At 51.0% G+C, this 56,170-nt stretch carries 57 protein-coding genes; 39 read left to right on the forward strand and 18 right to left on the reverse strand.

Annotated elements, in window-relative coordinates:
* Positions 1-85: 85 nt before the first annotated feature.
* The 8 genes from KCG48_RS08855 (at position 86) to KCG48_RS08890 (ending at position 8,241) form a co-directional block, all read left to right on the forward strand.
* Positions 86-514 (forward strand): DUF2726 domain-containing protein, encoded by a 429-nt coding sequence (locus tag KCG48_RS08855; RefSeq protein ID WP_408004715.1) that lies wholly within the window; start codon positions 86-88, stop codon positions 512-514.
* A gap of 163 nt (positions 515-677) precedes the next feature.
* Entirely contained in the window at positions 678-1,700 is a 1,023-nt protein-coding gene (locus KCG48_RS08860) for an aromatic acid exporter family protein (RefSeq protein ID WP_211801392.1), read from the forward strand.
* Between the two features lie 306 nt (positions 1,701-2,006).
* Positions 2,007-3,356 (forward strand): branched-chain amino acid transport system II carrier protein, encoded by a 1,350-nt coding sequence (gene brnQ / locus KCG48_RS08865; RefSeq protein ID WP_211801393.1) that lies wholly within the window; start codon positions 2,007-2,009, stop codon positions 3,354-3,356.
* A 137-nt stretch (positions 3,357-3,493) separates the two neighbouring features.
* Complete coding sequence (locus tag KCG48_RS08870; protein WP_211801395.1) at positions 3,494-4,228, forward strand: ferredoxin reductase domain-containing protein; 735 nt, start codon at positions 3,494-3,496, stop codon at positions 4,226-4,228.
* Between the two features lie 242 nt (positions 4,229-4,470).
* Entirely contained in the window at positions 4,471-6,198 is a 1,728-nt protein-coding gene (locus tag KCG48_RS08875; RefSeq protein ID WP_211801397.1) for a DUF5050 domain-containing protein, read from the forward strand.
* Positions 6,199-6,268: 70 nt separating this feature from the next.
* Complete coding sequence (locus KCG48_RS08880; RefSeq protein ID WP_211801399.1) at positions 6,269-6,958, forward strand: hypothetical protein; 690 nt, start codon at positions 6,269-6,271, stop codon at positions 6,956-6,958.
* A complete protein-coding gene (locus KCG48_RS08885) occupies positions 6,951-7,112 on the forward strand; it encodes a hypothetical protein (RefSeq protein WP_211801401.1) in 162 nt (53 codons plus the stop codon). The genes KCG48_RS08880 and KCG48_RS08885 overlap by 8 nt, the downstream gene beginning before the upstream one ends.
* 46 nt (positions 7,113-7,158) lie before the next feature.
* Positions 7,159-8,241 carry an Ldh family oxidoreductase gene (locus tag KCG48_RS08890; RefSeq protein WP_230977076.1) on the forward strand — a complete coding sequence of 361 codons (1,083 nt, stop codon included), beginning with the start codon at positions 7,159-7,161 and terminating at the stop codon, positions 8,239-8,241.
* A 59-nt stretch (positions 8,242-8,300) separates the two neighbouring features.
* Here the strand turns inward: KCG48_RS08890 and KCG48_RS08895 are convergent, their stop codons facing one another.
* The 6 genes from KCG48_RS08895 to KCG48_RS08920 form a co-directional block, all read right to left on the reverse strand.
* Positions 8,301-9,455: a L,D-transpeptidase family protein gene (locus KCG48_RS08895; protein WP_211801404.1), complete on the reverse strand. Its 1,155-nt coding sequence runs from the start codon at positions 9,453-9,455 to the stop codon at positions 8,301-8,303.
* A 257-nt stretch (positions 9,456-9,712) separates the two neighbouring features.
* Positions 9,713-10,006: a hypothetical protein gene (locus KCG48_RS08900; RefSeq protein WP_211801406.1), complete on the reverse strand. Its 294-nt coding sequence runs from the start codon at positions 10,004-10,006 to the stop codon at positions 9,713-9,715.
* Between the two features lie 261 nt (positions 10,007-10,267).
* A complete protein-coding gene (locus tag KCG48_RS08905) occupies positions 10,268-10,693 on the reverse strand; it encodes a cupin domain-containing protein (protein WP_211801408.1) in 426 nt (141 codons plus the stop codon).
* 220 nt (positions 10,694-10,913) lie between these two features.
* Positions 10,914-12,086 carry an amidohydrolase gene (locus tag KCG48_RS08910; protein ID WP_331000388.1) on the reverse strand — a complete coding sequence of 391 codons (1,173 nt, stop codon included), beginning with the start codon at positions 12,084-12,086 and terminating at the stop codon, positions 10,914-10,916.
* Between the two features lie 29 nt (positions 12,087-12,115).
* Positions 12,116-13,300 carry a hypothetical protein gene (locus KCG48_RS08915; protein ID WP_211801410.1) on the reverse strand — a complete coding sequence of 395 codons (1,185 nt, stop codon included), beginning with the start codon at positions 13,298-13,300 and terminating at the stop codon, positions 12,116-12,118.
* A gap of 535 nt (positions 13,301-13,835) precedes the next feature.
* Positions 13,836-14,273, reverse strand: coding sequence for a pyridoxamine 5'-phosphate oxidase family protein (locus tag KCG48_RS08920; protein ID WP_211801412.1), 438 nt, complete (start codon positions 14,271-14,273; stop codon positions 13,836-13,838).
* Between the two features lie 257 nt (positions 14,274-14,530).
* On the opposite strand from KCG48_RS08920, the gene KCG48_RS08925 reads away from it, so the two are divergent.
* Positions 14,531-14,896 (forward strand): YegP family protein, encoded by a 366-nt coding sequence (locus KCG48_RS08925; protein WP_211801413.1) that lies wholly within the window; start codon positions 14,531-14,533, stop codon positions 14,894-14,896.
* A 150-nt stretch (positions 14,897-15,046) separates the two neighbouring features.
* Here KCG48_RS08925 and KCG48_RS08930 read toward each other — a convergent pair whose 3' ends face one another.
* Complete coding sequence (locus tag KCG48_RS08930; protein WP_211801565.1) at positions 15,047-15,355, reverse strand: MGMT family protein; 309 nt, start codon at positions 15,353-15,355, stop codon at positions 15,047-15,049.
* 60 nt (positions 15,356-15,415) lie between these two features.
* Positions 15,416-16,834, reverse strand: coding sequence for an AAA family ATPase (locus tag KCG48_RS08935; protein WP_211801415.1), 1,419 nt, complete (start codon positions 16,832-16,834; stop codon positions 15,416-15,418).
* A gap of 291 nt (positions 16,835-17,125) precedes the next feature.
* On the opposite strand from KCG48_RS08935, the gene KCG48_RS08940 reads away from it, so the two are divergent.
* The 11 genes from KCG48_RS08940 (at position 17,126) to KCG48_RS08990 (ending at position 30,081) form a co-directional block, all read left to right on the forward strand.
* Complete coding sequence (locus KCG48_RS08940; protein ID WP_211801416.1) at positions 17,126-18,241, forward strand: aldo/keto reductase; 1,116 nt, start codon at positions 17,126-17,128, stop codon at positions 18,239-18,241.
* Positions 18,242-18,739: 498 nt separating this feature from the next.
* On the forward strand, positions 18,740-19,771 hold the full coding sequence (locus KCG48_RS08945; RefSeq protein ID WP_211801418.1) for a DUF1413 domain-containing protein: 1,032 nt from the start codon (positions 18,740-18,742) through the stop codon (positions 19,769-19,771).
* Between the two features lie 749 nt (positions 19,772-20,520).
* Entirely contained in the window at positions 20,521-21,876 is a 1,356-nt protein-coding gene (locus KCG48_RS08950) for a uracil-xanthine permease family protein (protein ID WP_211801420.1), read from the forward strand.
* A gap of 515 nt (positions 21,877-22,391) precedes the next feature.
* A complete protein-coding gene (locus tag KCG48_RS08955; protein WP_211801422.1) occupies positions 22,392-23,450 on the forward strand; it encodes an ABC transporter substrate-binding protein in 1,059 nt (352 codons plus the stop codon).
* A 36-nt stretch (positions 23,451-23,486) separates the two neighbouring features.
* Positions 23,487-24,467: a FecCD family ABC transporter permease gene (locus KCG48_RS08960; protein WP_211801423.1), complete on the forward strand. Its 981-nt coding sequence runs from the start codon at positions 23,487-23,489 to the stop codon at positions 24,465-24,467.
* Positions 24,464-25,237, forward strand: a complete 774-nt coding sequence (locus tag KCG48_RS08965) for an ABC transporter ATP-binding protein (RefSeq protein ID WP_211801425.1) — start codon at positions 24,464-24,466, stop codon at positions 25,235-25,237. The genes KCG48_RS08960 and KCG48_RS08965 overlap by 4 nt, the downstream gene beginning before the upstream one ends.
* An 88-nt stretch (positions 25,238-25,325) precedes the next feature.
* On the forward strand, positions 25,326-26,117 hold the full coding sequence (locus KCG48_RS08970; protein WP_211801427.1) for an FAD binding domain-containing protein: 792 nt from the start codon (positions 25,326-25,328) through the stop codon (positions 26,115-26,117).
* A complete protein-coding gene (locus KCG48_RS08975; protein WP_211801429.1) occupies positions 26,107-26,583 on the forward strand; it encodes a (2Fe-2S)-binding protein in 477 nt (158 codons plus the stop codon). The genes KCG48_RS08970 and KCG48_RS08975 overlap by 11 nt, the downstream gene beginning before the upstream one ends.
* A complete protein-coding gene (locus KCG48_RS08980; RefSeq protein ID WP_211801431.1) occupies positions 26,567-28,867 on the forward strand; it encodes a xanthine dehydrogenase family protein molybdopterin-binding subunit in 2,301 nt (766 codons plus the stop codon). The genes KCG48_RS08975 and KCG48_RS08980 overlap by 17 nt, the downstream gene beginning before the upstream one ends.
* Positions 28,868-28,960: 93 nt before the next feature.
* Positions 28,961-29,491: a nucleoside-triphosphatase gene (locus KCG48_RS08985; RefSeq protein ID WP_211801433.1), complete on the forward strand. Its 531-nt coding sequence runs from the start codon at positions 28,961-28,963 to the stop codon at positions 29,489-29,491.
* An 8-nt stretch (positions 29,492-29,499) separates the two neighbouring features.
* The gene (locus KCG48_RS08990; RefSeq protein ID WP_211801435.1) at positions 29,500-30,081 is read left to right on the forward strand and encodes a nucleotidyltransferase family protein; all 582 of its coding nucleotides are present in this window, start codon (positions 29,500-29,502) and stop codon (positions 30,079-30,081) included.
* 294 nt (positions 30,082-30,375) lie between these two features.
* Here the strand turns inward: KCG48_RS08990 and KCG48_RS08995 are convergent, their stop codons facing one another.
* A complete protein-coding gene (locus tag KCG48_RS08995) occupies positions 30,376-30,777 on the reverse strand; it encodes a 23S rRNA (pseudouridine(1915)-N(3))-methyltransferase RlmH (protein WP_211801437.1) in 402 nt (133 codons plus the stop codon).
* 206 nt (positions 30,778-30,983) lie between these two features.
* On the opposite strand from KCG48_RS08995, the gene KCG48_RS09000 reads away from it, so the two are divergent.
* Positions 30,984-32,735, forward strand: coding sequence for a flavocytochrome c (locus KCG48_RS09000; RefSeq protein WP_211801438.1), 1,752 nt, complete (start codon positions 30,984-30,986; stop codon positions 32,733-32,735).
* Positions 32,736-32,813: 78 nt separating this feature from the next.
* Here KCG48_RS09000 and KCG48_RS09005 read toward each other — a convergent pair whose 3' ends face one another.
* The 4 genes from KCG48_RS09005 to KCG48_RS09020 all read right to left on the reverse strand — a co-directional run bounded on the left by KCG48_RS09005 (position 32,814) and on the right by KCG48_RS09020 (position 36,322).
* Complete coding sequence (locus tag KCG48_RS09005) at positions 32,814-33,971, reverse strand: M20 family metallopeptidase (RefSeq protein ID WP_211801439.1); 1,158 nt, start codon at positions 33,969-33,971, stop codon at positions 32,814-32,816.
* Positions 33,972-33,997: 26 nt separating this feature from the next.
* Complete coding sequence (locus KCG48_RS09010; RefSeq protein WP_211801440.1) at positions 33,998-34,720, reverse strand: amino acid ABC transporter ATP-binding protein; 723 nt, start codon at positions 34,718-34,720, stop codon at positions 33,998-34,000.
* Positions 34,713-35,363 (reverse strand): amino acid ABC transporter permease, encoded by a 651-nt coding sequence (locus tag KCG48_RS09015; protein ID WP_211801443.1) that lies wholly within the window; start codon positions 35,361-35,363, stop codon positions 34,713-34,715. Before KCG48_RS09015 ends, KCG48_RS09010 begins: the two co-directional genes overlap by 8 nt.
* Before the next feature lie 77 nt (positions 35,364-35,440).
* On the reverse strand, positions 35,441-36,322 hold the full coding sequence (locus tag KCG48_RS09020) for a transporter substrate-binding domain-containing protein (protein ID WP_211801444.1): 882 nt from the start codon (positions 36,320-36,322) through the stop codon (positions 35,441-35,443).
* 161 nt (positions 36,323-36,483) lie between these two features.
* Between KCG48_RS09020 and KCG48_RS09025 the strand changes: the two genes are divergently transcribed.
* From KCG48_RS09025 to KCG48_RS09035, 3 genes are read left to right on the forward strand one after another with little or no spacing between them, the layout of a single operon-like run.
* Positions 36,484-36,639 (forward strand): hypothetical protein, encoded by a 156-nt coding sequence (locus KCG48_RS09025; RefSeq protein WP_211801447.1) that lies wholly within the window; start codon positions 36,484-36,486, stop codon positions 36,637-36,639.
* A gap of 56 nt (positions 36,640-36,695) precedes the next feature.
* Entirely contained in the window at positions 36,696-37,187 is a 492-nt protein-coding gene (locus tag KCG48_RS09030) for a MarR family winged helix-turn-helix transcriptional regulator (RefSeq protein ID WP_211801449.1), read from the forward strand.
* A complete protein-coding gene (locus KCG48_RS09035) occupies positions 37,188-38,183 on the forward strand; it encodes an aromatic acid exporter family protein (RefSeq protein WP_211801451.1) in 996 nt (331 codons plus the stop codon).
* A 44-nt stretch (positions 38,184-38,227) separates the two neighbouring features.
* Here the strand turns inward: KCG48_RS09035 and KCG48_RS09040 are convergent, their stop codons facing one another.
* A complete protein-coding gene (locus KCG48_RS09040; protein ID WP_211801453.1) occupies positions 38,228-38,581 on the reverse strand; it encodes a helix-turn-helix domain-containing protein in 354 nt (117 codons plus the stop codon).
* A gap of 295 nt (positions 38,582-38,876) precedes the next feature.
* On the opposite strand from KCG48_RS09040, the gene KCG48_RS09045 reads away from it, so the two are divergent.
* The 3 genes from KCG48_RS09045 to KCG48_RS09055 all read left to right on the forward strand — a co-directional run bounded on the left by KCG48_RS09045 (position 38,877) and on the right by KCG48_RS09055 (position 42,480).
* Entirely contained in the window at positions 38,877-39,080 is a 204-nt protein-coding gene (locus tag KCG48_RS09045; RefSeq protein ID WP_211801455.1) for a helix-turn-helix domain-containing protein, read from the forward strand.
* Positions 39,081-39,250: 170 nt separating this feature from the next.
* The gene (gene gnd / locus KCG48_RS09050; protein ID WP_211801458.1) at positions 39,251-40,702 is read left to right on the forward strand and encodes a decarboxylating NADP(+)-dependent phosphogluconate dehydrogenase; all 1,452 of its coding nucleotides are present in this window, start codon (positions 39,251-39,253) and stop codon (positions 40,700-40,702) included.
* Positions 40,703-41,085: 383 nt separating this feature from the next.
* Complete coding sequence (locus tag KCG48_RS09055) at positions 41,086-42,480, forward strand: NCS2 family permease (protein WP_211801460.1); 1,395 nt, start codon at positions 41,086-41,088, stop codon at positions 42,478-42,480.
* Positions 42,481-42,548: 68 nt separating this feature from the next.
* Here the strand turns inward: KCG48_RS09055 and KCG48_RS09060 are convergent, their stop codons facing one another.
* Positions 42,549-43,553, reverse strand: coding sequence for a lactonase family protein (locus tag KCG48_RS09060; RefSeq protein ID WP_211801462.1), 1,005 nt, complete (start codon positions 43,551-43,553; stop codon positions 42,549-42,551).
* Positions 43,554-43,726: 173 nt separating this feature from the next.
* Here KCG48_RS09060 and KCG48_RS09065 point away from each other — a divergent pair, with 173 nt between their 5' ends.
* The 4 genes from KCG48_RS09065 (at position 43,727) to dhaL (ending at position 48,427) form a co-directional block, all read left to right on the forward strand.
* Entirely contained in the window at positions 43,727-44,776 is a 1,050-nt protein-coding gene (locus KCG48_RS09065) for a polysaccharide deacetylase family protein (protein WP_211801464.1), read from the forward strand.
* A gap of 200 nt (positions 44,777-44,976) precedes the next feature.
* Complete coding sequence (locus KCG48_RS09070; RefSeq protein WP_211801466.1) at positions 44,977-46,548, forward strand: DEAD/DEAH box helicase; 1,572 nt, start codon at positions 44,977-44,979, stop codon at positions 46,546-46,548.
* Positions 46,549-46,777: 229 nt separating this feature from the next.
* Positions 46,778-47,773: a dihydroxyacetone kinase subunit DhaK gene (gene dhaK / locus KCG48_RS09075; protein WP_211801468.1), complete on the forward strand. Its 996-nt coding sequence runs from the start codon at positions 46,778-46,780 to the stop codon at positions 47,771-47,773.
* 24 nt (positions 47,774-47,797) lie between these two features.
* Positions 47,798-48,427 (forward strand): dihydroxyacetone kinase subunit DhaL, encoded by a 630-nt coding sequence (gene dhaL / locus KCG48_RS09080; protein WP_211801470.1) that lies wholly within the window; start codon positions 47,798-47,800, stop codon positions 48,425-48,427.
* 71 nt (positions 48,428-48,498) lie between these two features.
* Here dhaL and KCG48_RS09085 read toward each other — a convergent pair whose 3' ends face one another.
* Positions 48,499-49,437, reverse strand: a complete 939-nt coding sequence (locus KCG48_RS09085) for a DMT family transporter (protein WP_211801472.1) — start codon at positions 49,435-49,437, stop codon at positions 48,499-48,501.
* Between the two features lie 85 nt (positions 49,438-49,522).
* On the opposite strand from KCG48_RS09085, the gene KCG48_RS09090 reads away from it, so the two are divergent.
* Positions 49,523-50,512, forward strand: a complete 990-nt coding sequence (locus KCG48_RS09090; protein WP_211801474.1) for a D-2-hydroxyacid dehydrogenase — start codon at positions 49,523-49,525, stop codon at positions 50,510-50,512.
* 75 nt (positions 50,513-50,587) lie between these two features.
* Here KCG48_RS09090 and KCG48_RS09095 read toward each other — a convergent pair whose 3' ends face one another.
* Complete coding sequence (locus KCG48_RS09095; protein ID WP_211801476.1) at positions 50,588-50,908, reverse strand: putative heavy metal-binding protein; 321 nt, start codon at positions 50,906-50,908, stop codon at positions 50,588-50,590.
* A 207-nt stretch (positions 50,909-51,115) separates the two neighbouring features.
* Here KCG48_RS09095 and KCG48_RS09100 point away from each other — a divergent pair, with 207 nt between their 5' ends.
* Both KCG48_RS09100 and KCG48_RS09105 read left to right on the forward strand, forming a co-directional pair.
* Positions 51,116-52,039, forward strand: coding sequence for a tRNA 2-thiocytidine biosynthesis TtcA family protein (locus tag KCG48_RS09100; protein WP_211801567.1), 924 nt, complete (start codon positions 51,116-51,118; stop codon positions 52,037-52,039).
* Between the two features lie 27 nt (positions 52,040-52,066).
* Complete coding sequence (locus KCG48_RS09105; protein WP_211801478.1) at positions 52,067-52,450, forward strand: arsenate-mycothiol transferase ArsC; 384 nt, start codon at positions 52,067-52,069, stop codon at positions 52,448-52,450.
* Positions 52,451-52,523: 73 nt separating this feature from the next.
* On the opposite strand, the gene KCG48_RS09110 is transcribed toward KCG48_RS09105, so the two are convergent.
* A complete protein-coding gene (locus KCG48_RS09110) occupies positions 52,524-53,363 on the reverse strand; it encodes an aldo/keto reductase (protein ID WP_211801479.1) in 840 nt (279 codons plus the stop codon).
* A gap of 196 nt (positions 53,364-53,559) precedes the next feature.
* Between KCG48_RS09110 and KCG48_RS09115 the strand changes: the two genes are divergently transcribed.
* The 5 genes from KCG48_RS09115 (at position 53,560) to KCG48_RS09135 (ending at position 56,093) form a co-directional block, all read left to right on the forward strand.
* Positions 53,560-53,931 (forward strand): zinc-ribbon domain-containing protein, encoded by a 372-nt coding sequence (locus KCG48_RS09115; protein ID WP_211801480.1) that lies wholly within the window; start codon positions 53,560-53,562, stop codon positions 53,929-53,931.
* Complete coding sequence (locus tag KCG48_RS09120) at positions 53,844-54,296, forward strand: DUF2085 domain-containing protein (RefSeq protein ID WP_211801482.1); 453 nt, start codon at positions 53,844-53,846, stop codon at positions 54,294-54,296. Before KCG48_RS09115 ends, KCG48_RS09120 begins: the two co-directional genes overlap by 88 nt.
* Position 54,297: 1 nt before the next feature.
* The gene (gene mgsA, locus KCG48_RS09125; protein ID WP_211801484.1) at positions 54,298-54,690 is read left to right on the forward strand and encodes a methylglyoxal synthase; all 393 of its coding nucleotides are present in this window, start codon (positions 54,298-54,300) and stop codon (positions 54,688-54,690) included.
* Positions 54,691-54,730: 40 nt separating this feature from the next.
* Complete coding sequence (locus KCG48_RS09130; RefSeq protein WP_211801486.1) at positions 54,731-55,321, forward strand: TetR/AcrR family transcriptional regulator; 591 nt, start codon at positions 54,731-54,733, stop codon at positions 55,319-55,321.
* An 88-nt stretch (positions 55,322-55,409) separates the two neighbouring features.
* Positions 55,410-56,093 (forward strand): hypothetical protein, encoded by a 684-nt coding sequence (locus KCG48_RS09135; protein WP_211801488.1) that lies wholly within the window; start codon positions 55,410-55,412, stop codon positions 56,091-56,093.
* The last annotated feature ends 77 nt before the right edge of the window (positions 56,094-56,170 follow it).

Raw genomic sequence — 56,170 nt, forward strand, 5'->3', positions numbered from 1 at the left:
CAAGCTATTTCTTAAAAATTTGCAAAGAAAATCAGCGCATGCTTCCATACGCTGATTTTCTTAACTTAATGACATTGAGGAGCGGATGGACTTTCTGAAGCGACACAGGACCACTTCCCGGTATGATTCGGAGAACCTAATGTATGGGTTAATCACGGATCTCCTTCGGCAGTACGGATCCTTATCCCTGGGAGTGATCTGCCACCAGCCGCTGAACATGCTGATCCGTAATCCCAAACACCTTAATGACGAGGAGTGCCGGTATGCCATGAATACCGCAACCCATCTGGATTTTCTGCTGTACAGTTCCATCACGAAAAAACCTGTCTTGGCCGTGGAGGTGGACGGATTCCACTTCCATAAAGAAGGGTCTCGGCAGAGCCAGCGAGACCGCATGAAGGAACGGATTCTTGAGCGCTACGGGCTTCCGCTTTTCCGCTTTCCCACCACGGGCAGCGGAGAACGGGAGAAGATCGAAGCGTTCCTCCAAAATTATACCCAAAGCCAGGGCTGAGGATCTTGGCCCTTCACCAAGAGAACAAAAGGATGCCACATGCACAACCAATCCTTATGCTTTTCTAAAAAATTCCTTTCTCTCGTGGAGTCTCGGGAAAGAAAGGAGTATATTTATTCCTATATTCTTTTTTACCCGATACCGAAGATGAGGAGCGAAACCGATGGAAAAACTAAAGAAGATGATGGGGCTGAGAACACTAAAGACAGCATTGGGAGCGGCACTGGCCATTTTTCTCTCCCAGAAGCTGGGGCTGAGCTATGCCGTGAACTCTGCCATCATTGTCATTCTCAGTGTCCAGACCACGAAGCGAAAGTCCCGGGATTTGGCGCTGATGCAGCTGGGTTCCACGGTGCTGGCGCTCTTTGTGGGGAGTGTCACCTTTCGCCTGGTGGGCTTTACCCCTTGGGCTTTTGGGATTTATCTTCTGATCTTTATTCCTTTAGCTGTGAAGCTGAAATTCCATGACGGCATTGTCCCCTGCTCCGTACTGGTTTCCCACCTTTTGGCTGTGGAGTCCGTGGCCTGGGCCTGGTTGGGCAATGAGATGATGCAGATGGTCATCGGAGCCGGCATTGGGTTTCTTCTGAATCTCCAGATGCCCAGCGAGGAAAAAAAGCTCCGGGCGAATATCGAGGAGATTGAAAAGCTCATGGGGGAACTGCTTCTCCAGATGGCGGACCATTTTCAGGGAAGGCAAAGGCCTGAGAATGAGGAGAAGCTCCACCGGACCTTGGAGAAAAAGCTTCAACAGACCCAGGAACTGGCCCTGCGGGAGGCCGGCAACCATTTTACCCGGGATCTTTCCGGATACGCCCAGTATGTGGAAATGCGCATGGGGCAGCAGCAGATTCTGAAGTACATGCGAAAATATGCCAGGAAGGGTTATCGCCGAACCAAACAGGCGGATATGATTGCGCAGCTGATCCAGCATGTGGCAGCGGAGCTTAATGCCCTGGTGGTCCATGAAGAGGTCCGGCAGGAAATTGAATGTTACCGAAATGCCCTCAAGCAGGAAGCCCTGCCCCAGACCCTGGAGGAACTGGAATGCTGGGCATCCTTGGATGAGTTTGTCCGAGATTTGGAGTATCTCCTGGAGCTCAAGCGGGATTTCGTGGAAAGTCTGGATTCCCAGAACCGGGAGAGCCTCTGGAAACCCCTGGAGGAGATACATTCCGCTGCATAAGACTTGAAGATCGAAAAGAGAGGCAGAGCGCTTCTCTTTTTTTAGGTTAATCTTTCCGAAATCCTCGTTTCTGAACGCTCACTGGGCGAGTCTTAAGTGTGAATTCATTTTCCCCAGAAATATGAGAATCATAATCTTCATCAAGGGGGAACTTGAAACTAATATTGATACTGTTTACATATCACTAATTATCCGTAAAAGTGACAATGATCCTGAAAAAGCCGGGAATACGGAGGATTCCTGACCATGGTCACGGTGGGGTAAAAATGCTAGAATGGATAAAATTATCACGGAAGGAGCACTTTTATGCAGCAAAAACCATCGTTTTCCACCTACACCGTCATTGGCACCATGCTCTTTGGCATGTTCTTCGGAGCCGGGAATCTGATTTTTCCCATTCAGATGGGACAGCTGGCCGGAACAAACTTTTGGCCCGCCCTCCTGGGATTTCTGATCACCGCCATTGGCCTTCCCTTCCTGGGGATTATTGCCATCGGACTATCCGGAAGCGATGGGCTGAGAAGCCTGGCCAACCGGGTGCATCCCCTGTTCAGCGTGGCGTTCTCCGTGGCGCTGTATCTCACCATCGGACCCTTCTTTGCCATTCCCCGAACGGCCACGGTACCTTTTGTAGTGGGCTTTGAGCCCTATCTTCCCGCTGGGCAGATCCCCTTCTTTCTGGGACTTTTCAGTGTGGTCTTCTTTGGCCTGGTCTACTACTTCTCCCTGAATCCGACGAAAATCATCGACATCATCGGAAAATACCTGACCCCGGCCTTCCTTGTTTTCCTGTTTCTCCTGATTCTCACCGCGCTGTTAAAGCCCATGGGAGCCTTTGGAACCCCGGTGGGGGATTACGGAAAGCTCGCCTGGGTCACCGGATTCAAGGAAGGCTACAACACCATGGATGCCCTGGCCTCCCTGGCCTTCGGAATCGTCGTTATCTCTGCGGTGAAAAGCCGGGGGATTACGGATTCCCGGGAAGTGGCCAAGACCACCTGGAAAGCCGGACTCTTCGCCATGGGGCTCATGACGCTGATCTATGGGCTCATCACCTACATGGGCGCATCCAGCGTTTCCGTGGTGGGAACCTTCGACAACGGCGGAAGAATCTTTGCGGCCGTGGCGGATCACTATTTCGGGCCCTATGGCGCAGTGCTTCTGGCCAGCATCATTGTGTTGGCCTGTCTTAAAACCAGCATCGGGCTCATCACCTCCTGCAGCGAGTTTTTCAATACGCTGCTGCCTCAAATCCCCTACAAGACCTTTGTGCGGGTCCTTTGCCTGGTCTCTCTGGTCATTGCCAACTTCGGGCTCAGCAAGATCATCCAGTACGCCATTCCCGTGCTGATGCTGCTGTATCCCTTAGCCATCGTGCTGATTCTGCTTTCCCTGGCGTCTAGCTGGATTGGCGGACGAAAGAGGATTTATGCCGGAGCCATGGCCTTCACCTTCCTCATCAGCTTCTTTGACGGCTACAGCACCCTGGTGAAGAGCATCCCTCAGGTGTCCCTGCCCCTGTTTAATCAGGTGCTTCACCTCTACAGTCAGGTGCTTCCGGGGTATGACATTGGTCTGGGATGGCTTCTCCCGGCACTTCTGGGGGCAGTTTTCGGCCTCCTGATCTCGCCAAAGTCTAAACCGGCCATCAGATAATCAAAGCATCTCCGCTGCAGGCTTCTGCAGCAGGAGATGCTTTTTTATTCTTCCGAATTTTGACTTCCGGGAAAACCTCCCGTATAATGAAGGAGTGCAATAAATTGCATACAATTTATTAACAAAGGGTGAAAACTATGGAGAAATATAAACTGAGGATCTTGGAGATTGTGAAGGAATCCGAAGATACCCGCACCTTTTATCTGGAGAAGCCCCAGGGGTTCACCTGGGAAGAAGGCGCCCATGCCCATTTCGCCATTGAAGGATTCGATGAAGGGGAAAGGCCCAGGAATGAGTGGGTTCGGCATATGTCCATCATGACGCTGCCGGAAGAAGGGAAAATTGGTTTCACCACCCGGATTCCCCAGGAACCCTCGGAATATAAGCTGCGGCTGGAGAAAGCCGGTGTAGGCGGGAAGGTGGTTCTCTTCAAACTGGGGAACCGCATGGAGCTTCGGCGAGAGGAAAGACCCGTGGTGCTTCTCTCCATGGGGGTGGGGCTCGCCACCATGCGGCCCTTAGTTCTCGCCTATCAGAAAGACCCCACGGGAATCCCTAGTCTCACTAGCCTTCAGGTGGACCGGAGCCCGGATCCCCTGTTTGGGGATGTTCTCGCTTCCTCATCGATGGGGAATTTTCACCATACCCACGTCCCCTCCCGGGCAGCGTTCCAAGGGCAGGTGAAAGCGCTTCTGGGCCTGGAGAAACCCATCTGGTACCTGGTGGGCAGCGATGAGTTTGTTCTGGAGACGATCCAGTATCTCCGGGATCATGGGGTGGAGGATGAGGCCATGGTCATCGACAAGAAGGAAATGGTTCGAAAGAAATTTTTCAGCATCCGCTGGAATGAGCTGAGGCTGGTGCTTCCGTAAGAAAATCAGCTTTTCGTGAATATCAAGCCACGGTCTTAAGGGGAAATCCTATCCCTGAGACCGTGGCTTTTTCTTCGAGGGAAAAAGATCGTCTGGAAAGAAACCAAGAAAGTTATCAATTTATTCAAAGGGCGGATTCATGCATTTCGCATGACAATGCTATGCTTTTATCAAAGACTGGGATTTTCGGATAAAAGAATACCACCCAAATTGATTCAAGGAAAAGAGGGAGGATCATGTCCATGAAAACCAAGATGGCCATCCTCAGTTCGCTCCTGGCGGCGGTTCTTTTCTGGACGGGATGCACCAAGGGAGTCTCGAATGACGTCGTTTTGGGCAACACCAATGCCAATATCTCCAACGGCGGTTTGTCGGTGATGAAGGACGACTGGATCTATTTCATGAACTACGAAAAAGACAGCGCGCTCTACAAGATCAAAACCGATGGCACGGGGGAAACCCTGGTGACAGAAGATCAGGCTTTCTATCTTAACTGCGTGGAGGACTGGATCTATTATTGCCATGGCGGAGATGGGAATAAAATCTACAAGATGAGGCTGGACGGCAAGGAGCGCAGTCTGGTCAGTGAGGTCAAAGCAGGGAGCGTGCTGGTGGCCGACGGCTGGATCTATTTCGCAGACTTCAGCAATGCCGATAATGCCGAGGAGTTTGGCCGGATCTTCAAAATCCGCACCGATGGCTCCTCCCGGCAAAAGGTCAGCCGTGGCCCAGTGCAGGCGATGAATCTCACCGGTTCCTGGCTCTATTACCTCCACCGGGAAGAGGAAAAGCTATATCGGGTGAAAACCGATGGAACCGCCGAGGAAAAGGTCAGTGATGCGAAGATGTCGTCTTTCCAGATTTTGGCGAAAAGCCTGTACTATGTGGATGCCACGGATGGGAAAAATGAACTCTGGACCATGACCCTGGAAGGAAAAGAGCCAAAGAGGCTGACAGCGGATAAAGTTACAGCCTTCAATGCCGCCGGGGAATGGATTTACTATGGGAACACCAAGGGAGATTCGCCGGATCTGGAGCTGAAGAAAATGAAGCTGGACGGCTCGGAGGCCCAGGTGGTCAACGACGATGATCCGGTGAGCATTATGGTGTTCGGGGACTTCCTGGTCTATCTGGGGATGGATTTCACGAACTTTTCCCTCAAGGAAACCATCCTGAAGGCTGACGGCAGTCTTCGAAAAGACTATATTCCGGTCCAGACCTCGCCCACGGAGGACGTGGTTCATTCCGGCATGAGGGAGGTTGTCAAAGGACAAAACATGGACGTTCAGGTCCTCCATGCCTACGCCACAAATATTGCCAAGAATGAAGAGCCGCAGCTTCAGGCTGCCATCTACGATCGGGTGGAAGAGGGCATGTTTTTCTTTCTGAATCTCCAGATCATCCTTACCCAGCCAGAAGCCCTGGATCTGAAAGGATATCTGGGGGTCATTGAGGAGATGGGGGATGGGGGATATTCTGTCTACTGGCCAGCCATCTCCGATATTTCCGAACAGGGGGAGAAAAACAAAATCTCGTTCCATCTTCCCTTTGAGGCTTACAAGGAAAGCTTCACTCTGGAGCCCGAGACGATGAAGGACATTCAGCTGTATCTCTGGCTGGGGGAACGAAAGTTTCCCGTTCTTCTGGGACTTTTCAATGGGGACGACATCAATCCTTTAGCCATCATCGAAGTGATGCCCGATGAGGAGTACTACGTGACCAGCTGGGGTGATGCGGAAGCCATCATGAAGCAGAAGTTCCCCGATGCAGAGGTTTCCCAGCGCAATGGCATGGGCTACAAGTTCCCAGGCGAGGCGGAGGAGCAGATGTATTACACCTTTGAAGTGCGAGAAAAGGGATCCGCAGCACCGGTTTCCTATCTGGTTCAGCGGAACACCGGAATGATCTACATCGGCGGAAATGATCCGGCCTATCCGGATTATCCCGTTCCCGTGGCTCCTTTGGAGTAGACCGGAAGAAGGTTATCGAAAAGATAGACTTGGAGAAGAATGATTTTTGAAGAAATTGAGGTGGTTTATCATGGGCATATTTGGAAAACTCACCGGTAAAGACCGGGCAGAAAGCTGGAAAATCTTGAGTGAAGAAATGGGCGCAGAGTTCATGGACCGGGGAATGCTCAAAGGCGGTCCGAAAATTGTCCTCCCTTACAAGAACTGGAACATCGAGATGGATATGTATACCGAAACACGACAAGGCCATGACGGCCCAAATCGCGCCATGGAAGGAGCGGTGGTGCTGGGCGGTGATCACAACAGTTCCATCACCTATACGCGGATCTTTGTCCCCTTTGTCAAAGGCAGCGACTTTACCCTTTCTGTCTACAAGGAAGGGGGGCTGAGCAAGATGATGAAAGTTTTCGGGGGCCAGGACATCGAAATCGGAATCCCGGACTTTGACAAGGATTACCGCATTAAGAGCAATGACGAAGAAAAGACGAAAAGACTATTTCAGCAGGAGGAGTTCAGCAGACTGCTCCGGGAGAATGTGGCCCAGGGACTCTTTGAGGTCCAGGACAACAAGGGGCTCTTCACCCGAAAAGAAAATGTAACCATGAGTCACGTGCTGTATCGCCAGGTGGGGGAGATTACCGACCATGAGCGCGTCAAAAACCTATTCCGCCTCCTGGGGGTGACGCTGGATCTTTTAGTCACGGAGGGCAAGGCCAAGGACATGACCGTCAGTGAGTTTGCCTATTCTCGGGATGAGTAAATCTGGAGCAGCTACTTTTGCCAAAGTTTCCCGCAGGAGAAAAATTAACGATATGCAGAAGTCGGGGACAGCCCTGACTTCTGTGCTTCTAGGTTCCATCGGGAAAGGGGAAGGGGTGGGACTGGAGATTGCGAATCCAAGCGCTTTACGATAAAATATGTATAATTATTAAAAATCCTGCATAAGAATGGAGAATGATCATGCGAAATCTGCCCTATGAAGAACTGAAGCATTTTTGTGAGGGAGCCTTTCAGCGCTTTGGCTTCCCCCAGGAGGACAGTGCGTTCATCACGGATACCCTTTTGAAGTCCGACCTCTTTGGCATTACCTCCCATGGCACCAACCGGATCGGCATGTACCACGGGCAGATCCGCCAGGGGCTCATCGACTGCGAAGCAGTACCCCAGGTGGTCTTTGAGACACCGGTATCCGCGGTGGTGGATGGAAACCGGGGCATGGGACAGCTGGTCTCCCGATTTGCCATGGAGAAGGCCATGGACTTGGCGGAAAAGTCCGGTATCGGCCTGGTCACCGTGCGCAATTCCAATCATTTCGGCATCGCAGGGTATTACTCCCTCATGGCCAGTGAACGGGGCTATCTCGGCATGGCCATGACCAATTCCTTGGCGGCGGTGGTGCCCACCTTTGGCCGAATCCCCATGCTGGGGACCAATCCTCTGGCCTTTACCTTCCCGGCTTCGCCCGCTCCATTCCATTTCGATGCCTCCACTTCCGTGGTCACTGTGGGGAAAATCGAAGTGGCCGAAAAGATGGGGAAAACCCTCCCCTTGGGCTGGGGCATCGGCGCTGAGGGAAAAGAGGAGCAAAATCCATCTGCGCTACTTCAGAGCATTTATGCGGGAACCTCGGGCCTGCACCCTTTGGGGGGAGGAACGGAAGAGTTCGGCGGGCATAAGGGGTATGGCATCTCCATGATGGTGGAGATCCTGACCAGCATCCTCTCCCTGGGAACGCCTTCCCATCTGGTGGAGAAGGAGGAAGGTCAGGCGGGAGTCTGTCATTTCTTTGCCGCCATCGATCCGAAAATCTTTGGCGATCCCCAGGCCATTCAGCAGCATTTGTCGGGTTATCTGGAAGCCCTTCGCCAGTCTCCCAAGGCCTTTGGGCAAGAGCGGATCTACATCCACGGAGAAAAGGAGCGGGAAGCTTATGCCGTACGGATTCTTGAAGGCATACCCGTCACCGAAGGGAGCTGGAATGAGATGAGGACCCTGGCCGAAGATCTGGGACTAAAGATGGAGGAATATTTCCAGGAGAGCTAGTTCAGGAAGAAAATCAGGAAGCCGGGCAGTGCCCGGCTTCCTTTATTGCCACGATTCCTTCAGTTGACGTAGACGGTGGTTCCGTAGGGAATAGTATCATAGATGTATTTGGCGTTGGCCGTGGCCATGCGCACACAGCCTTTGGAGAGGTATTTTCCCAGCCTTCCGTCCACCACATGGCCTTCCAGGTCATAGACGATGGAGTGCATGAGATAATCCCCGTAGAACTGGGTATAATACTTGCACATCCAGTCCTCATGATCGGGAACGATGAAGGAGAGCCCCTTCTTTTTCACAGAGAAGGTTCCCTTAATGGTGGGCGTGGAAGGTTTGCCCACGGTGACCGCAAAGTTCTTCAGGAGAGTCCATTGCCCGGCTTCCCCCTGGAAGAGATAGAGCCGGGGGATGGAGGTGTCGATCCAAAGGAGATAGGGCGTGGGGCTTTGGAGTCCTTTGCGGTCCACAAAGCTCTCTGCGGCGGAGGCGGTGACCACGGTCTCCGGGCGGGATCCCGTGTACCAGGTCTTCGTTGTGGGAGCTAGAAGGAGCTTGGCGCAGGTCTTCGCATCGGCAGTTCCGGTGATGGAAAGACCGTTTCTAAGCTGGAAGTCCTTCACTGCCCACAGGGTGGCACTGCCGAAAACACCGTCCAGGTTCAGCCGGTAATTGAAACGATTGAGGTAGATCTGGAGCGTCAGCACCTCACCCCCGGAGGATCCTTTGGCTAAGAGAGTGGAGAAAACAGGACCCGGAAAGCGGGTCTCCTCCACCGGTTCCTTGGCCAAAAGTTTCAGGAGCTTATCATCAGCGGTACCGGTAAGGGGCAGAGCCTGTCTCTTCTGAACATCCCGGACAGCCCACTGGGTCAGGGGCCCGAAGTCGCCATCAGGAGACAGTGGATAGCCGTAAGCCACCAGTCGAAGCTGCAGGGCCTTAACGCCTTCTCCCCGGTCTCCCAAGGTGTAGATCACCGGTGGAGGGGGAGGTGTCCATCGTCCGAAGGGTTCTCCCCGATAAGGGATCACGGGATGTCGACGAAGGAGGTGCAGGGGAAGGGCTTTTGCTGACGCTTCCAGGACGGGAGTGCCCGACAGTTCCATGAGGAAATTAACAGGAGACTCCGCGAAGACAAGTACAGGGGGGCGGCTCACCAGGGACGATAAAAGAATCAGAACCAAGAGACGGAGAATCATCCGACCTGTTCTGCCTTTCATGATCATCACCTCCAGGCGCATTCCCGTGAATTGCTGAAGTAAAAATCCATCGATCTTTGCTGGTTCCTTTCACCCTCATTGGAGGAGATGAGCCGGAATTTTGGATGACATTATGGTAAAAACCCGGGATCATCCCCCCGGGAAAAGGGGGAATCTTTGCTCTACGAAAAAAGCCGGGAAGGATCATCCGCTTGGGATCCTTTCCGGCTTTTAGGCTATGGGCTAGCCTGATTTATGATTGCTGAGGAACCTAAGCCTTACTTGGCAGCTCCGGTATAGGCTTCAAAAAAGCTCAAGGTGGAAGGCTTGGCATTTCCGGTGTAACCGGTGAAGAAGTCCTGGGATTCCGCCGTGCGGTTTGCACCAGTGTAGCTGGTGAAGAAATCCTGGAATTCGGCTTTGCCTGCGCCCGTATAGCTGGTGAAGAAGTCGGTATCCTTGGCCGTGTATCCTCCGGTGTAGCTGGTGAAAAAGTCGTTGCTGCTGGTCAGCGCAGAATCAAAGGTTTCTTCAGCGTTGATCTCGTGGCCGGTGGTGGTAACAAATTTCATAATAATCCATCCTTTTTTCTTTTGTTTTGTGTCAGGTTGGAAAATTCCGAAGCCATCGGAGGTGCCTTGGTGCCCATCTTGCTGTCGGTGATGGGGGGGTTCTCTAACTTGCAATTTGCATTATAGACCTCTCACAAAAAGTTTCAAGGACACGAAAACGGTTTATTAAAAGTTTAACAATATTTAAGGATTATGTCATTTCAAGGGAAAAGGCGGGAAAAGGCCTGGTACCGTCATGAGGACGATATCAGGACTTTAGGATTAGAAAGCGCTCACCTCGCCGGTGAGTTTGTGGATCAGATCCTTCACCTGAGGATGCTGATGGGCAAGGAGAGGACCGTCCCCATGTTCATAGTCCGCATCCACATAGCCCGGGGCAATGGTTTTCCCCAGGAGAGCCAGCTCTCCTCCCGAGACCAGGCGAGCCCCTTGCCAGACACCGGCAGGAACCACGTGCTGCGGAGTCTCTCCTTTGGAGATGTCCGCCCCCAGTCGGGTGATCCGGTGGGAGCCATCGGGAAATAGTTCCAAAAGCTCCACAGGATGGCCCAGGTAGAAATGAAACACCTCATCCGTGGGAAGCCGATGCATGTGGGAGAAGGAATCCTTGGTGAGCAGATAGTAGATGGCCGTGGAAGCGGGTTTTCCTCCGATAACCGCTTTGCTCACATACGTCAGCTTGGCCATGCCTCCCTGGCTTGTCAGGGGTTCTTGGACAGTTCTTCCACTTCTTCTTTGGTGAACAGCTTCTTACTCATCTCGTCTCCTCCTGAATCCTTATTTGATATTCTTTCAGTATAACAAAATTACCCTATAGTGTAGCTACCTTTTTAGGGGGGTCTATACATAAGGTACATTTTAACGAAGGCAATCTTTTTTTCTTTAGTTCAGCGTACTGATGGAAAGACTAATTCTTGCTGAGGAAAGTCAGGGCATACTCTGCATAGAGGGCGCTGCCGCCGATGAGGGCATCCTCATCAATATCAAAATTCTCGTTGTGGTGGGCAAAGTCGGTTTTCTTCGCAGCGTTCTTCGTTCCGATGAAGGCGAAGCAGCCGGGCTTTTCGTTGAGGAAGTAGGCGAAGTCCTCACCTCCGGTGGTTTTCTCCAGCTTGACGATATTGTCCGCACCGTGGGTCTTCAGGGCAGCCTCATAGGCCAGGGCAGAAGATGCTTCCTCGTTGATCAATGGAGGCGTCACATAGGAGTATTCCAGGGTCGCTTCGCAGCGATACATGGCGGCTGTGCTCTCCACCACACGACGGATGGAGTCTTCAATGGTTCCGGCAATTTCCCGGGAGAAATAGCGGACGGTTCCTTCCAGCTCGGCGGATCCGGCAATGACGTTAAAGCGGTTTCCGCTGTGGATGGAGCCCACGGAAATGACTAAAGGTTCCAGAGGGCTGTATTCCCGGCTCACCAGGGTCTGGAGGTTGAGGACCATGGCCGAGGCCACGACCACGGCATCCAGGGTCTGATGGGGCATAGAGCCATGCCCGGATTTTCCGGTGATGTTGATTTTGAAGATGTCCGCAGCGGCCATTCTTGGACCAGCTTCCACGGAGACTTTTCCAGCCTCCAGTCCGGACCAGACATGGGCACCAAAGAAGTTGTCGACTTTGCTGTACCAGTCTCCCGCAGCCATGAGGGCTTTGGCGCCGGCGGCCACTTCCTCCGCTGGCTGGAAGACGAGCTTTACGGTTCCGTCAAAGGTGTCCTTCATGTCGTTGAGGATCTGGGCAGCGCCGAGCAAAATCGCCGTGTGGGCATCATGGCCACAGGCATGCATTTTGCCATGGGTTTGGGATTTGTAGGGAACGTCGTTTTTCTGGGTGACATTTAAGGCATCCATATCGCTGCGTAGCGCCACGGTCTTTCCGGGGCCACGGCCTTCGATGGTGGCCACGAGGCCCGTTTCGGTGAGCCGCTCATAGGGCACGCCGATTTTCTCCAGTTCCTTTGCCACAAAGTTTGTGGTTTCGAACTCCTCCAGGCTAAGTTCCGGATGCATGTGGAAGTGTCTACGCATAGCGATGACATAGTCATTATATTTTGCAGCATTTTCTTGAATGTTCAACATGAGGTACCTCCTAAAATAGATGAGTTATCTTAAAGCAGCGGAGCAAGGATTCCCGCCAGCACCACGGAAGCGATGGAGACGGTGATAAAACCGGCCACCAGCATCTTGGGCATGATCGCATCAACGATGGCTGCGACTTCTTCGCTGTTCTCGCCTGTGGCTACAGCCACTTCATTGGAGATGATGTAGGTTCCAGGGAAGCCGAAGAGGGCAGATGCGCCGATGGCTACGGCCAGGTAAGGGGAAACCTTCAGGATCTTTCCCGCGAGGAAGCTGAAGATGATGATGCCGACGGAACCGATGACGAGGCTCAGGACGATGGTGCTGAGAAGCTCCAGGACGATTTGGGGTGTAGCCTTGGAGAGATTGGAGAAGATGACGGCCATGAGGGCTACCATGGCAAAACCGAAGGCGTTGGCCTCCTTCAGCACTTCCCGGTCCAGGAATCCCGTTTCTGCGGCAAGGATTCCAAAGAGTAAAGAGAGGATGTTCTTGTCCAGAAGATTGAAGCCCACCAGTTCCATGGTTTTAGCGGAGACGAAGGTGGCAAGAAGAGCTACCACAGCGGCCTTGGCCAGATAGAGATTCTCGGAGGCGTACTTGGCGGCCACGGGCTTGAAGAACTTGGGTTTGGCTTCAGCCACCTGAACGCTGGATTTTTCCGATGCCAGTTCTCCGCTGCGCAGCTTTTTCAGTACATGCTTCGCTTCGATCTTCAGACAGAAGGAGGCGATAGGATAGCCCACGAAGCCCTGGACAACAACCAGAAGGGTAGCAAGAACCGCATAGCTTTCATTGCCGATGGCTCTGGCCGCATCGGCCATCTGAATGCCGGCAATGACACCACCGGCGATGGGAGGAGCGGCAATGATGGCGGCTTCTCGGCCAATGATGGGCGCGCCGATGACGAGGAGGGCAATAACGATACCCACGATGGCCGCAATGGCAACGACCACGGTCTTCCACTGCTCCTTCAGCTGCTTGAAGTTCAGCATGGTGCCCATGTGGACGAGAAGGAGGGTAATGAGAAGTCCGCCGATCCCCTGCAGCTTGGACGTCTCAAAGAGCGTAGTGGGAACGCCGATCCAAAACCCGATGAGGAAAATCACCGAGCAGGTAAAGAGCATGGACACGATACTTTTGGTTTTCACCGAGATAAAGTCGCCGATGGAGTAGACCACCAGGATGAAGGTTAATGAGATGATTGCTTCCATTTTGTTTCCCCTTTTCGTATAAAAATATAAAGCACAAAAAATTGTGTTAAAGGCCATAATACCCCAGGATTTTGCCAGTGTCAAAGGAAAAAGGGAAAAGAATAAATTGGTTCAACAAGAAAAGGGCCAAAATATCAATAAATCAGCAAAATCAACTCAATAGTTTGAAGATCAAATCGTTTCCAGTTTTTGTGGAGCGGATGGAAATTGCGAAACTCTCGAATTTTTCACAATTATTCGGGGAAGAACGAGTTCAGGTTGACTGGAGTTATTTCATTGGGAGTCAGGTGACTCTCCGGGGAACTGTTGCCAAAGGGCATGTCCTCCCTACCGAGTAGTGGCCAGATTTCCTCGTGAGCTAGAAAGATACTTGAAAAAGAGTTTAAGAAGGTGTTCTTTGCAGGAGCAGTGAACGAAAAAAGACCCACACCAAAATGAGGTGCAGGTCCGGACTAATCGAAGAGTCAAGTCATGGGGAGAATGCAAATTCTTGAGAATGTATGATTCGGGAGAGAAATAGTCTTGGCTGGAGGTCTTATCCCAGCACCAGGTGCTGAAGATCATTGACTCCATCCAGATAGAGGAACCGTGCTGCCGCCACTTCCACAATGCAGGCATCGCGGTTTTTCGCGATGGTGCCCAGACTGGGGTGACGCGTGACCATTTCCTCCATGATCGTCATGGTTTCCGGGGTATCGTCCAGAATTCTGGCCAGGCCATAGACAGTGAGGGCCTTCACCTGCTGCTCATGATCGGTCCTTCGGGTATCGATGAGCAGGCTGACTTGGGGGTTTTCCGTGATATTCTGATGCTTCAGGCTGCCCCTTAAGGTGATCAAGTAAAGCTTGGTTCCATCATCCTGGGGGAGGTAGAGCATGAGGGAGCTGTTGGGGGCATTGTCTTTGCTGGTGGATAATACACAGAACGTATTCTCTTTGATCATGGTCTTGCAGGCTTCGAGATTCATCTTCATCCCTCCAGTGGTTCATCTTGATTTCAGTATACCATGAAAGTTAAGGGGAAGAGATGAATGACATCATGCCGAGATAGCGAAAGTACTGTCAAAAAAAGCCCTGTACGTGGCATATCATTAATGAATCTTTCAGGGCGTCAATGTTTTTTGGAATTTTGCCTTATTGTCCATCATTCGATGATTTGCTATACTTATAAATAGAAAGAAAATTCAATCGAAACCGCTTTTCACCGCATTACAATTTTAAGGAGGGTATTATGGCATCGAAATTTGTTGTGAAGGAAACGAAAACAGGCTTGAAGTTCGATCTGCTGGCTACCAATGGCCAAGTCATTGCCACATCCGAGGTTTATTCCTCCAAAGCAGCGGTCCAGAATGGAATTCAAAGCGTGAAGAACAATGCTCCGGTTTCGGAACTGGAAGATCAGACAGCGGAGGGCTTCAGCGTCATGAAGAACCCGAAGTTTGAAGTCTACAAGGATCATGCCGGGGAATTCAGATTCCGGCTGAAGGCCAAGAACGGCCAGGTCATCGCCACCAGTGAAGGCTATAAGACCAAGGCTTCCTGCGTAAACGGGGTGGAGTCCGTCAAGAAGAATGCCCCGGAAGCTGCCGTAGAATAGCAGAGGATCAATTTTTCCTGAAATAATAAAGTCCACCTGATGTGTTCGATGACACTTCAGGTGGATTTCTCATGGCTTAGCATAGAAAATATGAAGTACTTTGGAGTATACCTCTACCTCATCGAAAGTTGGAGTCGACACGGAGGTTCTTTAGGAGTCCCATTGGCAGAGTTTCAATGCCACGTGGTACTCATCCTTCATGGGCACACCTTCGCTGGTCAAGAGCTGCCGCTGCTCTGTCCATCCGGGGACCAGTCTGCCGGCATGATTCACCACCCGATGGCAAGGGTAGCGTCCATAATACTCGGACATGCTGAGGACCTTCCCCACAAGTCGAGCATTCTTTTCGCGCCCGATTAGCCGTGCAATTTGGCCGTAGGTGGCCACCTTGCCCTGGGGGATTTCCTCCACCACAGACAGGATCTCATAAATCAGATTTTCATCGAGAATTCGGTTCATCATCTTCACCTCAAGAAGGGCTATTAAAGATTGCTCCGTTATTTTTCGGGAAATGGGGACCTAGGATGAACTGGCTGTCTCCTTAATCCAGTACATCTTCTCCAGATCAATGAGTTGAACATTCTGTTGATCAGCGGATTCTTTGAGCAGGTCTTCCGTAAAGCCTGACTTTGAAAAGAGCATGTACTGTTTGTTTTCCTGGGGAAATAATCTTGCCTTACTTCGTAAGGCATCGAATACCTTGGTATCAAGCTTCTGATTTCGCCACTTGCATTCCCCGAAAAGAATAGCATTATTCCCGAGTGCCACAATATCAATTTCTTCTTGTCGTTTTTCATAAGGGTTATTGCCCCACCAGTTGCCATACTCCAGGATATAAAAAGGGACTTCATTTCGTTGAATGCAAGATTCGAGATACTGTATCGCCATCTGTTCAAATTCGAACCCCATGAATTCGGATAAGTTCTCTGCTATCCGTTCATCAAAGACGATATCCCCTTGGCGAAGTTCAATCGCCTGGAGGTTAGGTCGGACAAACTTATACCAAAAACGATACATTCCATCCACAATGACGTAAATCGATTTTCTTTCTGTTTTTTCCCCTATGGGCGTTCTTTTCTCAATAATTCCCAGCTCCATAAGCGCCTTTAAGTAATGGCTTAATGCTCCGGAAGTTTGCCCGATCTTCGACGCGATTTCATGATTTCTTGTGGAACCATGGGCGATGGCGGATAAGATGTCATTATAGATTTTGGGTTCCCTCATCTCTTGCTGAAGGAGATTCCGGGGTTCCTCAAATAATCTTCCGCTGGGGGTAAGATACAGATTGATAATATTTGATCTTAAGGATAAGTCGGGATCGACAAAGGATAAGTATTCGGCTACTCCACCAGTTATTGCGAAAAACATTGAGGCATCCTCATTGGAGAATGAGCTTAGATACTGCCTGCATTCCCAATAAGTGAAGGGTTTGATTTTGTATTGAGCAGTTCTTCTTCCGTATAGGGGGCTCTTATATCCAAGCACCTGATTTTCCATAAAGGACAAGGATGATCCGCAGAGAATGAGCATTAATTTTGAATGGGAACGATAATGATCTATGGTAGCCTGAAGTACAGAAGATACAGACGGTTCAGCATTGGCGAGATATGGATATTCATCAATTACAAAAATAATTCGCTTGTTTGTGGATGCTTCAAATAAGAAGGTGAAGGCCTCGGGTAAGGTTTTGAAGCTAGGCAGCTGTGCAGGGAATCCTGTAGCCTGATAAATGGCTTTCGACAGAATTTCCAGATTCAAGGAAAGTGAGGATTCAATTCCAATGGCGTATCCTGCATTTTCTTTGCCTGTGATAAACTTATTGATCAGCGTGGTCTTTCCGATACGTCGCCGTCCGTAAATGACGGACATTTCAAATTGATTTGAACGATATTGATTCTCCAAATCTTCTAACTCGTAAGTTCTTCCAATAAAATCCATCTTCGCCCCTCCTCGTTTCCCTTATTATATCAGCAAAATCATAATTAGCAAAATCATAATGATGCAAATTGTGATTTTGCTAATTATCCCATCTGTTTGATTTTATCAGGAGTTCGGAGAATGGGAATCTCTCCTTTCCAATATTTTTCGGCTGTATACGAGAGGCTGAGATTTAAACAAGACATGCTGTGTTAAAATGAAAGCAAATTCGATAGTTTCGATGAAAATGACTGATCGCTCACCATTGTCATTGACGCAAGCGGGATACTCTTTCCCAAAAGGGGGATCATTATGGAAAAACGAAGACTGGAAAAACTGAACATTTCACCCTCTCTTCTCGGCTTTGGCTGTATGCGCTTTCCCATGCGGGAGGATAAGAGTATCCACGAGGAAAAAGCTCAGGCGCTGCTGGATCGGGCCCTGGCCGCGGGGGTGACCTATATTGACACGGCATACCCGTATCACAATGAGCAGAGCGAAAAGTTCCTGGGACGGGCTCTGTCCAAACATGATCGGAACAGCTACTTTCTTGCCACAAAACTTCCTGTTTGGCTGGTGGAGAAGACCGCCGATGTTCGACGATATTTTGAGGAGCAGCTGAGAAGACTGCAGACAGATCATGTGGATTTCTACCTTTTCCATGCCCTGAACAAGGACCGCTGGGAAGCCATCAAAAGGCTGGGGATGATTCATGAAGTGGAGAAACTCCGGGAGGAGGGGAAGATCCGCTATATCGGGTTCTCTTTCCACGATGAATACACGGTATTTGAAGAGATCCTGACATACCGAGACTGGGATTTCTGCCAAATTCAGCTGAACTATGTGGATACCGTGATTCAGCAGGGAATGAAAGGATATGATCTGGCAGAAAAGCTGGGGATCCCCATTATCATCATGGAACCGGTCAAGGGAGGCGCTTTGGCGAAGCTTCCTGCAGCCATGGAAGAAATCTTCCGCGAGGTCAGTCCCCATCGATCTGTGGCTTCCTGGGCTTTTCGGTATGTGGCTTCGCTTCCCAACGTCAAAGTCATCCTGTCCGGCATGACCGAAATGGATCAGCTGGAGGATAATCTGCACACTTTTGGGGATTTTACGCCGCTTAGTCCCGCGGAGTCCGACGCTGTGGAGCAGGTAACTAAAATCTACCGAAGTAGGCAGCGAAATGAATGCACGGCCTGTGGATACTGCATGCCCTGTCCATTCGGGGTTAATATTCCAGGGAACTTCAAAATCTGGAATAATGGAGCAATCTATGAGGATCTTCCAGGAGCAAAGCTGAACTATCAAAGCATGGATGAATCAAGACGAGCCTCCATGTGCCAGGAATGTGGAGCCTGTGAACCCCAGTGTCCCCAGTTCATCACGATTATCGAGGATTTGAAGAAGGTCGTCCTGGAGCTGGGATGAAATATTTAGAGATTGGTCATTTTGATTCATGGATTTATTTCTTAAAAGCTTTATGAGAACTTGTAAGTCTTGAAGAGAGGAAGGTCTCTTTTTGATTCTCTTTGCAGTCTTGGCGAGAAAAAATAAATCAATCAGATTGTCATAAAAGGCTTGGTTTCTCATTCAAGTGGGACCAAGCTTTTTTATGCTTATCAAAGCTGTTGTTAGTGGGATAGGTTAGTCTTCAACTGTAAGTGCCACTTATTATCATTGCTGAAGGATCTAAGTTAGTCTATTTGACATTTTGGACTCTCTTGAAAGCATACGTTGGTTGTCTGCGAGCCCGAGACAGTCTTAGTTGTGAGATGTACTTCCAGTATTATCGAGCATCGTCTACAACGTCAGGAAGGCATAGAGAGAGATTATTTAGTAAAAAAAGTAAATATTTTGTTAGGGGGTATACAAAACAAAACAATGATGTTATGATGACACTAACAAAACATAAAGGAGGTCGTACCCATGAAAATTGATGTCAATAAAATCATTAGTCCGGAGGATCTATTGGATGATTTTGAAGGTATTTGCGAGAGGTTGGAGTCAGATAGAGAAGCGTTTATATTTCAGAACAACAAACCTACCCATGTCATAATGACAATTAAGCATTACCAAAACATGGAGGATAGTGCGAATGAACAAGTTCTTGACATTACCGACCATCCTGAAAATGAGGATATCGATACGTTGCTTAATAAGATCGGCAGAAGAGTATTTATCGAGTACTATTATGTGTTTAAAGCTGATGACAACCCTGAAGAAAAACTTATTAAAGAAGAATTCACTCTAAATTCAAGAAGAAGTAGAAGTTCAAGCGCAAGGAAGATTTTCAGAGATGGGTTACAAGTGCTAGCGTTAAAAAGTATTATTCAGTCGTCAAAACTTGATGAAGAAATTTTAGCAAGAGCAAAAAATATACTAGTCGCGGAGATCGGGGATAACTTAAAGAATGACTCCGTAGACGAACACGTAATCGAAAAAGGTGAAATGAAAATTGGAAAGACAGTAAGGTTTTTGTTTACTAGATTCCTGCAAGGTGATTTTCTTACAGAAAGTGAAATCAAGTCGATGACTGATGAAGAGTATTCGAAGAAGACCTTCAATATTAACTTTCAAGTGCTAAAAATTGTTGATGTAAATACTCCAATTGAAGATCAAAAACGGGATCTGAGAGGCTATAACCGATACTATGATTCGCCCATCGTAACAGCAAAACATAAATACCTTCTATGTTCTCAATGGGTGGAGAGTTTACACCGAAAATCGTTTGAACTCTGGCTTGAAGAAAAGCTTATGAGTATTCTGCTTTCTCGCGTTGAAGTTTTGAATACCGGTACTGAGTTTGGAATAAGAGATCTGTTAAGTGACTTTTGGCAGTATGTCCCACATAGTACACTACGCACACTAGGAAAGAGGTTCAACTACCATGCTCTTAGTCATGGGGAAATAGATCCGATTGAAAAAAGAAACAATAATCAATTTTACAGAAAACTTTAGAGGATGGTTGATGAGGATATCAATCGACACTAACATAAATTAACATCCGGAAAGTGCCAGAACGCCACCTCTTTATAGATGGTGGCGTTATTCTAGCCAAATTTATATTTTGACGAATAAGTAATATTTCCATTGAAAGGCTGAAATCTAGTGAGTACACTAGCAATAGTCATAATTCAAAGCATTCATATTTACTTAGTGTTACTTGTGGTAGGGCTTCCCGAAGGATATCCGTCGGCGTAGCCATGAACAGGTCTGATCGAAGATAAGCGTCTTTTGCAATTAGACAGAGTAGTTCGAAGTAAATGAGCGCATAGCGGTTTTCTGGTTCCGCATTTTTCACCCATGGAGTAACATGATGGATACTCCATGGGTTTTTTCTGTCTACGATGACCGTGAGTATTCATCCACGAAGATAGTTTTTTGTGCGGACTGTTCATCAAGCGAGTCCGAACGATCAAGGCTACTGGAGGAGCATTTTTGGGAGAATGCCCGATAATTAACGAACGATGCAAGCTTATGAGATGAAAAAATCATTGACCAAGACGAATGATTCATGGTATATCTATAACATCGTTCAACTAAACGGCTTGGTGACGATTTTGAGGGTTGTCCTCAAGTGTTGGTCATCCATGGTTGTGTTGAAGAAAATGACGGTGCGAGGTTCATTCTATCGGATGATTGTAGTCTAGATCGGATGAACACCTAGAGTTCGAAAATTGTTTGAAATACACGAGGGAAGTGTGAAAATGAAGAAAAATGAAGCCGGAAATACATCTTTGTTCGACTATGAAGGAAAACCGAGTTGGGCAAAGTCAATTCCACTGGGAATTCAGCATGTTCTTGCCATGATTGTTGGTAATGTTACCCCATCGATTATGGTTGCTGCAGCGACAGGAATGACCATGGATGAACGAACTCTATTGGTCCAGACTGGGATGTTTATTGCAGGGATTGCCACCTTCATGCAGCTTTTCGCTATTAAGCAGATTGGGGCGAAGCTTCCAGTCATCATGGGAATATCCTTTTCCTATATTCCCGTACTGTTAGCCATTGGATCAGAATTCGGGATTTCAGCGATTTTTGGAGCTCAGCTCATCGGATCCCTGGCCGCGATTCTGATGGGTTTCTTCATTAAGCCCATTCGAAAATACTTTCCACCCATCGTGGCAGGTACAGTGGTACTGACCATCGGTCTTTCCCTGTACCCCATCGGCGTAAACTATATGGCCGGTGGACTGGGAACGCCGACTTATGGTTCACTCTTAAATTGGGGTGTAGCCTTCGTGGTGATGGCAACTGTTCTTGTCTGCAACAATTATGGAAAAGGGTTTTTTAAGCTGGCCTCTATTCTTGTGGGAATTCTTGTCGGTTATTTGGTCGCATTACCACTAGGTATGGTTAATTTTGCGCCACTGGCATCAGCGAGCTGGGTAGCAATGCCAAAACCACTGTACTTCGGCATCGAGTTCTATCCGACAGCGGCAATTTCCATGGTAGTCATGTATGTGGTTAATTCGATCCAGGCCGTAGGGGATTTTTCTTCCACCACTGTGGGGGGGTTCAACAGAGAAGTCACCGATGATGAGCTTTCTGGCGGAATTAAGTCCTATGGGCTTTCCAGTGTCCTCGCCTCGATTCTTGGCGCTCTGCCGACGGCAACGTACAGTCAAAATGTAGGCATCGTTGCAAGCACAAAGGTTGTGGCGAGAAGAGTGTTTGCGATTGCCGCCAGTATCGTGATCGTTGCGGGCCTCATTCCTAAGTTTGGTGCCTTTATGACAACGATCCCCTACGCAGTCCTGGGTGGAGCAACGATTTCAGTATTTGGCATGATTACCATGACAGGGATAAAGCTCATTACGCAAGAGGAACTGTCGAATCGAAACATGTCCATCGTTGGTCTTTCCATTGCTTTAGGTATGGGGATCACCCAAGTACCCGCAGCGCTGATCAATTTTCCGGACTGGTTCATGATGGTCTTCGGAAGATCTCCGGTGGTCATTGCGACCCTGATGGCTCTTTTCCTGAATGTTGTCATTCCGAAAAAGTCACTGGCAGAAGAGCAGAAGGAACGAGAGAATCTCGATAAAGAAGACGTCTAGAAGAGCAGCTGAGCTGCAATGTGTGCAGAATCCTTCAATACGAAGACGGACTCAAATGTCGAGGAAGTGAAGAAATGTGAAGAGACGATGTTCTGGATCAAGACTATGGCGCATGAAAAAAACCGTACTTGAAAGATAATGATCCTTTATTGAATGAACGAGAAAAGGACGAAGTCGTTTTGAATGGCTTTGTCCGTCCTTTTTTTGACGACACCCTGGGGTGACCCCTGGAGGATAATGTCGTCAAAGAGATCAATAAAGGATACATAAATCTGCAGATCAGAATGGGACATCATTAGGAACAGGCTAGGAAAAGATTGAATAAACCAATGGGCAGATCGTTGGTAATCGTACGTTACCTTGAATAACAGAAGAAATGCCTGTAAAATTAATACAGGAGAAAACTAAATATTTCGTTAATTTAATATCATAAAAATATATTCTAGTCTCAAATACAACAAAAATTATCGTTCATTTCGCCTTGGTGAAGGGATGAAGAAAAGAGGAAGTACAGAATGAACAAAAGATTAAAGACCCTGGTGTCAGGATTCATCGTCAGTGTCATGGCGATCACTTTAGGAGCATGTCAGCCAAAGGCTGCGGAAACTCCCGTGGAAACCCCTGGGGTGGAGACCCCCACAGAAGTTGAGGGCGTTAAAGTCACGGATGATCTAGGCCGAGAAGTCATGTTTGAAAAAACACCGGAACGGTTAGTCAGCGGATACTACATCACATCCAGCATGCTCATGGCGTTAGGACTTGCGGACAAAATGGTCGGAATTGAGGCCAAGGCCGAGAGCAGGCCCTTATATTCCCTAGCGGCTCCAGAACTTTTAAAAGTGCCCAATGTGGGTACGGCGAAGGAGTTTAACATGGAAGGCGCGTTGGCTCTAAAACCAGAACTCCTTGTGGTTCCTGTTCGTTTGAAAGACGTGATCAAGACCCTGGAGGGTTTATCGGTTAAAGCCTTAGGGGTTAATCCGGAAAGTTTTACCGACATGGAAAAAGTGCTGACCATGCTGGGGGAAGCCGCGGGAACGCTAGACAGAGCAAAAGAAATCATTTCGTACAATAAGGAGCTCCTGGCCAAGGCGAAAGCCGTAGCAGGGAACGTCCCTGAAGAAGAAAAGGCCACGGTTTACTTTGGGGGCAATAGCAGCTTGTTAACCACCGCCGGGGGTAAAATGCATCAGTCTTCCTTGATTGAAGAAGCTGGAGCAAAAAACGTCGCCAAGGAGCTGGAAGACAGCTACTGGTCCGAAGTGTCTTATGAGCAGATCCTCGCATGGCAGCCTGACTATATTATCCTGGCTTCGGATGCCAGCTATACCGTAGAGGATGTTTTAACGGATCCTGTTCTTTCGGACCTTACGGCAGTAAAAGAAAAGAAAGTCTATAAACTTCCGTCAAATCTTGAATCTTGGGATTCGCCAGTACCGGCAAGTGTTCTGGGCGTGTTAGCCATATGCTCTTATCTTTATGAAGAGAAATATGACGCGGAACAACTAAAAGCGGATGTGGTGGCGTATTATGAAAAGTTCTATGGCTTTACCTTCTCGGGAGAACTAAATTAAAGAGAAACAACTGAAAATAGAAGGAGGGAAATGTCTATGGAGAAAAAGCTAAAAAAAACAGTGATTTTTCTTCTGATCAGTACGCTATCCCTCCTGTTTCTTTCCCTAGAAGTTGGGAAGTATGAGGTGTCTTTGACAAGCATGATCTTGGGAAAGATGACGGATCCTCTGGATTATCAGGTGTTTTATCAGCTAAGACTGCCCAGAACTCTGATGGCCCTCTATGCAGGGTTTGCCCTGTCTTTGGTGGGGGCATTTATGCAGACCATCTTTAAAAATCCCCTGGCTTCTCCCGATATCATGGGGGTCTCCAGTGGAGCCAGTGCGGGAGCGGCCCTAGGCATTATCCTGGGCGGTGGGGGCTTTCTTACCGTAACCTCGGGGGCTTTAGTGGGTGCACTTCTGGCCATTAGTCTGGCGGTATATCTTACACGCGGCCGATTTAGCCAACAGCTGGCTTCCTTTGTGGTGGCGGGAGTGGCGGTGAATGCCCTGGCCCAGTCGGTTCTCATGCTGATGAAACTGATGGCAGACCCGGAAAATCAGCTGTCTGCCATTGAATTCTGGCTTATGGGAGGCCTTGGGGCGGTCACCCTGGGAAAAGTTTCTCTGGGCCTTTTGGGAAGTCTCCCTGCGTTAATTCTCCTTCTCTTCCTCGGAAGACAGGTGGGGATCTTATCTTTATCCGATGGAGAAGCGCAAGCTTTGGGGGTAAGCCTTAAAATCATCAGACCAGTGATTCTATTTTTGTCTGCCTTAGTGGTGGCCTCATTAATCTCCATTACGGGAATTATATCCTTTATCGGCCTAGTTGCCCCACACCTGGCGAGATTGTTGCTAAGAACCAACAACCGAAATACTTGGATTGTTGCGGGACTCCTTGGCGGGAATCTTCTCTTGGTATCCGATATCCTCGCGAGAACCCTCACCTACGCGGAGATCCCCGTCAGCATTTTGACATCTCTTCTTGGGGCGCCCATTCTCATCATCTTAATGAGAGGGAAGGGGAAATTATGATGAAACTGAGCTTGGAAAATTTTCAGTGCGGCTATGACCACTGGCAAACGAAAAAGATCAATTTGAATCTTTACCCGGGAGAGCTGGTGGCTTTAGTGGGGAAGAATGGATCGGGGAAAAGCACCTTCGTGAAAGGGATGATGGCGCTTCTTAAATCAGAAGGAAAGAAGTCTTTGGGAGATACGGATTTAAGCCGGAAAACCACGAGGGAAATGGCGAAGTATATCAGCTTTATGCCGCAGACCTTTAAGGTGACCTATCCCATTTCGGTAGAGGAAATTATTCTCATGGGATTTAATCCGGATATGGGGATTTTCCAAAATTACAGTAAGACGATGAAAAAAGAGGTTCGTCGTGAACTGGAGGAGTTTGGTCTTCTGGAGTATCTTCACCGAGACTTTACCACCTTGAGTGAAGGGGAAAAACAAAAGGTGAGATTGATTCGCTCCCTGATTCGTGAAACTCCTGTACTTCTTTTGGATGAGCCGGAGAGCACCCTCGATTTCATGGTTCGCCATGAAATGATGGAACTGGTCTTGGCGGAAACGAAAAAGCGAAATTGCATTTCCCTTCTTGTGATTCATGATCCGAACCTAGCCTTACGTTACGCCGATCGAATTCATTTATTTAAAGAGGGTCAGGTCGTGTCCACCATTGAGGTTCATCAGGAGACGAAAGCGTCCATGGAAGAAAAGATGAGACAAGTCTATGGGGATGTGGAACTGGTGGAGTTTTCGCCAGGAAGAGTATTCGTGGATAAGCAAAATTAGAATCAAAATAATAAGATGGGTTCGCGTTGTATAGCAGGGATGTTAACAAGCGGGATCGCTGAAAACGGGGAAGAAAGGAAGAAGAAATATGTTTACGACAAAAAATCATGTTATGGTGAAAAGTCTGGAGGAAGCCTATGATCTGATTCAAGAAAGAGGCAGTGTAATTTTAGGCGGAATCATGTGGCTTAAAATGGGAAATAGAAAGATTGAAAATGCCATTGATCTTTCTGCACTGTCGTTAAATCGGATTGAAGAAGATGAAAATTCCTTTATCATCGGAGCCATGACCACCTTAAGAGACATGGAAATCCATGAAGGTTTAAATCGTTATTTTGAGGGGTATCTGGCCAAGGCCGTTAAAGGGATCGTGGGCGTTCAGTTTCGCAACGGGGCAACCGTAGGAGGATCAGTGGCTTCTAAGCTGGGATTCTCCGATGTTATCACGTCTCTTCTTGCCTTAGACACGGAGCTGGAGTTTGTGCATGCAGGGCGGGTTCCATTAAAAGATTATCTCGAAATGAAGCCGATCAAAGATGTTTTAGCCCGGATTATCATCAAAAAGGATGGTCGAAAAGCGGCTTATGAAACCGTGAGAAAAAGCGCCACAGATTTTCCGATTCTTGCCAGTGCGGTTTCCTACAACAATGGCGTATGGTCTGTCGTCTTGGGGGGAAGGCCAGGGGCGCCGAAGAGAATGGATTTTGAGGCAGGACCTCAGCTTCTGGAACAAGAAATGGAAGAGATGCAGAGGAAGATGATGGAAGAAATGACCTTTGGGACGAATTACCTGGGAAGTCAGGAGTACCGAAGCATGCTGGCAAAAGTGCTCACGAAAAGAAATGTAGAGAAGATCTCAGGAGGGTATCATGGACATTAAAATGTGGATCAATGGAAAAGAAGTGAAAGGAGAGGTAGCACCCGAGACGCTTCTCATTGATTTTGTTCGATCGAAAGGGAGTTTCAGTGTAAAAAGAGGCTGTGAAACCTCCAACTGTGGATTATGCACCGTACTGCTGGAAGGCAAACCGGTCCTTTCCTGCTCTACCCTTGTGGCCCGAGCCCAGGGAAAACATGTGGTCACCCTGGAAGGGATTCAAAAGGAGGCTTTGGAAATCGGGCTGTTTGTCGCCGATGAGGGAGCGGAACAGTGCGGTTTTTGCAGCCCAGGGTTGATCATGAATATGTATGCCATGAAAAATGAACTGAAAAATCCCAGTGATGAAGAGATTAAGCATTATCTTGCGGGCAATCTTTGTCGTTGTACAGGCTACATGGGGCATATGAGAGCCATTCGCAAATATTTGGATGCCCACCAGGAGGTAAGCCATGAAGACCGTAAATAAGAGTATACGCAAGAAAGATGCGATTCCCCTGATCACGGGTAAACCGGTTTTTACGGATGATATTACACCGGAACATTTTCTGACCGTAAAGCTTCTGCGAAGTCCCCATGCCCATGCGAGAGTCCTCCATGTTTCGAAAGAAGAGGCCATGAAAGTCGAAGGCATCGAATGCATCTTAACCCATGAGGAAGCTCCAAAAACAAGATTTACCACAGCCGGACAGACTTATCCGGAATTTAGTCCCTATGACCGGCTTATTCTGGATCCTTTAATTCGCAGTGTGGGAGATCCGGTGGCCATTATCGCCGGATGGGATGAAAAAGCGGTTGTCGAAGCCATGGCGCTAATCAAAGTCGAATACGAAGTGCTTACTCCTTTACTTGATTTTAGAACTGCCATCGATAGTGACATTATCGTCCATCCCGAGGATGATTTTCGCGCGTTAGTGGATGTGGGCGCTGACCCTAAGCGAAATCTTTGTGCCACAAGTTCCATGGAAATTGGCGATGTGGAGAAAGAGCTGCAGGACTGTGCCTATGTGGTGAACGAGAAATATCACACCCTGGCCAATAGCCAGGCGATGATGGAGACTTTCAGAACCCACACCAGTTTAGACCCTTACGGAAGACTGGTGGTGACAACGTCCACGCAGGTTCCCTTCCATGTCCGAAGGATTCTGTCCACAGCGCTGGAGATTCCCAAATCGAAGGTTCGAGTCATTAAGCCCAGAATCGGGGGAGGATTTGGCGCCAAGCAGTCCATCGTCAGTGAAATCTATCCGGCTCTCGTGACCAAGGTGACGGGAAAACCCGCCAAACTGATCTTTACCCGCGAAGAAAGCATGACTTGCGGACGGCCTCGCCATGAGAGTGAGATTACTGTTCGTCTCGGGGCTGATACGGACGGGAACATTAAAGTTATTCATATGCATTCGCTGTGGAATGCAGGGGCTTATGGAGACCATGGCCCCACTACGGTAGGGCTTTCCGGGCATAAAGCGATGACCATCTACAATAAAATCAAAGCCTCAAAGTTTGAATACGATGTGGTCTACACGAATACCATGGCCGGAGGAGCTTTTAGAGGATATGGGGCAACCCAAGGGTTCTTTGCGCTGGAATCCGCCGTGAATGAACTGGCAGCGAAGATGAATATGGATCCCACGGTGCTTCGAATGAAGAATATGCTGGATAAAACCCAGGTCGGGGACACTCTGCCCACATACTATAATGAAGTTCTCGGGAGCTGTCATCTGGACAATTGCCTCAAAAGAGCCAAAGAGATGATCGACTGGGATAATAAATACCCAGCAAGAGATATGGGGGACAATAAGGTGCGGAGTGTAGGCTGCGCTGTCGCCATGCAGGGATCAGGAATTTCGAACGTGGATGTAGGCGCGGTGGAGATTCGGCTGAATGATGATGGATTCTATACCCTTTTGATTGGAGCTACAGACATGGGGACGGGCTGCGATACCATCTTGGCCCAAATGGCCGCAGAATCCTTGGACTGCGACGTGGACAATATCGTGGTACATGGCGTGGACACGGATCTTTCGCCCTATGATACAGGATCCTATGCGTCCAGTACCACCTATATCACCGGCATGGCGGTGGTGAAGACCGCCGAGAAACTTCGGGATAAAATCCTTCAAGAAGGAGCTCGACTCTTGGATCTGCCAGTGGAAAACGTTGAGTTTGACGGAAAAAAAGTCTTTTCTCTGGAGCACAAAAAAGAAGTGACACTGCGGGACATTGGCAATAGTTCCCTGGTGGGAAGGAATCAGTACCTTACGGCCAGTGAGTCTCACTTTTCCCCCACCAGTCCTCCACCCTTCATGGCGGGTCTGGTGGAAATTGAAGTGGATAAGCAAACGGGGCAAATTGAACTGATTGACTATGTGGCCGTGGTGGACTGCGGTACCCCCATCAATCCAAACCTCGCCAGAATCCAGACGGAGGGAGGGATCGTCCAGGGGATCGGGATGGCTTTATACGAGGATGTGGTTCATGATACGAAGGGCAGACTCGTTCAGGACTCCTTCATGAAGTACAAGATTCCCTCTCGATTGGATGTGGGGAATATTCGTGTGGAGTTTGAGAGCAGTTATGAGCCGTCCGGACCTTTTGGCGCAAAATCCATTGGGGAAATTGTCATCAACACGCCTTCCCCCGCCATTGCAAACGCCGTGTATCATGCCACGAAAGTCAATGTGCGCAGTCTGCCCATCACCAGTGAAAAGGTCGCCATGGGGATGCTGGAAATTGCAGTAAATCCCTCCTAAAACAGAGTATGGAACACCCTGATATTGTAGACACCATGTCTTACGATCGGGGTGTTAACGATATAAAGGGAAGACCTAGGGGAGGAACAGACCATGCTGATGATGGTGACCGGTTTGCCCGGTACGGGGAAATCCACATTGTGCCAAAGAATCTTGAATGCTTTAGGCTGGAAAGCAGGCGGGTTTTGTACGATGCCTGTGATTCATGAGGGGAAAAGGATCGGGTTTGATCTGTTTCCCCTGGAAGAAGGGAAACGGACCCCTGCGGGTTTTCCCATGGCCAGGTTTAAAGAAAATGGAGAGCTCAAAATCGATCCGGATGCTTTTACCGTCATGGGCGTAAAAGCCATCGAGCGAAGCCTGAAGGACAAGAGTGAGTGTATCCTCATGGATGAAATCGGAAGGTTTGAAAAAGACATTCCTGCCTTTTTAGATGGCGTTTGGAATGCCATTGTGCAGAAAGAGATTCCTGTACTGGTGGTCTTAAAAAAGGAAAACCTTCCGTTTACTGGAAAAGTATGGAGCTTAGAAGAAGGCCTCCATGTGGACCTGGATCGGATGGGTCGAGAAGAGGCTTTCCAAATGGCTCTGGATTATTTTAAAAAGGAGGAAAAGAAGCGATGAAGCGGTATTTGCGGATCATCGTCATGGCTTCGGGTTTTAGCAGTCGCTTTGGAGAAAACAAGCTCCTTGTGAAAATTGAGGGAAAACCGATGTTTCAGTATGTGCTGGAGAATGTCTCTGCGTTTCTTAAGAAATATCCCGAGAAAGGAACAGGGATCCTGGTTTCTTCCTATGATGAAATTCTCAACACAGGAAAACTTTTCGGGCTGAAGTGTGTAGAGAATAGGTGTCCAGAAAATGGACTGTCTGAGTCCATTAAGCTGGGTTTAGGGTTTCCGCTAGAGGGTGGGGAAGAAACAAGAGAGGCTGCAGTTTTCCTAACCGCGGACCAGCCCTGGCTGAAGCAGGATACGTTAGAGGAATTTCTACTCCAAGCCGTGGAGACGGAAGCGGGGTTTCTGTGTGCGATAAACAACAAGATTACGGGGAATCCGGTGAGTTTTGACGAAAAGTATTATCCGGAATTACTCGAGCTACAGGGTGAGCAAGGCGGCAAAAAGGTCATGAATAAATACCTGGAAGATGTTGCGTATATGGAGATCGATAAAAAAGAGCTTAAAGATGTGGATCAGCCTCAAGATCTGGAATAGATGATTTGGGGATGCAAATCACAAGATGAGGTTTAAGATCGAGATTGTAAAATGGATTTCCAGGAAAAAGGGAAAGGGCAGTTTAGGGGTAACCCGGGAAGAGGAGCTGCTTTGTGCTGAGATTCCCCACAGCTTTTTGGGGAGATATCTTGAGTAAGACAGAAAAGCAACTCCTATTCATCGCTTTCCGAGCAATGAATAGGAGTTGTATTTGGGAAGGATTTACATTAAAGATGCGGATATAGAGTAGAACACAAGCTGATTCATGACAATAGAGCGGTACAATTTACAACATTACTTATGATAGGGTTCCCCATTGGTGATACGGAAAGAGCGGTAGATCTGTTCCAGAAGCGCCACAAGATGAAGGGGATCCTCGAGGGATATGGTGGTTAGGGAGAGGGAATCCTGGGCATCCGGGTACTTCATGTTCAAGATAAAGGTGATTTTGGAAACTCCCTGGGTGGCTAAAGAGTCCAGCTGCTGCGCAAAGGCCACGGAGTCCATCTGTCGGCCTTTCTGGCTGACGCGAATCATATACCCGGGAGAAGCCAGAGCGGCTTCCAGGTCGCTTTCCTTGACGGTTTCCAGGGAGAGGTTGCAGTACCTGCCCAGGCGTTTGGTGTATTCTTCCACGGCTTGCCGATAATATGCGGGAGAAGATGTATCTTTCATGAGGATTTTTAGGGTGAGCATGGCGCACCTCCATTTGTGGTTTTTCTTTCCTCAATCATAGCATGAAGACATCCGGTTCTCGTAGCAAAGAACCGGGTATTTTTTATCGGTTCCGGCGAAGTGTTAAAAAATGCACTTAAAATACAATTATTGTTATTGAATTAACAAAGTGATCTTGGTATACTCGTCAGGACAAAACAAATGGAGGAATCATAGGAATGAAATTGATGAAGAAAATTATGGCAGGATCCCTCATGGCGCTTCTTGCCCTCAGTGCATTCGGCTGCGGAAAGAAAGCCGATGAAAAGCCAGCCGGATCCTTGTTCACCGCGGGAACCTACACGGCAGAAGCCGATGGCCATGGTGGAAAAATCAAGGCCACCATCACCGTCACCGCAGAGAAGATCACGGAAATCACCGTGGATGCTCCCGATGAGACCCAGGGGCTGGGCGATGAAGCGGCGAAAGCCATCGCTTCCATGATCCTCGAAAGCCAGGGGCTGGGTGTGGATGTGGTCACCGGAGCCACCAATTCCAGTAACGGAGCCATTAAGGCCATCACGCTGGCATTGGAAAAGGCCGGTGCAGACATCGAAGCCCTGAAGAAAGTGAAGTACGAGAAAGAAACCGTGAAGCAGGAAGACCTGACCACTGACGTGGTGGTCATCGGCGCTGGTGGAGCGGGAATGGCTGCTGCAGTAGAAGCCGCCTCCGCAGGAAAATCTGTGGTCATTGTGGAAAAGATGCCCATCGTGGGAGGAAACACCAATCGTGCCACGGGCGGTATCAATGCAGCAGAAACCAAGTATCAGGAAGCTGCCGGGATTAAAGATACCATCCAGACCTTCTATGATGACACCATGAAGGGTGGAAAAAACCTCAATGATCCCCAGCTCCTTCGTATTCTTGTGGAAAACTCCGCCGAAGCTGTGGATTGGCTCAATGATTTAGGGGCAGGACTCACTCGCGTGACCTTGTCCGGTGGAGCCACCAATCCCCGTATCCATACCCCAGAAGACGGATCCCCTGTGGGCCCTGTCGTCGTCAAGGTCCTTTCCCAGAAGCTGGAATCCCTGGGGGTAAAGATCCTCATGGAAACCACCGCCAAGACCATTCTCACCAAGGATGGCGCTGCAGTCGGCATTGAAGCCGAAGATGCCAGCGGCAACAAATTTACCATCAGCGCCAAGGCGGTGATCATGGCTGCCGGCGGATTCGGCGCCAACAGCAAGATGGTGGAATCCTTCCGTCCTGACCTGGTGGGCTTCTCCACCACCAACCACGCCGGAGCCACCGGAGACGGCATCACCATGGCCCAGAGTGTGGGGGCAGATCTCACCGATATCGACCAGATCCAGATTCATCCCACCACAGATCCTGAATCCGGATACATGTTCACCGAAGGTCTCCGCGGCGACGGAGCCATCCTGATCAACGCGGAGGGCAAAAGGTTCACGGACGAATTGCTCACCCGCGACGTGGTCTCCGCCAATATCCTGGCCCAGACCGATGGGATTGCTTACCTCGTCACCAACGCAGAGATGAAGGAAGAAAATGCATCTTTAGCCGGTTATGTGAAGAAAGGCTATGCTGTAGAGTGTGCCTCCGCGGCGGATATTGCCACTCTTCTCGGAACCGACGCCGCCACTGTGGAAGCCACACTGAAGACCTACGGGGAAGCGGTGAAGAGCGGAACGGATGCCGAGTTTGGAAGAACCCATCTGACCCAGACCCTGGAAAATGGACCCTACTTTATCCTGAAGGTTACCCCCAGCATCCACCACACCATGGGTGGACTGAAGATTGATACCGAGGCCCGCGTCATTGGAACAGACGGCCAGGTGATCAAGGGACTGTATGCTGCCGGTGAAGTCACCGGAGGTGTCCACGGCGGAAACCGCATCGGCGGAAACGCCGTCACCGACATCATCGTCTTTGGAAGAATTGCCGGACAGACTGCAGCTGCTGACATGAAATAAGAATGGACCCAAAAAGGACTTGAGCGTCATGCTCAAGTCCTTTTCCATGGGGAGGATTCCATGTTGTCCCCTAACCGGTTATTTCCCGGAGAACTCTTTCTTCACCTGATCCAGGAGGGCGGGACGGGTGAGAAGATCATATCCCGTGAGGGCTAAAGCGCCGGCTCCCCGAAGGAGAGCCGCGTGAGCCTCGTCCGTGATGGTGCCGTCGGCAAACGCTTTGCTGTGGGAAGCGGCCTGGGGACAGCCAAAGCCGATGTAGGGATGGATGGCGGGCACCACATGGCTCACGTTGCCCATGTCGATGGAGCCCAAATCTTCCTTGGCGGGGGAAACTTTTTCCTCCCCCATGGCCAGGAGGTTCTGGGTAAAGCACTGGGAAAGGGTCTGGTTGGTTCGCATATTGTCATAGGAGAGCTCATAGTTGGAGATGGCGAGGGTGGCACCCGTCATGAGGGCGGCACCCTCAGCAATCTTCCTTACCTTGTCCACCACCTCGTCCACGATGCTCCGCTCTGCAGCCCGGATGTAGAACTGGGCTACGGCAAAGTCCGGAACGATGTTGGCGGCTACACCGCCTTTGGCGATGATGCCGTGGATCCGGACATCGGAGGGCACATGCTGCCGGAGGGCGTTGATGCCGTTGAAGAGCTGAATCACGCTGTCCAGGGCGTTGATCCCCTTTTCCGGCTGGGCTGCCGCATGGCTGGCCTTCCCGGTGTAGGCAAACTCCAGGGCATCCATGGCCAGGGAGCGTCCGCTTTGGGAGGATTCCTGGGAGGGGTGAAGAATCAGGGCGGCATCCACCGTATCAAAGATACCTTCCTTCGCCATGGCCACCTTGGTCCCATTGGTTTCTTCTGCCGGGGTGCCCAGGACCAGGACCTGACCTCCGGTTTGGGACAGTACCTGGCTTAAGGCGATGCCCGCTCCCAGAGCCATGGTGCCGATCATGTTGTGGCCGCAGCCATGGCCGATTTCCGGCAGAGCATCATATTCCGCCAGAAAGGCCACTGTGGGGCCGGGTTTCCCGCTGTCAAAGACCCCCTTAAAGGCGGTGGGTCTTCCCACTAGGCCGGTTTCCACCTGGAAACCGTGTTCCCGGAGGGTGGAGGTGAGCTTTTCCGTGGCCAGGAATTCCTGATCTCCGCCTTCGGGATGGGCATACATATAGTCGTTGAGGGATACCAGCGTGGGCTTCAGGGTATCCAGAATCTTCGCGAATGTTTCTTTCATCATTTCTCCTCCAATATCGGTCAATCTTACAGGACCTTGGACAGGAAATCCTTCGTGCGGGGGTGCTGGGGCCTTGTGAAGATTTCCGCGGGGGTATTCTCCTCCACGATGAGTCCTTCATCCATAAAGAGCACCCGGTCGGCGATCTCCCGGGCAAAGCCCATTTCATGGGTGACCACCACCATGGTCATGCCTTCCAGGGCCAGCTTCTTCATGACATCCAGCACCTCGCCGACCATTTCGGGATCCAGGGCGGAGGTGGGTTCGTCAAAGAGCATGACGTCGGGGGACATGGCCAGAGCCCGGGCAATGGCGATTCGCTGCTTCTGGCCGCCGGAGAGCTGGGCGGGGTAGCTGGAGACCTTGTCTTCCAGACCGATGCGCTTGAGAAGGGTCATGGCCACTTCGTTGGCCTGGGCCGTGGTCATCTTCAGAAGCTTTCGGGGACCGATGGTGATGTTTTCCAGGACAGACAGGTGGGGGAAGAGGTTGAACTGCTGGAACACCATCCCCATTTTCTGGCGGACCACGTCGATGTCAGTTTTCTTATCCACGAGAGAAATCCCTTCAAAGATGATTTCCCCGTCGGTGGGCACTTCCAGCAGGTTGAGGCAGCGAAGAAAAGTGCTCTTTCCAGAGCCGCTGGGGCCGATGACCACCACTACTTCTCCTTTGGTCACTTCCAGGTTCACGCCCTTGAGGACTTCGAGTTTTCCGAACTGCTTTTTCAGGTTTTTTACACTAATCACTGGTTTTCATTCTCCTTTCCAACAGTCCCAGGAGCTTCGACAGTCCAAAGGTCATGAGGAAGTATAAGATGGCGGCAACGATGAGGGGCTCAAAGACACTGAAGATATTGCCCTTCACGGTATCGGTGTTGTACATGAGCTCATGGATTCCAATCACTGAGACGATGGAGGATTCCTTGATGATGGTGATGAATTCATTGCCCAGGGCCGGAAGAATGGTCTTCACTGCCTGGGGGATGATGATGAAGCGCATGGCCATGCCCCGCTTCATGCCGATGGAGCGGGCCGCTTCCATCTGGCCCTTGTCCACGGACTGGATGCCGGCACGGATGATTTCGGCCACGTAGGCAGCGCTGTTCACCGACAGGGCCACAATGCCTGCCGGGAAGTCCGGCAGCATGATGCCCAGATCCGGAAGTCCATAGTAGACGATGTAGAGCTGCAGAAGAAGGGGGGTGCCGCGGATGAATTCCACATAGGCTCCGCTGACCCCTTTGAGCACCTTATTGGAACTCATGCGCATGAGGGCGATGAAGAGACCAAACAGGGAACCGAGGATGACGGTGAAAAAGGCGAGAATTAGGGTATAGCGCATGCCGTTTAGAAAGAAGTTTTGATATTTAGGCAAAAAACTGAAGTCCATGGGAATCCTCCTCCGATTGATGGTGAAACGGGAAAACAGGAATAGTCAGGACTTGCCTGACTACGCCTGAAGGGTAATTATTGTTCCAGCTGCTGATCGGCAAGCTCGGTGGCTTCCGCAACGAACTTCTCGATGAGTCCTTCTTCGCCCAGCTTCTTCAAGATGGCATTGACGGCATCCAGGTAGTCTCCGCTGTTCTTCTTCAGGGCAATGGCGGTTCCTTTGCTGTCTTCCGGCACATCGATGGCGGAGACGAAGAGTTCAGGGTTGGCTTTTACAGCACTCTTGGCTACGGGAAGTTCAATGATGGCGGCGTCAATTCTTCCGCTGGTGAGGGCGATGATCAGGTCAGTGACCTTGCCCAGGGCTACAGCTTCCGCATCGGGGAACTGTTCGGCGGCGATTGTTTCCTGAATGGCACCCTTCTGCACGCCCAGTCTCTTTCCTGCCAGGCTGGCAGCATCCACATAGCTGTCCTTGTCGGCAGCTTTCACCACGATGGTCTGGGTGGATTCGTAGTAAATGTTGGAGAAGTCCACATTTTCAGCTCTCTCCGGAGTGGGGGACATGCCGGCGATGATGATATCGATGGTGCCCTGATCGAGGGCGGCCAGGAGTCCGTCGAACTTCATGTCTTTAATGACCAGTTCCAGACCCAGTTCCTCGGCGATCTTCTTGCCGATTTCAATGTCGAATCCGACGATCTCATCCTGGCCGTTAATGACGGCGTGGAATTCATAGGGGGGATAATCGGCGCTGGTGCCCAGGACCAGGGTGCCCTTGGCCTTTAAGGCTTCCAGGGGAGTGGGGGCTTCCGCGGGGGTCTGGGCGGGGGTTTCCACGGCGGTTTCCGCAGGAGTCTGGGCAGGGGCAGCTTTTTGTCCGCAGGCGGTGAACGCGATGAGGGATACGGCCATCAGAGCCAGGGCAGTTATTTTTTTCCATCCATTGTTTTTCATGATCTTCCTCCAAATCTTTCGTTGCTCATAATAATACATAATCTTACATGTTTATGCAATAGGGAAATTCAAGATTTGTTCATATTCAGCGTCGATTTTCCGTGATGTAGGCGTTAACATACAAAAGTTTGGGCGAGAAGCTTTAATTTCCTCATTTCTTCGTGGGGATTATCGATGTGAGGTTAAAAGGATTCGGGGAAAAGGAATATTCATTTATTCATGAATCATGCATAAATATTGAAATCGTTTTGGTGGAAGCGGGAAAACTGGAAGAAAGGATCCCGGGGTGGCAGAAGGACTTCCTTATGATAAGATGAAAGTAAAGAAAAAAAGGATCCCACAGGTGAGGATCCCGGAAAAAAGGAGGTTCACCATGGCAAACTCCAGAGACGAGCGAGATCCCCTTTCTCCAAGAGAGGACACCCGCCGCGATTACGGCCCCGAAAACAACTTAAATCTGAAGGTGGTGATTTCCCTGAGCCGCGGCGTGGCTGCCCTGAATCGAAACACCATGAAGAATATGAAAAGCTATGGCCTCACCTCCTCCCAGTTCATGGTGCTGGAGATTCTTTACCATAAAGGGGAGATGCGGGTTTGCGACATCACGGAAAAGATCCTGTCCACGGCGGGGAACATGACCGTGGTCATCGGGAATCTCCTGAAGGATGGCTATGTGGAAAAAATGGACACTGTGGGCGACCGCCGATCCTACAGCCTTCGGCTCACCCCGAAGGGACGGGAGATCATTGAGCGGGTATTTCCCAAGCACCTGGAGATTCTCCGGGAAGAGCTGGAGAGTCTTGAGGAAGAGGAAAAGGAAGAACTGGTTCGGCTCATGAAGAAAATGCAGCGGAGGGAAGACTAAATGCGAAAACCATTCTTTGGGTACCGGGTATTGAAAACGGCGGTGGGTGCGGCGCTGGCGATCTTTTTCGCCCAAGCCCTGGGGCTTCAGTATGCCGTTTCCGCCGGCGTCATCACGGTACTCAGTGTTCAAAATACAAAAAAGAAATCTCTGGAGCTGGCCATTCAGCGCCTAAGCTCCACCACCCTGGCGCTGTTCACGGCGGCCGCGGTCTTCACCCTCTTTGGGTACAGTCCCTGGACCTACGGGCTCTATCTGCTTTTTTTCATCCCGGCGGCAGCGAGGCTTCGGCTCCATGACGGCATCGTCCCCAGCTCTGTCCTCGTGACCCACCTCCTTCTGGAAAAGTCGGTGGCGCTGCCGCTGCTTCTCAATGAGTACGGCATTCTCTTCATTGGGGCAGGGATTGCGCTGATCTTCAATCTCCACATGCCCAGTGTGGAAAAGGAGATCCGCCAGGATCAGCAGCGGGTGGAGAATCTCATGAAGGCCATTCTGCGGGAACTGGCCTCCTCCATGATGACCCAGTCCGTGGCGGTGAATGAGGAAAAGCTTTTTGTGGAGCTGGACCAGGCCCTGAAGGGCGGGTATGAGCGGGCCCAGCGGCTCTATTCCAATTCCCTCACCCGAAGCTATACCTACTATATTAAATACATGGAGATGCGGATCCGCCAGGCGGAAGTGCTGAAGCAGATGCGCAGCCACTTTTCCCGGATCAGCAAGTACTATGAGCAAAACCGTTTGGTGGCGTCCCTCACGGAGCTGGTGGCGTATCAGTTCCATGAGCTGAACACGGCCCAGGAGCTTTTGGAGGATCTGGAGGGTTATCTGGATATCTTCCGGGGGCAGGAACTGCCCAAAACCCGGGAGGAGTTTGAAAATCGATCATCCCTCTATCAGTATGTGCGGGACCTGCAGATCCTTCTGGCGCTGAAGCGGGAGTTTGCCGCCTCCTTGAGTGAGGAAGAAAAAGTTCGGTTTTGGATAAAAAAATAAGCTGAAGGAGCTTTTTGGGGAAGCTTCCTTCAGCTTTTCTTATACTATTTTTCGGCTTTGTCCGGGGTTTCCTTCCGGGCGGAGCGCTTGGCCCGGAGGTAACTGAGGAGTTCATTCTTGTCTCCCTCATCCCATTCGTTGAAGTCCTCCAGCAAAGCGTAGAGTTCCTGATTGCGGGCGGTTTCCTTCACCAGCATGGGTTCGATCTCCCGAAAGAGTTCATACATGGGGATATCCAGGGTTTCACAAAGGATCTGAAGGGTCTGCAGCGGCGGTGTGCTGCGGCCGTTCTCGATATCGCTGAGATAGGAGATGGAAAGATTGGTCTTCTCTGCCAGATCTTTCAGCCGATATTTCCGGATTTTCCGAACTTTCTTGAGCTTTTCTCCAATATCCATGGCTTTCCCCCTCATTCCGTACACAGTTGTAGTTTATCAATATTTACGGAATTAAGGAATGAAATCCAAAAAACAAACCTATATATTTCGATATCAACGTAAAATTATTGAAGAATTTCGATATTAACGTATAATTGAGCTAACGGAGGAAGGTGATCCCGCCGTTTCACCCTTTGGACGAAAGTCGGGAGAAATGAGGGATTCAAGGGATGCGTCCTGGGAAAACAGCGCATCCTGCGCTGAATGATTAGAGGAGAGGGGGAGCCGGCAGGAGGCTTGTCCGGCAAAGGGACCATTGGCAACCATTGGAGAAAATATCAGAAGAGAGCGAAAGAAGAAGAACATTACCCAGAAGGAACTGGGAGAGAAGGTGGGGATATCCAACACCTACCTGTCCGACATGGAGATCGGACGGACCAATCCGTCCATTAAGACGTTGAGGAAGATTGCCCAGGGACTGGACATCCACTACATCGAACTGCTGAAGGACACGGAGTAAGACGAAAAGAGAAGTTCAAAGACGGCCGGGAGATTACCTCGGCCGCCTTTCCTGTGAACAAAGCGTGAAGAGAAAGCCGTGGACTTGAAATGCAAAGTCATTCACCGGATAATAAGGGTAATGCAAATGCATAATGGTTGGGGCAGGAAGACTGCCCGTGGGAGGTTACTATGTTAGGTGATATTGGAATATACGGATTCCGCGTCATGGGTGAAAATCTCGCCCGGAATATGGAATCCAAGGGATACACCGTGTCCATCATGAACCGGACGACGGAGGTCATCCGGGACTTTATGGAAGGAAAAGGAAAGGGGAAGAACTTTCTGCCCGCAGAGACGGTGGAGGAGTTCGCGGCATCCCTGAAGAAGCCCCGGAAGATCATGCTCATGATCAAGGCGGGAACCACGGTGGATGCCACCATTGACGTGCTTCTTCCTCATCTGGAGGAGGGAGACATCCTCATCGATGGCGGAAACTCTAACTATGAGGATACGGAGCGCAGAGTCCATGCTCTCCAGGAAAAGGGGATCCGCTATGTGGGTTCCGGCGTATCCGGCGGGGAGCTGGGGGCGTTATACGGGCCTTCCCTCATGCCGGGAGGCTCCCGGGAAGCGTGGCCGGAGATTGAGGAAATCTTCCGGGCCATCTCGGCCAAGGCGGGGGTCCATGGCGATGAAGCCTGCACCACCTGGATCGGAAACGGCGGAGCCGGACACTATGTGAAAACCATCCATAACGGCATTGAGTACGGCGATATGCAGCTCATCAGCGAAACCTACGCCATCATGCGGGATGTGCTGAAAATCGATAATGCAAAAATGGCCGAGGTCTTCTCCGCCTGGAATGAAGGGTCCCTGAAGAGTTACCTGGTGGAAATCACCGCGGAAATCCTGGGGGAAAAAGAAGCCGATGGCGGGTATCTGGTGAACCGTATTCTGGATACGGCCATGCAAAAGGGTACAGGAAAATGGACGGTCATCTCCGCTTTGGAGGAAGGCCAGCCGGTCTCCCTTATCACCGAAGCGGTTTATGCCCGAATTCTCTCTTCCATGAAGGAAGAACGAGTGGAGGCCTCCAAGGGGGTTACCCGTCCTGAAGGGGAGACTCCGGAAACGGGAAAGGCCCTGAAGGCCCTGGAAAAGGCCCTTTATGCTGCAAAGGTCATCTCCTACGCCCAGGGCTTCTCCCTGCTGAAGGCCGCTTCCGCCCATTACCACTGGGAGCTGAATCTCGGAGAAATCGCCTCCATCTGGCGCGGTGGATGCATTATCCGTTCAGCCTTCCTCGATGAGATCCGAAAGGCCTACGATACAAACCCCGCACTGCAGAATCTCATGCTGGACAGCTTCTTCCATGATGCTCTGGTGGAAGCTGTGAAGGGACTTCGGGAGGTCATGGTGCTGGGGGTGACCCACGGCGTGGCGCTCCCGGCCATGGGGGCTGCCTTGTCCTACTATGACGGATATCACACGGAAAATCTTCCGGCCAATCTTCTTCAGGCCCAGCGGGACTATTTCGGTGCCCATATGTTTGAGCGCACGGACAAGGCCCGGGGAGAGTTCTTCCACCACGACTGGTCTGGAGAAGGCGGCAATACCGCATCCACCATCTACAAGATATAACTTGAGAGTTCAGGCCTCCGCTGCGGCGGGGGTCTTTTATTTGGCTGTTGTGGACGAAGGCTGAAAAAAGTACGAAAGATATTTTCTGCAAAGCACGAAATATATGGGATTTTAAGCTATTGGAATAAAATGAAAAGCTAAAGGTGAAGCATTGAACTCATCCGTTAAATTGCGAACATTATCAACATGGAGCCTGTGGATGGTGCGAGGATTTACGAATGTTACCGGATAATCACGCGAAGAGAGGACGAAAAAGGCGATATCACCGTTTACACTTAAGGAATGTGCAAAAGTTTCAAATTGCGAATGAAAAAGACTTGCAATGAGAATATCATTCGGATAAAATAAGCATGTACTTATCGAAAAATTATACGAGGTGTAAAATGGAAAAATTCTTCAAGCTTAAGGAACATGGCACCAATGTGAGAACCGAAGTTCTCGGCGGATTCACCACCTTCCTTACCATGGCGTATATCATCTTCGTCAATCCCCAGATTCTGGGCCTTGCTGGAGTACCTTCCGGAGCCGTATTCACTGCGACGATCCTGGCTGCGGCCATCGGAACCTTTATCATGGCTTTCGTGGCCAATGTGCCCTTTGCCGTGGCTCCTGGCATGGGACTTAATGCCTTCTTCACCTTCACCGTAGTATTCGGGCTAGGTTACAGCTGGCAGCAGGCCCTGGCTCTGGTCTTCATCTGCGGACTCATCAACATCTTCATCACCGTGACCAAGATTCGTAAGATGATCGTTCAGGCGATTCCCGAATCCCTCCAGTACGCCATCAGCGGCGGTATTGGTTTGTTCATCGCCTACATCGGCCTGAAGGAAGCTCACTTCCTCACCTTCACAGGCGAAGCTTATAACCTCATGGTCAGCACTGAAGGCGGCGGCGGAATTTTCAAGAACATCGTTCCTGCCCTGGCTGACTTCACGGATCCTGTTTCCCAGGTGGCCCTTATTGGACTTCTCATCACCGTGGTTCTTCTCCTGAAGAAGGTGAAGAGTGCCATCCTCATCGGAATTGTATCCACCACCATCATTGGTATTGCCTTCAATGTTACCCAGATTCCAGCGCTGACGGCAGATATGTTCAAGATCCCCAGCCTGGCACCGACTTTCCTGAAGCTGGACTTTAATGGTCTCTTCTCCGGGGATAAGCTCTTCATCACCCTGACCACCGTCTTCGCCTTCTCCCTCACCGATACTTTCGACACCATCGGAACCTTCCTGGGTGCCGGCAGAAAGTCCGGGATCTTCACCGAAGATGACGCTAAGTCCGTGGAACATTCCAAGGGACTGAGCACCAAGATGGAAAGAGCTCTCTTCGCCGATGCTACGGCCACCTCCATCGGAGCTCTTCTGGGTACCTCCAACACCACCACCTATGTGGAAAGTGCTGCGGGTATTGCCCAGGGCGCAAAGACCGGTCTGGCTTCCCTGACCACCGGCGTACTCTTCCTGATCTCCCTCTTCCTGGCGCCCGTTGCCCTCATGGTTCCGGGTGCAGCCACTGCTCCTGCCCTCATCGTCGTGGGTATCTTCATGGCAGAAGGCCTGAAGAACATTGAGTGGGGCGACCTGACCGTTGCCATCCCTGCATTCCTGGTGCTGGCCTTCATGGGCTTCTCCTACTCTATCACCAACGGAATTGCCTTCGGATTCCTCTTCTATTCCATCGCCATGATCCTGGACAAGAAGGGCAACAAGGTTCATCCCATCATGTACATCATCACCGTGCTCTTTATCCTTTCCTTTGTTCTCACCGCTGTGGTTTAACCCACAGATACAATAAACCCATAAGAAAATGCACCCCATTTCTGGTGGTGCATTTTTCTTCTGCAAAATTACGGCTGGAAGAGGATACAGGTGGGTTCCGGGGTCCACAGATCCTTTTTCAGCAGCTGCAGCTTTCCCGTTTCCCGGTCCCGCTTAAAGAGAGTGAGGGTATTGGAGTTCATGTTGCCCACAAGGAGGAAAGCGCCGTCGGGGGTGAGATTGAAATCCCGGGGATGATCTCCTTCCGTGGAGAGGATCTCTACCAGACGGAGCTGGTGGTTTTCCTTGATCTCAAAAACCGACAGGCTATCGTGGCCCCGATTGGATACATAGAGGAAGCGGTTATCCGGGGTGATTCGAATGGCGGCTCCGGTATTTTCCCCCTGGAAGTCCTCGGGAAGGGTGGCGATGGCCTGTTTCATGCGGTAATCCCCCTGGCTGAAGTCCAGGGTGAAGATCTCCGAGGTGAGTTCGGAGAAGACATAGACCACGGGGGCTTTGCCGTGGAAAACCAGATGGCGGGGACCGCTGCCCGGCGGAAGGAGCACTTCCGATACCTTTTCGAAGGCGGGTTCCTGCCGGTAGATATGGAGAAGATCCGTTCCCAGATCGCAGACCAGGATATCCGCGTTATAGGGATTCTTCTGGGCGAAGTGGATATGGGAGCTGTCCTGCCGCCCTTCCACGGGACCCCGGCCTGTATGCTGGAAAGAATGCAGGCGATCCGTGATCATCCCCTCCGCCGTCTCGTACACATCAAAGCGACCCTGGTGGTAGTTACTGGCCAGGAGGGCGTTTTCGGACCAGGCCAGGTGGCAGGGGGTTCGCTCCCCGGGGAAGGTGAGCTTCTTGCTCTCACCGCTGGAGAGATTCAGGGACAGCACGCCGGCGGCATCACCGTCTTTCATGGCGCTGTAGAGGGTTTCTCCGTCTTTACTGAGGAGAAGATAACTGGGTTCCTCCACGGGAAAGAAATCTTCCACCACAAACTCCTCATCATTGAATCGGAAGGCGCGAATGCCTTTGCTGCTCTTCCGGGTGTACGATCCGATAAATCCTCGGTAGTAATTCATGCCGATTCCTCCTTCGTATTCATTCACCCCTATCATACCAAATTATGGAGGGGAAGATTGAGAACGGACGATGAATTCCGCTCCAAAAAGGGGGGAAGTAACCGAAATGTCAATCCTCCTCGTCCCCTCCCGCGTAGAATAAAGGTATCAATGGAAGAAGGGAGGAGAAGGCCATGGCACGAAGAGAACTGTTTCGTGACCGCCGTAAAGGGGTCCGGCGTAACCGCATTCTGGCAGGTCTTCTGGCTCTTCTTCTTCTTTTGGGTGGAGGATACGGGCTATACTGGCTGCAGAATGGACAGACGACACCACCGCCTCAAGAAACTCCAGTGGATACGGGAGCACATATGCCGGAGACCCCAGCGGAAACTCCAGCAGAAACGCCTATTCCGGAAACGCCGGAAAGCTCTGGCGAACTGCCGCCACCGGAAACTTTAGAAAAACCAGAGACTCCAGATGCCAGCCCAGAGGGCGAGCCTGATCTTCCTCCCCCCGTGGATGAAGATCAGCTGAAGACAGGAACCAACCATTCCCTCCGAGCTTCGGCCTATGCCTACAAAACCCAGGATGTGCGAAACTGGATGAAGGGTTATGTGCCCTACACGGGAGAGAAGATCGCCTTCCTGACCTTTGATGATGGGCCCACGAAGATCACCGCCCCAGTGCTCGATATCCTGAAGGCCCTCCATGTCCCGGCCACCTTCTTCATTCCCGGCATCACCCTGGAGCGCTTTCCGGATCAGGCCATTTTGGAGCGGTACATCAAAGAAGGCCATGCTTTGGGTACCCACAGCTATTCCCATGACTATAAGGTCCTGTATCCCAACAAGGTGGCGGATCCTGACCGGATTGTCCAGGAGTATCAGAAAACCCTGGCTCTGATGAAATCCCTGTTGGGCGACGGCTTTGAGTCGAAAGTTTTTCGGTTCCCCGGCGGTTCCGGAAGCTGGAAAAATATCGCCCCGGCGCGGGAGAAGCTTCTTCACCTGGGTGTGGTGGACATGGACTGGAACTCCATCTCCGGCGATGCGGAGCCAGCCAGCCGAAGACCAGGGGATACGGCAGCCACGGTGCAGTATGTCATGGACACGCTGATGAATAACCGGGAGCCCGATGTGGCCGTAATTCTCATGCATGACTCCAAGAGTGTCACGCCGGAGTATCTCCAGGCGGTGATCCAACGCCTCCAGGCGGAAGGTTACCATTTCGGAATTCTGGAATAAGGAATCGATTGCAGCGAAGAAAATGACAATTTTTTTCAAAATGCTTGAAACACATTGCCTTTGGAGCTTTTTGGTGTTATAATACATCAGTGGTTTAGGATAGTAAAAAACTTGCAATTTGTTATTCATCACCTTGCAGCACTACTGCGAGGTTTTTTTATGGGAATTTGCATTTGAAAATAAATGAAAACGAGGTAAATATGGAAGAAAAAAGATTTATTGATTTGGGTTTGAGCGAAGACGTGCAGAAGGCGATTGCCGCCATGGGGTATGAGACTCCTTCCGATATTCAGGAAGAAGTTATCCCGGTAATTCTGGAAGGCAAGGATGTCATCGGCCAGGCGCAGACGGGAACGGGAAAGACGCTGGCTTTCGCGGCGCCCATGCTGAGCATGCTCCAAAAGAAAGATGCGGTCTCCGCCATCATTCTGGCTCCTACCCGGGAACTGGCCATCCAGGTCAGCGAGGAGATTGAACGGATTGCCAAGTTCTCCCGCGTCCGTCAGCTGGCTGTATACGGCGGTTCCAGCATTGAGATGCAGGTCCGGGCGCTGCGCCGGGGCATCGATATCGTCGTGGGAACACCGGGACGCGTCATCGACCTGATGGAACGCAAGGTGCTGAAGCTGGACCAGGTGGATTTCCTGATTCTCGATGAGGCCGATGAAATGCTGAACATGGGATTCGTGGAAGACATTGAGACCATCATGGCCGGCACCAATCCGGAGAAGCAGACCATGCTTTTCTCCGCCACCATGCCTGAGGAATACAAGCGTCTGTCCCGCAAATACATGAAGGAAGACCGCGTCCATATCAAGGTGGCCGTGAAATCCATGACGGTTTCCACCGTGGCCCAGAGCTACTACGAAGTTCGGGAGCAGTATCGCTTTGAAACCCTCTGCCGTGTCATGGATGCGGAAGATATGGAATCTGTCCTGATCTTCTGCCGAACCAAGCGTGGCGTGGATGAACTGGTGGACAATCTTTCTGCCCGAGGTTACAACGCCGCTGGTATGCACGGCGATATGACCCAGAATGTGCGCATCGCCACCTTGAAGAAATTCAAGGACAGAAAGCTCAAGTTCCTGGTGGCCACCGACGTGGCAGCCCGAGGCATCGACATCGACAATCTTTCCCATGTGGTAAACTATGATCTTCCCCAGGATATTGAGTCCTATGTTCACCGCATCGGCAGAACGGGAAGAGCGAACCGTCAGGGTATCGCCTACTCCCTGGTCAACGGCCGCGAACTGTCCTTCATGAAGCAGATCGAGCGCGTGACCAAGAGCACCATCGAGCGCAAGGAAATCCCCACCCTGGAGGAAATCTTCAAAGCGAAGAACAACACCTTCAAGGACAAGATCACCGCCGAGCTCTCCACCAATAAGTACAAGACCTTCTATCCCGTCATCGAGGAAATGAAGGAAACCTTTAATGTGGAAGACATTGCCGCAGCGCTGATGAACATGCTCTACAAGGATGAGCTCAGCTTTGACTACAAGGTGAACAAGCTGGATACGCCGAAGAAATTCGTCCGTCTCTTTATCACCGTGGGATCCATGGACAAGCTCACCCCCAAGAAGCTCATTGACTTCATCACCACCAACTCCGGCGTAAAGCCCGATGTCATCGGCACCATCGACATCCTCACGAAGTTCAGCTTTGTGGATGTACTGGCCGGTCAGGAAGACATCATCGCCAAGCACTGCAACGGCGTGAAGCTTTCCGGACGGAAAGCCAAATTCGAAGTGGCCGCTAAGCGCCGCAAATAAGACCAATTGAGGACCCGGGAGAAATCCCCGGTCCTTTTTTCATGGGAAATTATAAGAAAGATTGATTTCAATGTGTGAATTAACTAAATATTTACTAAGTATCAATTGACAATGTAAACGATTCGTTTCAAAATTAAGAATGAAAGTTATTCTCCAGAGTTTTAGAGTGGTTGAGAGAATAGTGTTCTGTTTGTTGCGCTGTTCATTTCTGAAAAATGAGGAGGTAGTCATGAAAAAGGTCATCAACAATCCGAACAATGTCGTTGACGAACTGCTGCAGGGTATGGTATTAGCCCATCCCGATCATATCAGAAGACTGGAAGGCTTTGAGGTTTTGGTCCGCAAGAACTCCCCCATCGAAGGAAAAGTTGCCCTCGTCAGCGGAGGAGGTTCCGGACATGAACCTTCCCACGGCGGATTTGTGGGAACCGGAATGCTCGATGGCGCCGTTGCCGGAGCCGTCTTTACCTCACCCACCCCCGATCAGGTTTATGAGGCTGTTAAGGCTGTAGCCGGACCCAAGGGCGTTCTTCTCATCGTGAAGAACTACACCGGCGACATCATGAACTTTGAAATGGCCAAGGAAATGGCCGAAGCCGATGACATCAAGGTTGACTATGTGGTCGTCAATGATGACGTGGCCGTGGAGAATTCCACCTGGACCACCGGACGCCGCGGCATCGCCGGCACCGTCCTCGTCCACAAGATCACTGGCGCCAAGGCTGAAACGGGAGCAGAGCTTCCTGAAGTGAAGCGCGTCGCCGAAAAGGTCATCGCCAATGTCCGTTCCATGGGCCTGGCTCTTACCCCCTGCATCGTTCCTGCTGCAGGAAAACCGAACTTTACCTTAGCTGAAAATGAGATGGAAGTGGGCATGGGCATCCACGGCGAACCGGGAACCCATCGCGAAGCCCTGAAGACTGCAGACGAAATGGTCGACCACCTGGTGGGCAAGATCCTGGAGGATCTGGACTACACCGGCGGCGAGGTAGTGGTTCTGGTCAACGGCCTAGCTTCCACACCGCTCATGGAACTCTATATTGTCAACAAGCGTGTCCACGAGATCCTGGCTTCCAAGGGCATCAAGGTCTACAAGTCCCTGGTGGGCGAGTTCATGACCTCCCTGGAAATGGCTGGATTCTCCGTTACCTTGCTGAAGCTGGATGAGGAACTGAAGGAACTCTTCGACGCTCCCGCAGACACCCCCGCATTTAAGAGCCTGTAACCGCAGATTAAGGAGGACATTGCCATGGCAAACAAGGATAAGGTTTTCGATGTCATCATGGCCATCAGTGACATCATTGAAGAAAAAAAGCTGTATTTGACGCAGCTTGACGCAGCGATCGGAGACGGAGACCATGGACTCAATATGGCCAAGGGTTTTGGTGCTGCCCGGGAAAAGCTTGAAAGCGGCAGCTTCCAGACACCCAGCGACATCCTCAAAGCCGTGGGCATGGCGCTGATCTCCAAAGTGGGCGGAGCAGCCGGTCCCCTCTATGGAACCGCATTCCTGAATGCCTCCAAAGTTGTGGCGGGAAAAGAAGAAATAGGACTGGCGGATTTCACCGCCATGCTGGAGTCTGCCCTGGACGGGGTGAAGAGCCGAGGGAAAGCTGTCCGTGGTGAAAAAACCATGGTGGATGCCCTGGAGCCAGCGCTGGATGCGCTGAAAGCCGCTTTGGACGAAGGCACAGCTCCGGAGGAGGCCCTGAACCGCGCGGTGAAAGCCGCCGAGGAAGGCGTAGCCTTCACCAAGACCATCCGGGCCACCAAAGGGCGGGCATCCTATCTGGGTGACCGAAGCATCGGCCATGAGGATCCGGGAGCCATGTCTTCTTATGTGATCCTTAAGACTATCGCAGAAACCTGTTCCCGCTAAAAAACACCAAAAAGGGCAAGACCGTCGTCTTGCCCTTGATTTTTTCCGCCATATTATAAGGAAGAGGGAGATCAGTCCTTCTTTAGGGATCCCGCAGGATCGGCGCCGAAGGAGCGCGTTCGCTTCTGAGTGCCCATGACCCCGGCCACGATGAGAACGGCGCCCAGAACCTGAACGGGGCTCAGGGTTTCGTCCAGGAAGAGGATCCCCGCCAGAATGGAAATCACCGTGGACAGGTGCTGAAAGATGCTCATGCGGGAGGCTTCCATGCGAGTGAGGGCGTAGTTGGAGAGCAGCGCAGTACCTAAAGTGGAAAAAATCCCCAGAAAAATCACCGAGAGGAGAAACGGCCAATCCTGGAGCGGGGAAAAATAGCTCGCCAGAGTCCCCTGGTAAAGATGCTCCCCGAGGCTGGCTGCACCAAAGACAAGAAACCCGGAGAAGATGGCCAGAGCAGCCAGGGAGAAAGCCGAGTACCGCCGGGAGAATTTCCGGATGAGGACCATGTTGCTGGCGGAAGCGATGGCGGAGAGAAAGAGCAGCACCATTCCCCAGGGGCTTTCTGCAATCTTTCCCTTTTGAGTCCAGAGGGCGATGAGAAGGACCCCGCTGAGGGAAAGGGCCATGAAGAATCGCTGGCGTCCGGAAGACTTTTCCTTTAGAAACACGGTGGCCAGAACCAGGGTCAAAAAGGGAATGGAGGCCTGGATGATGGCAGCCTGGGCCGAGGAGACCTTCTGGAGACCCAGGAGCTGCAGAGAGAAGAATCCTAGGGGATAGAAGAGCGATAGGGGCAGGATTCGAAGAAGATCCTTTTTGTGCAGCCCCAGCCTCGAGGGGCGTAAAAGGAGCACCAGAAGGAGGGCAAAAAAGGCAAAGAAGAACCGGTAGCTGAGAATGTCCGCCGGTGAGGCGCTTCGTAGCGCAATCTTGGACGCCAGAAAGGAAAAGCCTATGATGAGGGAAAAACCCAGGGCAGCCAGATACGCCTTTCGCTGTTCGTTTGGCATAAAAGTTCCTCCTTGCATAATCAGATTAACTATGGTTATTATAGCACATAGACCTTATACCCCAAGAGGAGAACCATGGCGGATTTTGAACAGTTTTCAAAAAACGCCGAAGAAAGAGGTGGAAGAGATGATTGTCAACCAAATGCCCCGGGATGTCCTGTCCCGGGAAAAAGCCGATGAGCTCCGAAGAAGAACCGGAGCCGAGATTGTCGATGTGGAAAGTCTTCTGGACCTGGGCGAGCGCCTGGATGAAGTCACGGCCATCATTCCCCGGTGGCGCCTGAAGGCGGAGGATCTGGATCTACTTCCGAATCTTCGCTGGATTCAGTCCTTCAGTGCCGGGGTGAACACGTATCCGCTGGCGGAGATCGCCAAAAGGGGAATCCTCCTGACCAACACCCGGGGGACCCATGCCCCTCAGATGTCCGATCAGATCATGGGGATGGTCCTGGCCTTTTCCCGCCCCCTCATGGAATGCATCCGCCACCAGAAGGAAAGACGGTGGCAGGTGGATTATCCCCTGGAGGAGCTGACGGAAAAAACCCTGCTGATTGTGGGGGCCGGCAGCATCGGCCAGCTTTTGGCGAAGAAAGCCAAAGCCTTCGACATGAAGGTGGTGGGGCTCAAACGCCATCCCGAAGCCCTGCCGGATTATGACGAGGTACGTCCTTTGGACCAGCTGGAGGTTTCTTTGGGGGAAGCGGACTATGTGGTCCTCCTCGCCCCATTAACCCCCAGTACCCGAGGGATGCTGGGGGAAAAGGAGCTGAGGCTCCTGAAGCCCACGGCGGTGCTCATCAATGCCGCCCGGGGTCCCTTAGTGGAAGAAGCGGCGCTCCTTCGGGCCCTTCAGGAAAAGTGGTTCCGGGGGGCGGGGCTGGACGTCTTTAGCAAAGAACCCCTTCCCGAGGACAGTCCCCTTTGGGATCTGGAGAACCTGATTCTCACCCCCCACATCGGGGGATTCAGCGATCGGCACACGGATCGGACCGTGGATTTCCTCGTCCGGAACATCGGCCATTATGAGCGAGGAGAACCCTTGGAGAATCTTGTGGATCTGGAGGAAGGCTATTAAGAAAAAACCGCACGGACCTTTCGTTTTTCCAACGAAAGGTCCATGCGGAATCTCTAGATATGCTTAAAGGTATACTTACTGAACGATGACGGCAGTGCCGCTGGCGGTGACCATGAGCATGCCGTTGGACTGTCCCAGGGTCTCATAGTCGATTTTTACCCCAACCACGGCGTTGGCGCCCAGGTTATAGGCTCGTTCCTCCAGTTCCCGGAGGGCGTTGATCCGCGCTTCAATGAGTTCGCTCTCGTAGGTTTTGGAGCGGCCGCCAAAAAAGTCGGATAATCCTGCGGTGAAGTCCTTGATGAAGTTGATGCCCGTGATGACCTCGCCGAAGACGATGCCCTTATAGGTGGTGATGGTTTTTCCTTCAATAGAATTGGTGGTGGTGATAATCATGTCCATTCCTCCTTCATTTCTGTTAGCTTCATTATAGATCTCCTTTCGCGGGAATAGGGGCAATTTAATTTAATTTTAACCCGAAGGCGCTCCATTTTCGCAAGGCGGAGAAGGGGTTTTTGAAAAGAGCATAGATCATCCAAGGAAAACGTGGTACTCTAGTAGTGCTGAAAAATCAGCAAAGAATCACACAAATTGAGGTGTATGATCATGAGTATTGCGGGAGAAGGATGCGAGATCCTGGTACCGTTCAGCGAGAGGAAGAGCCTCCGCGATATTGAAAGAAGCATTACGACGACCTATAAACGCGACATCTGGGGAAAGTTCATCAAGGGGATTACGGAGTACCAGCTGATCCAGGACGGCGATAAAATCGCCGTGGCCATTTCCGGAGGAAAGGACAGCCTGATCCTGGCGAAGCTATTCCAGGAGCTGCAAAAGCACCCCCAGCAGAAATTCGAGGTGGAGTTCATTGCCATGGACCCGGGCTACCATCCGGAGATTCGGAAGCTCCTGGAGGAGAACTGTGCGTACCTGAACATTCCGGTGAAAATTTATGATTCCGGAATCTTCACCGTCATCGATAAAATCGCCCAGGATTATCCCTGCTACATGTGCGCGAAGATGAGACGGGGTTCCCTTTACCAGTTCGCCCAGGATCTGGGCTGCAACAAGCTGGCGCTGGGCCACCATTTCAATGATGTCATCGAAACCTCCATGCTGAATATCCTCTATGCGGGGAGCTTCAAAACCATGCTGCCCAAGCTGAAGTCGGATAACTTCGAGAACATGGAGATCATCCGTCCCCTCTACCTGGTGGAGGAGGACCATATCAAGAACTGGATTCAGAATGCCGGCATCTGGCCCCTGAACTGTGCCTGCATGGTGGCGGCGAAGAAGATCGGCAACAAGCGTTACGAGATCCGGGAAATGATCAAAGAACTGAAGAAAAAGAACAAGGACGTGGACAAGTGCATCTTCCGCGCCCAGGAAAATATCCACATGGATGGGGTCCTCGGCTGGGTGGACGGCACGGGGAAGCATTCCTATCTGGATTTCTACGACGCGGAAACCCTGGCCGTGACACCGGAGGGCCAAGCGGCAGCCACGGATCAGCCGGAAGAAGAATAAAATAAAGACAAAGAGGAGTGTATGTTCATGAAAATGGCATTTGTGTGCAATGGAAGCAGTATCCGCGCCCAGCTGGCAGCAGCGGTGGCCCGGGAGTTTTTCCCCGAAGCGGAGATTTCTGCGGCAGGTAGCCTGGAAGAAACGGCGAATCCGGAAGCATTGGCGGTACTGGAAGAGGATGAGCTGAGCCTGGAGGGCATCGCCCTCAAGACGCTCTTTGATCTGGACTTTGATCTGGACTACGCCGTGGTAGTGGGCTGCGATGAAGGGGGATGCCCTTTGGTCTTCGCCAATAAGGTCATCGAGTGGGACTTCATCCCGAATCCCCAGGGCCAGGGCGTGGAAGTTTACCGGGAAGCCAAGAATCAGCTGAAGGAAGAGCTGAAGAAGCTGTATCTGGAAATGCAGTAAGCCCAGTAAAAAAGAATTATTCCTGAAAAAAAGGTCCTGGTTTTTGAAACCAGGACCTTTTTGCTGTACGAGGCTAGATGAATCCGTTCATCATGGTGTCCGGATTGGAGCTTAAGCGGCGGTTTTCATTGTGGCCATTGATGCGGCCCATATCCTCATCGCTGAGCTCGAAGTCGAAAATCTCCAGATTTTCTTTAATGCGAGAGGGGGTGACAGATTTCGGGATGGCCAGCACACCGTTCTGGAAATGCCAGCGCAGGATCACCTGGGCGGGAGTTTTTCCGTATTTCTTCCCCAGTTCCACAAAGACGGGGGCTTCCAGATCGCCTTTTCCCTGCATGAGCGGTCCCCAGGCTTCCACCTGAATTCCCTTGGCTTTGCAGTAGGTGCGGATTTCCTCCTGGTTCATGAGCGGGTGGAGCTCAATCTGGTTCATAGCCGGGACCACGGTGCATTCGGAAAGGAGCGTCTCCAGGTGGTGCACATGGAAATTGCAGACGCCAATGGACCGGGTCTTCTTCTCGGCGAGAAGCTTCTCCAGGGTCTTGTAGGACTCCACGAACTTGTCCTTGCCGGGCCAGTGGATGAGATAAAGATCCACATAATCGGTATCCAGCTTTTTGAGGCTGGTCTCAAAGGCCTTTCGAACCGTGGCTTCATCCCCCTGATCCGTATTCCAGAGCTTGGTGGTGAGGAAGATCTCTTCCCGAGGAATGCCGCTGTCGCGCAGGGCGCGGCCCACGCCTTCCTCGTTGCCGTAGATGGCGGCGGTGTCAATGAGGCGGTAACCCACTTTCAGGGCTTCCCGCACAGCCTGGTATACCTGCTCGCCTTCGGTAACTTTAAAGACGCCAAAGCCCAGGCTGGGAATGGTCAAACCGTTATTCAGCGTCCAAAGGGGAATATTCGTCATGATACAACCTCCTAAATTATCGATAAGCCTATTATACCGAAAAAACATGAACGAAGGGTTAATATGCAGACAGCTGTTTCCCAAGACGGTACAGATTGAAAAATCCTTGGGAGGAGCCGGCAAAGGAGGAGGGAATCCCGCTAGGGATATGGTATAATTCGGGTAAGCGAAGATATGGAAAATATGGAGGGGTAGAATGTATTGCAGTAAATGCGGCGTGAGAAACGGGGACGAGAACAAAGTCTGCTATCATTGCGGAGCGCCCATGCCCGGAGCCGGCATGGCGGAAGAGGGGGAGGTTCCCCGGAGGAATGAATACGGTGCGCCCCGAAGGGAACGGGAGTATGCCGAGCCCCGGGAAGTGCGGGATGAAGCGGATACCCTCGCGGGAATCGCTGCCTGCTGTATTCCTTTGGTGGGCATCGTACTCTATCTGGTCTGGCGGGACAAGTATCCGAGAAAAGCGAAGTCCGTATGCGGATGGACCATCGGCGGTCTGGTGATCACGGGAATCTTCTGGGTTATCGCCATCCTGGCGGGGCTGGCTTCCGCCGGCGAGAGCTTTTAGCCGTGACCGGCCAAAAGCTTTTGGCTCTGGCATTTCACTGCCATGGGCGCCCGGACCGGTCATTTTTCTTTCGGGGAAAGCCCCTTCCCCTCTGTGCCCGGTGCACGGGAATCCTGGCGGGCTACGGGATCGGTCTTCTGGGACTCTTCCTTTTTCCGGGAAGAAGTCTTTGGCTGGAACTGGGAATGATGATTCCCCTGACGGCGGATGGATTTCTTCAGCTCTACACCCCTTATGAAAGCAAAAACGGTCGGCGCCTGGTCACGGGAATCCTTTTTGGCATCGCTTTGGTTTTCATCCTGACCCGGGTGGTGAACCACGGCTACCAGCTGGGCCGATCAATACGAATAAATGGAGGAATTTAACATGAATGGAGCCATGATAGCCCACGACAACATGAAAGACGACCTGGTTCTCTTTGCCCAAAAACACAAGACCGTCCTGGATCAGTTCAATCTTTACGCCACAGGGACCACAGGAAAGAAGCTCATCGACGAAGCGGGACTGAAGGTCCACCGTCTTCAGTCCGGCCCCATTGGCGGCGATCAGCAGATCGGCGCCATGATCGCCGAAGGACGGATTCGTTTTGTCATCTTCCTTCGGGATCCCCTCACAGCCCAGCCCCATGAACCGGATGTCCAGGCGCTCCTTCGCCTTTGCGATGTCCATAAGATTCCCATCGCCACGAACATCACCTCTGCGGAGATCATGGTGTCCTATCTCCACCGTCTGGTGGACGGTCGGCCGGAAGTCCGATAAAAAAAGATGGACAAATGGACGGAGGAGGATTATACTGACGATGAACAGTGTTCATGACGGAGGAAAACCGATGGAAGTCCTGAACTACAAAGCGCGGATCCTGGATGCCGCCAAAGCCATCGCCCGGGAAGAGGGCGTTGCGGCGGTGAGTATACGGGCGGTGGCCCTGAAAGCCGACATTGCCGTGGGGACGGTGTACAACTATTTCCCCTCCAAAGCCGAACTTCTTTTTGATGTGGTGGAGGATTTCTGGGAGGAAGCTTTTTCGGACGTGTCTGTGGAGGAACTTCTGAGCCAGGATTTTCAGCACCGGCTCATGGCCGTCTATACGGTGCTGGAAAAACGTCTGACGGAATACCGCTCCAACTGGCTAGAGGACATGGCGCTTTTAAAGTGGCCTGACCGGGATGCCGGCCGTGCCCGCATGGGCAGCTATGACGAGAAGATCCGACAGCGGATTCTTCGGCTCATGGAGGGCGATGCGGCCCTGGATGCCTATCCCTGGACGGAGACCTTCACCAAGGAAGCCTTTGGCACCTTTCTCTTTCAAAACCTCATGGGCGCCCTGCGGCGGAAAGAGAAGATCACTATGCTGCTGGAAGTTCTGGACCGGATTGTTTCCCGGCCTTAAGGACCTTTTGAAAAATCATACCCCTTGCATGATTTTTCTTTTTCTCCTTCCGTGAACAATGTTCATATTAAAAATCAGGAGTGATCTTATGCAAGCAATCATGGAAACCCTCTTCGATGTGCTTTATCTGACCTCGGTGATCACCGCAGGTCTTCTTCTACTTCGAAATAATCCCCGAAAAAGCCCATCCTGGTCCTTTGGCCTCATGGCCCTCATCCTGGGGGCTGGCGATGCCTTCCATCTGGTTCCCCGGGCCTACGCCCTCATGACGGATGGTCTGGCGAATCATGCGGTGGCTTTAGGACGGGGGAAGTTTATCACCTCCCTCACCATGACCATCTTCTATCTGGTGCTCTATCGGATTCTGAGCCAGCGCTACGGGAAGAAAAACCGGGGATGGGACTGGGCCATGGGGCTCTTTGGGCTCCTTCGCTTCGGACTGTGCCTCATGCCCCAGAACCGCTGGACCGATGCGGAAGGACCCCTCCTTTGGGGAATCCTTCGAAATCTTCCCTTTGCCGCCATGGGGATCCTGGTCATGATCCTGGCCTGGAAAGGAGCGAAGGAAAAAGAGGATGCGGCCTTTCGCCCCATGGGCCTGGCCATTTTCCTCTCCTTCCTCTTCTATGTCCCCGTGGTTCTCTGGGCTGACCGGTATCCCCTGGTGGGAATTCTCATGATCCCCAAAACCCTGGCGTATGTTTGGGTGGTCTGGATGGGGTTTCGGGAGTACCTGCAGGCGCAAAAAAACCACCAGGTCCCAGCCTTGTAAAAAGCAGAATCAACCAGCGCTTCTTCTTATTGGAGGAAGTCGCTGGTTTTTCTTCGTTTAAGATGTGAGCATAATGA

Origin of the sequence: Proteiniclasticum sediminis (genome assembly GCF_018128025.1) — a bacterium.
Classification (GTDB): Bacteria; Bacillota; Clostridia; order Clostridiales; family Clostridiaceae; genus Proteiniclasticum; species Proteiniclasticum sediminis.

What these genes read in the sequence shown, in the direction of transcription:
- KCG48_RS08855 (WP_408004715.1), top strand. Translation starts at nt 86, where the DNA reads ATGGACTTTCTGAAGCGACACAGGACCACTTCCCGGTATGATTCGGAG.
- KCG48_RS08860 (WP_211801392.1), top strand. Translation starts at nt 678, where the DNA reads ATGGAAAAACTAAAGAAGATGATGGGGCTGAGAACACTAAAGACAGCA.
- brnQ (WP_211801393.1), top strand. Translation starts at nt 2,007, where the DNA reads ATGCAGCAAAAACCATCGTTTTCCACCTACACCGTCATTGGCACCATG.
- KCG48_RS08870 (WP_211801395.1), top strand. Translation starts at nt 3,494, where the DNA reads ATGGAGAAATATAAACTGAGGATCTTGGAGATTGTGAAGGAATCCGAA.
- KCG48_RS08875 (WP_211801397.1), top strand. Translation starts at nt 4,471, where the DNA reads ATGAAAACCAAGATGGCCATCCTCAGTTCGCTCCTGGCGGCGGTTCTT.
- KCG48_RS08880 (WP_211801399.1), top strand. Translation starts at nt 6,269, where the DNA reads ATGGGCATATTTGGAAAACTCACCGGTAAAGACCGGGCAGAAAGCTGG.
- KCG48_RS08885 (WP_211801401.1), top strand. Translation starts at nt 6,951, where the DNA reads ATGAGTAAATCTGGAGCAGCTACTTTTGCCAAAGTTTCCCGCAGGAGA.
- KCG48_RS08890 (WP_230977076.1), top strand. Translation starts at nt 7,159, where the DNA reads ATGCGAAATCTGCCCTATGAAGAACTGAAGCATTTTTGTGAGGGAGCC.
- KCG48_RS08895 (WP_211801404.1), bottom strand. Translation starts at nt 9,455, where the DNA reads ATGAAAGGCAGAACAGGTCGGATGATTCTCCGTCTCTTGGTTCTGATT.
- KCG48_RS08900 (WP_211801406.1), bottom strand. Translation starts at nt 10,006, where the DNA reads ATGAAATTTGTTACCACCACCGGCCACGAGATCAACGCTGAAGAAACC.
- KCG48_RS08905 (WP_211801408.1), bottom strand. Translation starts at nt 10,693, where the DNA reads ATGGCCAAGCTGACGTATGTGAGCAAAGCGGTTATCGGAGGAAAACCC.
- KCG48_RS08910 (WP_331000388.1), bottom strand. Translation starts at nt 12,086, where the DNA reads ATGTTGAACATTCAAGAAAATGCTGCAAAATATAATGACTATGTCATC.
- KCG48_RS08915 (WP_211801410.1), bottom strand. Translation starts at nt 13,300, where the DNA reads ATGGAAGCAATCATCTCATTAACCTTCATCCTGGTGGTCTACTCCATC.
- KCG48_RS08920 (WP_211801412.1), bottom strand. Translation starts at nt 14,273, where the DNA reads ATGAAGATGAATCTCGAAGCCTGCAAGACCATGATCAAAGAGAATACG.
- KCG48_RS08925 (WP_211801413.1), top strand. Translation starts at nt 14,531, where the DNA reads ATGGCATCGAAATTTGTTGTGAAGGAAACGAAAACAGGCTTGAAGTTC.
- KCG48_RS08930 (WP_211801565.1), bottom strand. Translation starts at nt 15,355, where the DNA reads ATGAACCGAATTCTCGATGAAAATCTGATTTATGAGATCCTGTCTGTG.
- KCG48_RS08935 (WP_211801415.1), bottom strand. Translation starts at nt 16,834, where the DNA reads ATGGATTTTATTGGAAGAACTTACGAGTTAGAAGATTTGGAGAATCAA.
- KCG48_RS08940 (WP_211801416.1), top strand. Translation starts at nt 17,126, where the DNA reads ATGGAAAAACGAAGACTGGAAAAACTGAACATTTCACCCTCTCTTCTC.
- KCG48_RS08945 (WP_211801418.1), top strand. Translation starts at nt 18,740, where the DNA reads ATGAAAATTGATGTCAATAAAATCATTAGTCCGGAGGATCTATTGGAT.
- KCG48_RS08950 (WP_211801420.1), top strand. Translation starts at nt 20,521, where the DNA reads ATGAAGAAAAATGAAGCCGGAAATACATCTTTGTTCGACTATGAAGGA.
- KCG48_RS08955 (WP_211801422.1), top strand. Translation starts at nt 22,392, where the DNA reads ATGAACAAAAGATTAAAGACCCTGGTGTCAGGATTCATCGTCAGTGTC.
- KCG48_RS08960 (WP_211801423.1), top strand. Translation starts at nt 23,487, where the DNA reads ATGGAGAAAAAGCTAAAAAAAACAGTGATTTTTCTTCTGATCAGTACG.
- KCG48_RS08965 (WP_211801425.1), top strand. Translation starts at nt 24,464, where the DNA reads ATGATGAAACTGAGCTTGGAAAATTTTCAGTGCGGCTATGACCACTGG.
- KCG48_RS08970 (WP_211801427.1), top strand. Translation starts at nt 25,326, where the DNA reads ATGTTTACGACAAAAAATCATGTTATGGTGAAAAGTCTGGAGGAAGCC.
- KCG48_RS08975 (WP_211801429.1), top strand. Translation starts at nt 26,107, where the DNA reads ATGGACATTAAAATGTGGATCAATGGAAAAGAAGTGAAAGGAGAGGTA.
- KCG48_RS08980 (WP_211801431.1), top strand. Translation starts at nt 26,567, where the DNA reads ATGAAGACCGTAAATAAGAGTATACGCAAGAAAGATGCGATTCCCCTG.
- KCG48_RS08985 (WP_211801433.1), top strand. Translation starts at nt 28,961, where the DNA reads ATGCTGATGATGGTGACCGGTTTGCCCGGTACGGGGAAATCCACATTG.
- KCG48_RS08995 (WP_211801437.1), bottom strand. Translation starts at nt 30,777, where the DNA reads ATGCTCACCCTAAAAATCCTCATGAAAGATACATCTTCTCCCGCATAT.
- KCG48_RS09000 (WP_211801438.1), top strand. Translation starts at nt 30,984, where the DNA reads ATGAAGAAAATTATGGCAGGATCCCTCATGGCGCTTCTTGCCCTCAGT.
- KCG48_RS09005 (WP_211801439.1), bottom strand. Translation starts at nt 33,971, where the DNA reads ATGAAAGAAACATTCGCGAAGATTCTGGATACCCTGAAGCCCACGCTG.
- KCG48_RS09015 (WP_211801443.1), bottom strand. Translation starts at nt 35,363, where the DNA reads ATGGACTTCAGTTTTTTGCCTAAATATCAAAACTTCTTTCTAAACGGC.
- KCG48_RS09020 (WP_211801444.1), bottom strand. Translation starts at nt 36,322, where the DNA reads ATGAAAAACAATGGATGGAAAAAAATAACTGCCCTGGCTCTGATGGCC.
- KCG48_RS09030 (WP_211801449.1), top strand. Translation starts at nt 36,696, where the DNA reads ATGGCAAACTCCAGAGACGAGCGAGATCCCCTTTCTCCAAGAGAGGAC.
- KCG48_RS09035 (WP_211801451.1), top strand. Translation starts at nt 37,188, where the DNA reads ATGCGAAAACCATTCTTTGGGTACCGGGTATTGAAAACGGCGGTGGGT.
- KCG48_RS09040 (WP_211801453.1), bottom strand. Translation starts at nt 38,581, where the DNA reads ATGGATATTGGAGAAAAGCTCAAGAAAGTTCGGAAAATCCGGAAATAT.
- gnd (WP_211801458.1), top strand. Translation starts at nt 39,251, where the DNA reads ATGTTAGGTGATATTGGAATATACGGATTCCGCGTCATGGGTGAAAAT.
- KCG48_RS09055 (WP_211801460.1), top strand. Translation starts at nt 41,086, where the DNA reads ATGGAAAAATTCTTCAAGCTTAAGGAACATGGCACCAATGTGAGAACC.
- KCG48_RS09060 (WP_211801462.1), bottom strand. Translation starts at nt 43,553, where the DNA reads ATGAATTACTACCGAGGATTTATCGGATCGTACACCCGGAAGAGCAGC.
- KCG48_RS09065 (WP_211801464.1), top strand. Translation starts at nt 43,727, where the DNA reads ATGGCACGAAGAGAACTGTTTCGTGACCGCCGTAAAGGGGTCCGGCGT.
- KCG48_RS09070 (WP_211801466.1), top strand. Translation starts at nt 44,977, where the DNA reads ATGGAAGAAAAAAGATTTATTGATTTGGGTTTGAGCGAAGACGTGCAG.
- dhaK (WP_211801468.1), top strand. Translation starts at nt 46,778, where the DNA reads ATGAAAAAGGTCATCAACAATCCGAACAATGTCGTTGACGAACTGCTG.
- dhaL (WP_211801470.1), top strand. Translation starts at nt 47,798, where the DNA reads ATGGCAAACAAGGATAAGGTTTTCGATGTCATCATGGCCATCAGTGAC.
- KCG48_RS09085 (WP_211801472.1), bottom strand. Translation starts at nt 49,437, where the DNA reads ATGCCAAACGAACAGCGAAAGGCGTATCTGGCTGCCCTGGGTTTTTCC.
- KCG48_RS09095 (WP_211801476.1), bottom strand. Translation starts at nt 50,908, where the DNA reads ATGATTATCACCACCACCAATTCTATTGAAGGAAAAACCATCACCACC.
- KCG48_RS09105 (WP_211801478.1), top strand. Translation starts at nt 52,067, where the DNA reads ATGAAAATGGCATTTGTGTGCAATGGAAGCAGTATCCGCGCCCAGCTG.
- KCG48_RS09110 (WP_211801479.1), bottom strand. Translation starts at nt 53,363, where the DNA reads ATGACGAATATTCCCCTTTGGACGCTGAATAACGGTTTGACCATTCCC.
- KCG48_RS09115 (WP_211801480.1), top strand. Translation starts at nt 53,560, where the DNA reads ATGTATTGCAGTAAATGCGGCGTGAGAAACGGGGACGAGAACAAAGTC.
- KCG48_RS09120 (WP_211801482.1), top strand. Translation starts at nt 53,844, where the DNA reads ATGGACCATCGGCGGTCTGGTGATCACGGGAATCTTCTGGGTTATCGC.
- mgsA (WP_211801484.1), top strand. Translation starts at nt 54,298, where the DNA reads ATGAATGGAGCCATGATAGCCCACGACAACATGAAAGACGACCTGGTT.
- KCG48_RS09130 (WP_211801486.1), top strand. Translation starts at nt 54,731, where the DNA reads ATGAACAGTGTTCATGACGGAGGAAAACCGATGGAAGTCCTGAACTAC.
- KCG48_RS09135 (WP_211801488.1), top strand. Translation starts at nt 55,410, where the DNA reads ATGCAAGCAATCATGGAAACCCTCTTCGATGTGCTTTATCTGACCTCG.